General features: G+C 39.4%; 73 protein-coding genes and 1 pseudogene (1 of these 74 only partly in view). 56 read left to right on the top strand and 18 right to left on the bottom strand.

Annotated elements, in window-relative coordinates; all coding sequences use genetic code 11:
* The 4 genes from bla to AC3WJG_RS01100 all read left to right on the top strand — a co-directional run.
* Window positions 1–103, top strand: the final stretch of a protein-coding gene (gene bla / locus AC3WJG_RS01115; RefSeq protein WP_060745257.1) for a class A beta-lactamase. The gene continues 830 nt to the left of window position 1, outside the view; 103 of the gene's 933 nt are visible here — the last part of the coding sequence; its start codon lies beyond the left edge, outside the window; its stop codon occupies window positions 101–103.
* Between the two features lie 103 nt (window positions 104–206).
* Complete coding sequence (locus tag AC3WJG_RS01110; protein ID WP_028409380.1) at window positions 207–470, top strand: excalibur calcium-binding domain-containing protein; 264 nt, start codon at window positions 207–209, stop codon at window positions 468–470.
* Between the two features lie 242 nt (window positions 471–712).
* Entirely contained in the window at window positions 713–2,110 is a 1,398-nt protein-coding gene (locus AC3WJG_RS01105; protein WP_330534007.1) for an NCS1 family transporter, read from the top strand.
* Window positions 2,111–2,309: 199 nt separating this feature from the next.
* Window positions 2,310–2,459, top strand: a complete 150-nt coding sequence (locus tag AC3WJG_RS01100) for a hypothetical protein (protein ID WP_013058052.1) — start codon at window positions 2,310–2,312, stop codon at window positions 2,457–2,459.
* 81 nt (window positions 2,460–2,540) lie between these two features.
* On the opposite strand, the gene bglA is transcribed toward AC3WJG_RS01100, so the two are convergent.
* Both bglA and AC3WJG_RS01090 read right to left on the bottom strand, forming a co-directional pair.
* Window positions 2,541–3,980, bottom strand: coding sequence for a 6-phospho-beta-glucosidase BglA (bglA, locus tag AC3WJG_RS01095; RefSeq protein ID WP_098432271.1), 1,440 nt, complete (start codon window positions 3,978–3,980; stop codon window positions 2,541–2,543).
* A 13-nt stretch (window positions 3,981–3,993) separates the two neighbouring features.
* Entirely contained in the window at window positions 3,994–5,877 is a 1,884-nt protein-coding gene (locus AC3WJG_RS01090) for a beta-glucoside-specific PTS transporter subunit IIABC (protein WP_337134242.1), read from the bottom strand.
* 168 nt (window positions 5,878–6,045) lie between these two features.
* Between AC3WJG_RS01090 and AC3WJG_RS01085 the strand changes: the two genes are divergently transcribed.
* From AC3WJG_RS01085 to AC3WJG_RS01075, 3 genes are all read left to right on the top strand, one after another.
* On the top strand, window positions 6,046–6,756 hold the full coding sequence (locus AC3WJG_RS01085; RefSeq protein WP_217598622.1) for a GntR family transcriptional regulator: 711 nt from the start codon (window positions 6,046–6,048) through the stop codon (window positions 6,754–6,756).
* A gap of 169 nt (window positions 6,757–6,925) precedes the next feature.
* Window positions 6,926–7,108 carry a hypothetical protein gene (locus AC3WJG_RS01080; RefSeq protein WP_153255133.1) on the top strand — a complete coding sequence of 61 codons (183 nt, stop codon included), beginning with the start codon at window positions 6,926–6,928 and terminating at the stop codon, window positions 7,106–7,108.
* Window positions 7,109–7,131: 23 nt separating this feature from the next.
* Complete coding sequence (locus AC3WJG_RS01075) at window positions 7,132–7,623, top strand: GNAT family N-acetyltransferase (protein WP_098248000.1); 492 nt, start codon at window positions 7,132–7,134, stop codon at window positions 7,621–7,623.
* Window positions 7,624–7,654: 31 nt separating this feature from the next.
* Here AC3WJG_RS01075 and AC3WJG_RS01070 read toward each other — a convergent pair whose 3' ends face one another.
* Entirely contained in the window at window positions 7,655–8,548 is an 894-nt protein-coding gene (locus tag AC3WJG_RS01070) for a DMT family transporter (RefSeq protein ID WP_337134241.1), read from the bottom strand.
* Between the two features lie 114 nt (window positions 8,549–8,662).
* On the opposite strand from AC3WJG_RS01070, the gene AC3WJG_RS01065 reads away from it, so the two are divergent.
* The 14 genes from AC3WJG_RS01065 to AC3WJG_RS01000 all read left to right on the top strand — a co-directional run bounded on the left by AC3WJG_RS01065 (window position 8,663) and on the right by AC3WJG_RS01000 (window position 16,536).
* Window positions 8,663–9,535 carry a LysR family transcriptional regulator gene (locus AC3WJG_RS01065; protein WP_060745264.1) on the top strand — a complete coding sequence of 291 codons (873 nt, stop codon included), beginning with the start codon at window positions 8,663–8,665 and terminating at the stop codon, window positions 9,533–9,535.
* Between the two features lie 130 nt (window positions 9,536–9,665).
* A complete protein-coding gene (fabI, locus tag AC3WJG_RS01060) occupies window positions 9,666–10,445 on the top strand; it encodes an enoyl-ACP reductase FabI (protein ID WP_014459159.1) in 780 nt (259 codons plus the stop codon).
* Window positions 10,446–10,483: 38 nt separating this feature from the next.
* Window positions 10,484–10,666 (top strand): hypothetical protein, encoded by a 183-nt coding sequence (locus AC3WJG_RS01055; protein ID WP_176524017.1) that lies wholly within the window; start codon window positions 10,484–10,486, stop codon window positions 10,664–10,666.
* Between the two features lie 152 nt (window positions 10,667–10,818).
* Window positions 10,819–11,136, top strand: a complete 318-nt coding sequence (locus tag AC3WJG_RS01050; protein WP_028409369.1) for a hypothetical protein — start codon at window positions 10,819–10,821, stop codon at window positions 11,134–11,136.
* Window positions 11,137–11,468: 332 nt separating this feature from the next.
* A complete protein-coding gene (locus tag AC3WJG_RS01045; RefSeq protein WP_098779307.1) occupies window positions 11,469–11,828 on the top strand; it encodes a sulfurtransferase in 360 nt (119 codons plus the stop codon).
* Complete coding sequence (locus AC3WJG_RS01040; RefSeq protein ID WP_028409367.1) at window positions 11,818–12,078, top strand: metal-sensitive transcriptional regulator; 261 nt, start codon at window positions 11,818–11,820, stop codon at window positions 12,076–12,078. Before AC3WJG_RS01045 ends, AC3WJG_RS01040 begins: the two co-directional genes overlap by 11 nt.
* A gap of 92 nt (window positions 12,079–12,170) precedes the next feature.
* Window positions 12,171–12,398 carry a sulfurtransferase TusA family protein gene (locus tag AC3WJG_RS01035; protein WP_337134238.1) on the top strand — a complete coding sequence of 76 codons (228 nt, stop codon included), beginning with the start codon at window positions 12,171–12,173 and terminating at the stop codon, window positions 12,396–12,398.
* Between the two features lie 47 nt (window positions 12,399–12,445).
* Window positions 12,446–12,928, top strand: a complete 483-nt coding sequence (locus AC3WJG_RS01030) for a DsrE/DsrF/DrsH-like family protein (protein ID WP_060745265.1) — start codon at window positions 12,446–12,448, stop codon at window positions 12,926–12,928.
* Window positions 12,929–12,955: 27 nt separating this feature from the next.
* Complete coding sequence (locus AC3WJG_RS01025) at window positions 12,956–13,312, top strand: rhodanese-like domain-containing protein (protein ID WP_028409365.1); 357 nt, start codon at window positions 12,956–12,958, stop codon at window positions 13,310–13,312.
* Window positions 13,313–13,334: 22 nt separating this feature from the next.
* Window positions 13,335–13,631: a rhodanese-like domain-containing protein gene (locus tag AC3WJG_RS01020; RefSeq protein ID WP_028409364.1), complete on the top strand. Its 297-nt coding sequence runs from the start codon at window positions 13,335–13,337 to the stop codon at window positions 13,629–13,631.
* A gap of 56 nt (window positions 13,632–13,687) precedes the next feature.
* Window positions 13,688–14,239 (top strand): sulfurtransferase TusA family protein, encoded by a 552-nt coding sequence (locus tag AC3WJG_RS01015; RefSeq protein WP_028409363.1) that lies wholly within the window; start codon window positions 13,688–13,690, stop codon window positions 14,237–14,239.
* A gap of 62 nt (window positions 14,240–14,301) precedes the next feature.
* On the top strand, window positions 14,302–15,429 hold the full coding sequence (locus tag AC3WJG_RS01010; protein ID WP_337134236.1) for an MBL fold metallo-hydrolase: 1,128 nt from the start codon (window positions 14,302–14,304) through the stop codon (window positions 15,427–15,429).
* Window positions 15,430–15,464: 35 nt separating this feature from the next.
* Window positions 15,465–15,689: a sulfurtransferase TusA family protein gene (locus tag AC3WJG_RS01005; RefSeq protein WP_025750977.1), complete on the top strand. Its 225-nt coding sequence runs from the start codon at window positions 15,465–15,467 to the stop codon at window positions 15,687–15,689.
* A 70-nt stretch (window positions 15,690–15,759) separates the two neighbouring features.
* The gene (locus AC3WJG_RS01000) at window positions 15,760–16,536 is read left to right on the top strand and encodes a sulfite exporter TauE/SafE family protein (RefSeq protein WP_028409360.1); all 777 of its coding nucleotides are present in this window, start codon (window positions 15,760–15,762) and stop codon (window positions 16,534–16,536) included.
* Between the two features lie 39 nt (window positions 16,537–16,575).
* On the opposite strand, the gene AC3WJG_RS00995 is transcribed toward AC3WJG_RS01000, so the two are convergent.
* The 3 genes from AC3WJG_RS00995 to AC3WJG_RS00985 form a co-directional block, all read right to left on the bottom strand.
* The gene (locus tag AC3WJG_RS00995; protein WP_165574902.1) at window positions 16,576–16,752 is read right to left on the bottom strand and encodes a hypothetical protein; all 177 of its coding nucleotides are present in this window, start codon (window positions 16,750–16,752) and stop codon (window positions 16,576–16,578) included.
* A 95-nt stretch (window positions 16,753–16,847) separates the two neighbouring features.
* Window positions 16,848–17,387: a DUF2812 domain-containing protein gene (locus AC3WJG_RS00990; RefSeq protein ID WP_337134230.1), complete on the bottom strand. Its 540-nt coding sequence runs from the start codon at window positions 17,385–17,387 to the stop codon at window positions 16,848–16,850.
* Window positions 17,388–17,714, bottom strand: a complete 327-nt coding sequence (locus AC3WJG_RS00985) for a PadR family transcriptional regulator (RefSeq protein ID WP_028409358.1) — start codon at window positions 17,712–17,714, stop codon at window positions 17,388–17,390. It lies immediately after the preceding gene.
* A 482-nt stretch (window positions 17,715–18,196) separates the two neighbouring features.
* Between AC3WJG_RS00985 and AC3WJG_RS00980 the strand changes: the two genes are divergently transcribed.
* From AC3WJG_RS00980 to AC3WJG_RS00970, 3 genes are all read left to right on the top strand, one after another.
* A complete protein-coding gene (locus AC3WJG_RS00980) occupies window positions 18,197–19,399 on the top strand; it encodes an aminotransferase-like domain-containing protein (RefSeq protein WP_028409357.1) in 1,203 nt (400 codons plus the stop codon).
* 65 nt (window positions 19,400–19,464) lie between these two features.
* The gene (locus AC3WJG_RS00975) at window positions 19,465–20,007 is read left to right on the top strand and encodes a dienelactone hydrolase family protein (protein ID WP_373364658.1); all 543 of its coding nucleotides are present in this window, start codon (window positions 19,465–19,467) and stop codon (window positions 20,005–20,007) included.
* 107 nt (window positions 20,008–20,114) lie between these two features.
* Window positions 20,115–20,729 (top strand): GNAT family N-acetyltransferase, encoded by a 615-nt coding sequence (locus tag AC3WJG_RS00970; protein WP_337134227.1) that lies wholly within the window; start codon window positions 20,115–20,117, stop codon window positions 20,727–20,729.
* Window positions 20,730–20,777: 48 nt separating this feature from the next.
* Here AC3WJG_RS00970 and AC3WJG_RS00965 read toward each other — a convergent pair whose 3' ends face one another.
* From AC3WJG_RS00965 to AC3WJG_RS00950, 4 genes are all read right to left on the bottom strand, one after another.
* On the bottom strand, window positions 20,778–22,721 hold the full coding sequence (locus tag AC3WJG_RS00965; RefSeq protein ID WP_337134225.1) for an FtsX-like permease family protein: 1,944 nt from the start codon (window positions 22,719–22,721) through the stop codon (window positions 20,778–20,780).
* Entirely contained in the window at window positions 22,711–23,472 is a 762-nt protein-coding gene (locus AC3WJG_RS00960; protein WP_028409353.1) for an ABC transporter ATP-binding protein, read from the bottom strand. Before AC3WJG_RS00960 ends, AC3WJG_RS00965 begins: the two co-directional genes overlap by 11 nt.
* A 100-nt stretch (window positions 23,473–23,572) precedes the next feature.
* Window positions 23,573–24,577: a sensor histidine kinase gene (locus tag AC3WJG_RS00955; RefSeq protein ID WP_337134223.1), complete on the bottom strand. Its 1,005-nt coding sequence runs from the start codon at window positions 24,575–24,577 to the stop codon at window positions 23,573–23,575.
* On the bottom strand, window positions 24,570–25,262 hold the full coding sequence (locus AC3WJG_RS00950) for a response regulator transcription factor (RefSeq protein WP_098332368.1): 693 nt from the start codon (window positions 25,260–25,262) through the stop codon (window positions 24,570–24,572). Before AC3WJG_RS00950 ends, AC3WJG_RS00955 begins: the two co-directional genes overlap by 8 nt.
* A gap of 170 nt (window positions 25,263–25,432) precedes the next feature.
* Here AC3WJG_RS00950 and AC3WJG_RS00945 point away from each other — a divergent pair, with 170 nt between their 5' ends.
* The 3 genes from AC3WJG_RS00945 (at window position 25,433) to AC3WJG_RS00935 (ending at window position 28,194) form a co-directional block, all read left to right on the top strand.
* Window positions 25,433–26,347 carry an NAD(P)-dependent alcohol dehydrogenase gene (locus AC3WJG_RS00945; protein WP_337134221.1) on the top strand — a complete coding sequence of 305 codons (915 nt, stop codon included), beginning with the start codon at window positions 25,433–25,435 and terminating at the stop codon, window positions 26,345–26,347.
* Window positions 26,348–26,732: 385 nt separating this feature from the next.
* Entirely contained in the window at window positions 26,733–27,032 is a 300-nt protein-coding gene (locus tag AC3WJG_RS00940) for a hypothetical protein (RefSeq protein WP_258006104.1), read from the top strand.
* Complete coding sequence (locus AC3WJG_RS00935) at window positions 27,010–28,194, top strand: M20 family metallopeptidase (RefSeq protein WP_337134218.1); 1,185 nt, start codon at window positions 27,010–27,012, stop codon at window positions 28,192–28,194. The genes AC3WJG_RS00940 and AC3WJG_RS00935 overlap by 23 nt, the downstream gene beginning before the upstream one ends.
* On the opposite strand, the gene AC3WJG_RS00930 is transcribed toward AC3WJG_RS00935, so the two are convergent.
* Together AC3WJG_RS00930 and AC3WJG_RS00925 are read right to left on the bottom strand one after the other, a co-directional pair.
* Complete coding sequence (locus tag AC3WJG_RS00930; RefSeq protein ID WP_102813792.1) at window positions 28,180–28,404, bottom strand: hypothetical protein; 225 nt, start codon at window positions 28,402–28,404, stop codon at window positions 28,180–28,182. The genes AC3WJG_RS00935 and AC3WJG_RS00930 overlap by 15 nt on opposite strands.
* Window positions 28,405–28,666: 262 nt before the next feature.
* Entirely contained in the window at window positions 28,667–29,140 is a 474-nt protein-coding gene (locus AC3WJG_RS00925) for a hypothetical protein (RefSeq protein ID WP_337134216.1), read from the bottom strand.
* 94 nt (window positions 29,141–29,234) lie between these two features.
* On the opposite strand from AC3WJG_RS00925, the gene AC3WJG_RS00920 reads away from it, so the two are divergent.
* Window positions 29,235–29,780: a GNAT family N-acetyltransferase gene (locus tag AC3WJG_RS00920; RefSeq protein WP_102813793.1), complete on the top strand. Its 546-nt coding sequence runs from the start codon at window positions 29,235–29,237 to the stop codon at window positions 29,778–29,780.
* A gap of 36 nt (window positions 29,781–29,816) precedes the next feature.
* On the opposite strand, the gene AC3WJG_RS00915 is transcribed toward AC3WJG_RS00920, so the two are convergent.
* Window positions 29,817–31,205 (bottom strand): alpha/beta fold hydrolase, encoded by a 1,389-nt coding sequence (locus AC3WJG_RS00915; protein ID WP_337134214.1) that lies wholly within the window; start codon window positions 31,203–31,205, stop codon window positions 29,817–29,819.
* A gap of 162 nt (window positions 31,206–31,367) precedes the next feature.
* Between AC3WJG_RS00915 and AC3WJG_RS00910 the strand changes: the two are divergent.
* The 3 genes and pseudogenes from AC3WJG_RS00910 (at window position 31,368) to AC3WJG_RS00900 (ending at window position 34,415) form a co-directional block, all read left to right on the top strand.
* Window positions 31,368–32,967 (top strand): annotated as a pseudogene (locus AC3WJG_RS00910) (gamma-glutamyltransferase family protein).
* A 297-nt stretch (window positions 32,968–33,264) separates the two neighbouring features.
* The gene (locus tag AC3WJG_RS00905; RefSeq protein ID WP_028409340.1) at window positions 33,265–33,765 is read left to right on the top strand and encodes a CBO0543 family protein; all 501 of its coding nucleotides are present in this window, start codon (window positions 33,265–33,267) and stop codon (window positions 33,763–33,765) included.
* Window positions 33,766–33,803: 38 nt separating this feature from the next.
* Window positions 33,804–34,415 carry a CBO0543 family protein gene (locus tag AC3WJG_RS00900; protein WP_337134212.1) on the top strand — a complete coding sequence of 204 codons (612 nt, stop codon included), beginning with the start codon at window positions 33,804–33,806 and terminating at the stop codon, window positions 34,413–34,415.
* Window positions 34,416–34,444: 29 nt separating this feature from the next.
* On the opposite strand, the gene AC3WJG_RS00895 is transcribed toward AC3WJG_RS00900, so the two are convergent.
* On the bottom strand, window positions 34,445–34,759 hold the full coding sequence (locus AC3WJG_RS00895; RefSeq protein WP_337134210.1) for a hypothetical protein: 315 nt from the start codon (window positions 34,757–34,759) through the stop codon (window positions 34,445–34,447).
* Window positions 34,760–34,934: 175 nt separating this feature from the next.
* On the opposite strand from AC3WJG_RS00895, the gene AC3WJG_RS00890 reads away from it, so the two are divergent.
* The 5 genes from AC3WJG_RS00890 (at window position 34,935) to AC3WJG_RS00870 (ending at window position 37,967) form a co-directional block, all read left to right on the top strand.
* The gene (locus AC3WJG_RS00890) at window positions 34,935–35,117 is read left to right on the top strand and encodes a hypothetical protein (RefSeq protein ID WP_043981345.1); all 183 of its coding nucleotides are present in this window, start codon (window positions 34,935–34,937) and stop codon (window positions 35,115–35,117) included.
* A 30-nt stretch (window positions 35,118–35,147) separates the two neighbouring features.
* Window positions 35,148–35,348, top strand: a complete 201-nt coding sequence (locus AC3WJG_RS00885; RefSeq protein WP_014459191.1) for a hypothetical protein — start codon at window positions 35,148–35,150, stop codon at window positions 35,346–35,348.
* Window positions 35,349–35,438: 90 nt separating this feature from the next.
* Entirely contained in the window at window positions 35,439–35,777 is a 339-nt protein-coding gene (locus AC3WJG_RS00880) for a zinc ribbon domain-containing protein YjdM (protein WP_337134206.1), read from the top strand.
* A gap of 201 nt (window positions 35,778–35,978) precedes the next feature.
* Entirely contained in the window at window positions 35,979–37,223 is a 1,245-nt protein-coding gene (gltP, locus tag AC3WJG_RS00875) for a glutamate-aspartate/proton symporter GltP (RefSeq protein WP_028409336.1), read from the top strand.
* Window positions 37,224–37,487: 264 nt separating this feature from the next.
* Window positions 37,488–37,967, top strand: a complete 480-nt coding sequence (locus AC3WJG_RS00870) for a DUF2798 domain-containing protein (protein WP_337134204.1) — start codon at window positions 37,488–37,490, stop codon at window positions 37,965–37,967.
* 27 nt (window positions 37,968–37,994) lie between these two features.
* Here AC3WJG_RS00870 and AC3WJG_RS00865 read toward each other — a convergent pair whose 3' ends face one another.
* Window positions 37,995–38,864: a LysR family transcriptional regulator gene (locus AC3WJG_RS00865; RefSeq protein ID WP_098332102.1), complete on the bottom strand. Its 870-nt coding sequence runs from the start codon at window positions 38,862–38,864 to the stop codon at window positions 37,995–37,997.
* Between the two features lie 109 nt (window positions 38,865–38,973).
* Here AC3WJG_RS00865 and AC3WJG_RS00860 point away from each other — a divergent pair, with 109 nt between their 5' ends.
* From AC3WJG_RS00860 to gvpU, 16 genes are all read left to right on the top strand, one after another.
* Window positions 38,974–40,191, top strand: a complete 1,218-nt coding sequence (locus AC3WJG_RS00860) for an MFS transporter (RefSeq protein WP_337134201.1) — start codon at window positions 38,974–38,976, stop codon at window positions 40,189–40,191.
* Window positions 40,192–40,303: 112 nt separating this feature from the next.
* Window positions 40,304–40,789 carry a YflT domain-containing protein gene (locus AC3WJG_RS00855; protein ID WP_337134200.1) on the top strand — a complete coding sequence of 162 codons (486 nt, stop codon included), beginning with the start codon at window positions 40,304–40,306 and terminating at the stop codon, window positions 40,787–40,789.
* Between the two features lie 447 nt (window positions 40,790–41,236).
* Window positions 41,237–41,497 carry a gas vesicle structural protein GvpA gene (gene gvpA, locus AC3WJG_RS00850; protein ID WP_013058000.1) on the top strand — a complete coding sequence of 87 codons (261 nt, stop codon included), beginning with the start codon at window positions 41,237–41,239 and terminating at the stop codon, window positions 41,495–41,497.
* A 60-nt stretch (window positions 41,498–41,557) separates the two neighbouring features.
* Complete coding sequence (gene gvpT, locus AC3WJG_RS00845) at window positions 41,558–42,043, top strand: GvpT/GvpP family gas vesicle accessory protein (RefSeq protein WP_028409331.1); 486 nt, start codon at window positions 41,558–41,560, stop codon at window positions 42,041–42,043.
* A gap of 25 nt (window positions 42,044–42,068) precedes the next feature.
* Window positions 42,069–42,542: a gas vesicle protein GvpQ gene (gene gvpQ, locus AC3WJG_RS00840; RefSeq protein WP_028409330.1), complete on the top strand. Its 474-nt coding sequence runs from the start codon at window positions 42,069–42,071 to the stop codon at window positions 42,540–42,542.
* Window positions 42,543–42,561: 19 nt separating this feature from the next.
* Entirely contained in the window at window positions 42,562–42,828 is a 267-nt protein-coding gene (gvpA, locus tag AC3WJG_RS00835) for a gas vesicle structural protein GvpA (protein ID WP_013057997.1), read from the top strand.
* A 75-nt stretch (window positions 42,829–42,903) separates the two neighbouring features.
* Complete coding sequence (gvpO, locus tag AC3WJG_RS00830; RefSeq protein ID WP_013057996.1) at window positions 42,904–43,170, top strand: gas vesicle protein GvpO; 267 nt, start codon at window positions 42,904–42,906, stop codon at window positions 43,168–43,170.
* 28 nt (window positions 43,171–43,198) lie between these two features.
* The gene (gene gvpN / locus AC3WJG_RS00825; RefSeq protein WP_337134197.1) at window positions 43,199–44,125 is read left to right on the top strand and encodes a gas vesicle protein GvpN; all 927 of its coding nucleotides are present in this window, start codon (window positions 43,199–43,201) and stop codon (window positions 44,123–44,125) included.
* A 14-nt stretch (window positions 44,126–44,139) separates the two neighbouring features.
* Complete coding sequence (locus AC3WJG_RS00820) at window positions 44,140–44,907, top strand: GvpL/GvpF family gas vesicle protein (protein ID WP_013057994.1); 768 nt, start codon at window positions 44,140–44,142, stop codon at window positions 44,905–44,907.
* A gap of 1 nt (window position 44,908) precedes the next feature.
* The gene (locus AC3WJG_RS00815; protein WP_028409328.1) at window positions 44,909–45,175 is read left to right on the top strand and encodes a gas vesicle protein GvpG; all 267 of its coding nucleotides are present in this window, start codon (window positions 44,909–44,911) and stop codon (window positions 45,173–45,175) included.
* Window positions 45,176–45,985, top strand: a complete 810-nt coding sequence (locus AC3WJG_RS00810; protein ID WP_337134194.1) for a GvpL/GvpF family gas vesicle protein — start codon at window positions 45,176–45,178, stop codon at window positions 45,983–45,985.
* 17 nt (window positions 45,986–46,002) lie between these two features.
* Window positions 46,003–46,290, top strand: coding sequence for a gas vesicle protein (locus tag AC3WJG_RS00805; protein ID WP_013057991.1), 288 nt, complete (start codon window positions 46,003–46,005; stop codon window positions 46,288–46,290).
* Window positions 46,244–46,528, top strand: a complete 285-nt coding sequence (locus AC3WJG_RS00800) for a gas vesicle protein K (protein ID WP_013057990.1) — start codon at window positions 46,244–46,246, stop codon at window positions 46,526–46,528. Before AC3WJG_RS00805 ends, AC3WJG_RS00800 begins: the two co-directional genes overlap by 47 nt.
* A 21-nt stretch (window positions 46,529–46,549) precedes the next feature.
* Window positions 46,550–46,852, top strand: a complete 303-nt coding sequence (locus AC3WJG_RS00795; RefSeq protein ID WP_013057989.1) for a gas vesicle protein — start codon at window positions 46,550–46,552, stop codon at window positions 46,850–46,852.
* A gap of 36 nt (window positions 46,853–46,888) precedes the next feature.
* Complete coding sequence (gene gvpT, locus AC3WJG_RS00790; RefSeq protein WP_492587883.1) at window positions 46,889–47,758, top strand: GvpT/GvpP family gas vesicle accessory protein; 870 nt, start codon at window positions 46,889–46,891, stop codon at window positions 47,756–47,758.
* A gap of 23 nt (window positions 47,759–47,781) precedes the next feature.
* Complete coding sequence (gene gvpU / locus AC3WJG_RS00785) at window positions 47,782–48,198, top strand: gas vesicle accessory protein GvpU (protein WP_014459206.1); 417 nt, start codon at window positions 47,782–47,784, stop codon at window positions 48,196–48,198.
* A 31-nt stretch (window positions 48,199–48,229) separates the two neighbouring features.
* On the opposite strand, the gene AC3WJG_RS00780 is transcribed toward gvpU, so the two are convergent.
* Window positions 48,230–49,129: an AraC family transcriptional regulator gene (locus AC3WJG_RS00780; RefSeq protein WP_098965230.1), complete on the bottom strand. Its 900-nt coding sequence runs from the start codon at window positions 49,127–49,129 to the stop codon at window positions 48,230–48,232.
* A 108-nt stretch (window positions 49,130–49,237) separates the two neighbouring features.
* Here AC3WJG_RS00780 and AC3WJG_RS00775 point away from each other — a divergent pair, with 108 nt between their 5' ends.
* Complete coding sequence (locus tag AC3WJG_RS00775) at window positions 49,238–50,158, top strand: EamA family transporter (protein ID WP_492587881.1); 921 nt, start codon at window positions 49,238–49,240, stop codon at window positions 50,156–50,158.
* 34 nt (window positions 50,159–50,192) lie between these two features.
* Here the strand turns inward: AC3WJG_RS00775 and AC3WJG_RS00770 are convergent, their stop codons facing one another.
* Entirely contained in the window at window positions 50,193–50,408 is a 216-nt protein-coding gene (locus tag AC3WJG_RS00770; RefSeq protein WP_013057984.1) for a hypothetical protein, read from the bottom strand.
* Window positions 50,409–50,681: 273 nt separating this feature from the next.
* On the opposite strand from AC3WJG_RS00770, the gene AC3WJG_RS00765 reads away from it, so the two are divergent.
* The 3 genes from AC3WJG_RS00765 (at window position 50,682) to AC3WJG_RS00755 (ending at window position 52,837) form a co-directional block, all read left to right on the top strand.
* Window positions 50,682–51,617, top strand: coding sequence for an aldo/keto reductase (locus tag AC3WJG_RS00765; protein ID WP_028409322.1), 936 nt, complete (start codon window positions 50,682–50,684; stop codon window positions 51,615–51,617).
* Between the two features lie 369 nt (window positions 51,618–51,986).
* Window positions 51,987–52,370, top strand: coding sequence for a MerR family transcriptional regulator (locus AC3WJG_RS00760; RefSeq protein ID WP_025751010.1), 384 nt, complete (start codon window positions 51,987–51,989; stop codon window positions 52,368–52,370).
* A gap of 20 nt (window positions 52,371–52,390) precedes the next feature.
* Window positions 52,391–52,837 carry a GNAT family N-acetyltransferase gene (locus AC3WJG_RS00755; protein ID WP_337134187.1) on the top strand — a complete coding sequence of 149 codons (447 nt, stop codon included), beginning with the start codon at window positions 52,391–52,393 and terminating at the stop codon, window positions 52,835–52,837.
* A 314-nt stretch (window positions 52,838–53,151) separates the two neighbouring features.
* On the opposite strand, the gene AC3WJG_RS00750 is transcribed toward AC3WJG_RS00755, so the two are convergent.
* A complete protein-coding gene (locus tag AC3WJG_RS00750; RefSeq protein ID WP_013057978.1) occupies window positions 53,152–53,298 on the bottom strand; it encodes a YjcZ family sporulation protein in 147 nt (48 codons plus the stop codon).
* Window positions 53,299–53,538: the final 240 nt, after the last annotated feature.

Genomic DNA, 53,538 nt, shown 5'->3' with positions numbered 1-53,538 from the left:
GATCCTTTCCAATCGTACGGAAAAAGATGCGGAGTATAATGATAAACTGATTGCAGAAGCGGCTAAACAAGCGGTCAAGGCTCTTAAAGTTACTCGTAAATAAAAATAAATTTGGATAATAGTAGTTTAAATGTAAAAAAAGATTGAAAAGATTGATAGAACATTCTATTATTAATTAGAAAAAATATAGGAAGGAAGTATCTCTTATGAAAAAGATTTTTCCAATTGTTCTATCTTTCGGTTTATTAACAAGTGTATCTTTTAGCACGGTTTCAAACGTAGATGCGGCAGCTAAATCTTACAAAAACTGCACGGAATTAAACAAAGACTACAAAGGCGGCGTAGCTCGTGCGGCTAATGTGAAAAATAAAGGCGGCAAAACAAAGTACAAACCGTATGTGTCAAAATCACTGTATGATGCCAATACAAAGCTAGATCGAGATAAAGACTACATTGCCTGTGAAAAATAAATATTAGATGACTCATCCAAGCGCTTATTGTAAGCGCTTGGATTTTTTATTATCATCAACTCCTGTATGTTGCGAGCTGAGTTCAAAAATTAGTCAAATCGCACAAAATAATATCAGAAAATTCACATAAATAATAATGAACTTGCGTTAAAATTCGTATACACTATGTACATGTTAAGTTAACTTACATCTAATGTTAGAAGTGAGAGGGGAAACATCATAAAAAAGGAGTTGAGTGTATAGTGTCTACAAATGCAACAAGTTCCGTTATAGAAGAGGTGCATTCTTATCAAGATAGAAGTCTTGATCCGTCACTAAAGCCAAAAGCCGAAAGTGACCGAAAGCTAACTCCGTTGTCCTATATGTTTATGTGGATTGGAGACGGCGTTAATTTAGGGAATATGACGCTTGGGGCTAGCTTGGTAATCGCAGGTACTGCGGTATTAAATCTTTTTCAAACGTTTGTGGCAGCGATTATTGCTATTGGTATTATTTCTACTTTTTTTGTCTTGAACGATCGAATCGGCTATAAGACGGGCATACCGTATGTGATGCAGCTCCGAATGTCTTTTGGAATAAAAGGATCCGTTATATCTTCTCTTTTACGAGGTATTCCAGCTATCATTTGGTATGGTTTCCAAAGCTGGACAGGCGGTACAGCTTTAAACGAAATCGGGAAAATTGTGAGCAAAGGATCTTTTGACAATCTTGTTCTTTGTTTTATTATCATTCAGCTGCTGCAAATTGTGCTTTCTCTGTACAGCTTCCACGCGGTTAAATGGGTAGAGATGCTTGCTTCAATCATCATATTGCTTGGCCTTGTTTACGTATTTGGCGTTCTTTTAACTTCTCATAGTGAGGTAGTAGGGGAGAAGTGGGTACATACAAAAGGTTCATGGGGACTTCCGTTCTTTTCTTTCATTATGATGTTTATGGGGAATTATGCGGCAATTTTTCTAAGCGCAGCCGATTACTCTAGAGAACTGAAGCCAGGAATTAGTGACACAAAGCGTGGGTTCTTATACTTTACACCGATTCTAGTAGCCTACGGATTCGTTCTTACAATCGGAGCAATGCTTGCTTCTGCTACGGGCATATCCAATCCTGTCAAAGCGTTTGCGGTTGTAGTGGATAATTCATATATTACCGTCGCTGTATCAGCTTTTATTGTGATTGGCGTTATTGCGGTAAACATGGTGGCAAATATTATTCCGCCTACGTATGTGATTACGCTGCTGACAAAAGCAAACTATAAAGTGGCGGTTACCATTACTGGACTGCTTGCTTTTTGCTCGTTCCCTTGGGTGCTTGTTCAAGATTCGTCAGCTGCAGGTCTTGGGCTCTTCATTTTAATTTACTCTGCTTTTTTAGGGCCGATTGTTTCTATTTTACTAGTCGATTATTATATTTTACGGAAACAAAGAGTAAACGTAGAAGAATTGTATCAAGAAAAAGGACCGTTTTCCGGCTATAATCCGTGCGCCATGCTTGCGATGCTCATCGGTGCAGGTGCTGCGTTTATCGAAGTTGATTTAGGCTGGATTATAGGAGTAGTAGTCGCAGGAATCGCATATATTCTTTTGACGAAATTTGCTTTTAAACAGTCAAAGTTTAAAAAAGGAACCATTTTTGAACAATAATATTAAATAGATCAAAGCCTTTGCTTGCCGCAAAGGCTTTTGGTTTGTCTTTTGTCGCGTCAGATTAAATCTCGTTGTCTAGTTTCCTAAAAAGTGGGTAAAGTAAAGAAGAGAAAAAAGTTACCTCTATTATGAGTTGCTTTTACAGGAGCGCATCTAATGTATCGCATCAATCATAGCTTAAAGGAGAGGGCAGAGTATGTATGAATTTAGAGTGTATACTCTTCGAGATGGAAGCGAAAAGGTAATCAAAACGCTGAAACATGAATCGTTTGCTGATGAAATTCAACGAGCGGGAATTAAGCAAACGGAAATTGCGCAAACACAGCTAGTAGATAAACCGAGATAATGTATTTGCCTTTATTTTTACACGTTTTAAAAAAGCCGGATTCCTATGTTTTTACGCAGGAGTCCGGCTTTTTCTAATTTCTTATAGTTCTTCACCATTTGTTTCAATTACATGTTTGTACCAGTTAAAGGAATCTTTTTTGTAGCGCTTCATCGATCCGTTTCCTTCGTTGTCACGGTCGACATAAATCATGCCGTATCGCTTTTTCATTTCGCCTGTTGTAAAGGAAACAATATCAATAATTCCCCATGGAGTATAGCCCATCAAATCAACGCCATCGTACATCACAGCTTTTTCTAACGCTTCGATGTGTGATTTTAAATATTCAATTCGTGATGCGTCATGAATGGATCCGTCTTCTTCAACTGTATCAATGGCACCAAATCCGTTTTCTACGATGAACAGCGGAATTTGATAGCGGTCGTAGAAGCGGTTTAACGTATAGCGCAAGCCCGTTGGATCAATTGACCAGCCCCAATCGCTTGATTTGATATAAGGATTTGCTACGCCGTTTGGCAATCCGCCGTTTACGATATCGCCCGTGTTATCAGCTTCAACGTCGCTCTTAACCGTTGTTGACATGTAATAGCTGAATCCTAAATAATCGACTTTTCCGTTTCGTAAAATTTCTTCGTCGCCTTCTTCAAACGGAATATGATAGCCTTCCCGTTCGAATTCTTTTAACGCATAGCTTGGATAATAGCCGCGAACTTGAACGTCAGGGAAGAAGTAGCGCTGTCTCATTGTTTCTTCTGCTAACATCACATCGTCAGGATTTGAAGAATACGGATAAATTGGCACGTGTGACACCATCGCTCCGATTTGGAAATTGGGATTAATTTCTTTTCCTTTTGATACGGCAAGAGCGCTTGCAAGCAGTTCATGATGTCCCGCTTGATACATCACTTCTTTTGCATTTTCACCCGGTTTTACAGAAACACCTGAGTTCGTCCATAAGAATAGAGGATTGTTTACATCCATTTTATTGTTAATTTCATTAAACGTCATCCAGTACGTGACTTTATCTTTATAGCGGTCGAAACAAACTTCAGCGAACTTCACAAAGCAATCTACTGTTTTTCGGCTTCTAAACCCGCCGTATTCTCGAGCTAAATGCAGTGGCATTTCAAAGTGAGACAGCGTAATAACCGGTTCAATTCCATGCTTTAACAGTTCATCAAATACATCGTCATAGAATTTTAGTCCTTCTTCGTTTGGCTCAGTTTCATCGCCTTTAGGGAAAATACGGCTCCAGCCAATCGACGTTCGCAAACATTTTAAGCCCATTTCTGCAAACAGTGCGATATCTTCTTTGTAGCGATGATAAAAATCAATCGCTTCGTGATTTGGATAGAATTTATCGTCTTCTACTGTTTCGGTGATTTGTCGCGGCACACCGTGCGCACCTGCAGTCATCACGTCTACTACGCTCGGTCCTTTTCCGCCTTGGTTCCATCCACCTTCAAATTGATGAGCTGCTAATGCGCCGCCCCATAAAAAATTCTTTGGCATCTTTGTCATTGTTAGTTCCTCCTTATTTCACTACGGTAAATAATGTTTGATTCAGCCCGCTAGTTTCAACATCTTCAATAATCACTTCTCGATAAGCGCTTGAATTGGTGATAATAACCGGCGTGATCGTTTGTAATCCCTGTGTTTTAATAAATTCTTTATCAAATTCAATGAGTAAATCGCCTTTTTTAAACTTTACACCGTCTTCTACATGCAGCGTAAACGGCTTGCCGTCTAACGTAACGGTATCTAATCCAATATGAACAAGTAATTCAACACCGTATTCTGATCGAAGGCCGATGGCGTGCTTTGTTGGTGCTACCATGACAACTATTCCGTCAAAAGGTGCATAAAGCTTATTATCGGAAGGGTCAATTGCTAATCCTTCTCCCATCGCACCTGAGCTGAATACTTCATCCGGTACGCTAGAAAGAGGAATAACTTTCCCGCTAAACGGGGCGCTGATTGTTTCTTCATTTTCGTTAGGGTTGCTGACAGCGACTTCGTTTAAAGAAGCAGTAGCTGCTTCTTTTGCTGCATCTTCTCCGTAACCAAACACTTGAATAAGCACAACGGGAAGAATAATCGCAATGGCACATCCGATTAAAATTCCCCAGATCGACATCGGGTAGTCTTGACTGATCCCGTTTACAATGGTCAGAGGTCCGGGCAGTCCTGCGTAAGCAAAGTAATAAGGGTGAAAGAAGCTTGCTACAACAGCACCAATAGCACCTGAAATGCATCCAAAGATAAACGGCTTTTTAAAACGTAGGTTTACGCCGTAAATGGCCGGTTCTGTAATACCAAATAATCCTGTTATCCCGGCTGATACGCTCACTTTGCGTGCTTCGTGGCTTTTTGCTTTTAAAATAACCCCAAGTACCGCTCCAACTTGAGCTACCACGGCAATTGTCTGATACGCTTGAAACGAATCTCTGCCGTTTAAGTCAAAGTTAGCAAGTATCATCGGCGTAATTCCCCAATGTACCCCAAAGATAACAACGATCTGCCAGAACCCGCCAATGATGGCTCCAGCCAAAGCCGGTACGTTTTCAGCTAAAAAGTTATAGCCGTGAGAAACTCCATTAGCGCCCATCGTAGTAATAGGACCAATAAGTAAAATTGTTACTGGAACCATAATCACCATACATAAAAATGGAACAAACAGCGGTCTAACGACTTCATGAATGCTCTTATTTAGGAACCTTTCAAGATAAGACAAAATCCATACTAAAAATAAAGGCGGTAAAACAGAAGAAGTATAGACCGTTTCGGATAAGGGAAGACCTAAAAACGTAATTGAGCTTCCGTCACCAATTTTTGCCGCCATTTCTGCCCATGTTGGACTCACTAATGCTGCACAGCAAGCCACTGCGATATAGGTATTGGTTTTAAAATGCTTAGATGCTGTGATGGCGATAAAAATCGGTAAAAAAACAAACGGTGCCCATGAAATGAAGCTTAATACTTGATATGTGCCCGTTTTTGCAAAGCTATCCGAAAACAAATTAATAAGTATTAACGAACCCTGTAAAATCCCTGCTGCTGCTAGGATGTATACAAATGGTGCAAACACAGCAGACATTGTCGCAATCACGCGGTTTAAAATCGTGCCTTTGTTTTCAGTTTGCTCTTTTTCCGTATCTAAATTTACTAAACTAGCAAACTCCTCATAAACATCTCCTACGTGCTGTCCAATCACAACTTGAAACTGTCCGCTGTTTTCAACAACTGTAATAACACCAGGCATAGAAGACACCTTACGTTTGGCTTCTGGCTTTGAGCGCTTTAACACAATTCGCAGTCTCGTAGCGCAGCGTGTAGCGCTTACGATATTTTCTTCGCCGCCTACCGCATCTAAAATGTCTGCTGCAAGCTTGTGATAATCTCTAATTTTCCCTCCCATATGTTCAACCCCCTTGTTGAGTATACGCTTTCAGTATAATTGTATCGATACAATTTATCAATACCCTAATAAAATAATAATCAATAAATAATTTAAGTTTATGGCATGGAGTTAGATTATGGTATAATCGTGTTATTCTTGAGACAAATTCAGTAAAGAGGTATAGCTATGATCAAATACCAACAAATTGCAATTGAAATTGAAACCTATATTGAAGAACACAAGCTTCAGCAAGGAGATAAGCTGCCGGTATTAGAAACGCTGATGGCGCAGTTTAAGGCAAGCAAAAGTACGGTAACAAAAGCTCTAGATCTGCTGGAGAAAAAAGGCGTGGTTTTTCAAGTAAGAGGAAGCGGCATTTTTGTCCGTCGTCATAAACGAACAGGCTATATTGGCTTGCTTTCCAATCAAGGATTTACGAGTGAACTTGAAGATTTTCAGCTAACGTCGGAAGTGATTGAGTTAGATGTACGAAAGCCGACGCAAGAAGCCGCGTTAAATTTAAACATAGAAGAAAATAGTGATGTCTATTATGTAAAAAGAGTACGGTATATCAACGGCCAGACGCTTTGTCTAGAAGAATCGTTTTATAATAAATCCATCGTTACGTACTTGAATAACGAAATTGTTTCTCAGTCTATTTTTCATTACATTAAAGAAGGACTTGGCTTAAAAATCGGGTTTTCTGATCTATATCTTCACGTTGGCAAGCTGAACGAAGAAGAAGCCACGTACTTAGGGTTAAAAGAAGGGGATCCTAAATTGTTTATTGAAACGCTTTTTCACTTAGCCAACGGCCAGCCGTTTGACTTTTCAAAAGTAACGTACAACTACGAACAATCTCAGTTCTTTTTACAAGCAACTAGTCATGTTTTATAAAAAAAGTGTCTGTCTCTCAATTAGTAAGGAACGAGAGGCAGGCACTTTATTTCATTTTTTCGATAAAGATACGAAAAAAGACAAAGATTGTAATAAATAGGAAGTTGATATACGATAAAATGGTTACAAGATTTATGGAGATAGGGAAAGAGGTGCTAAGGTGAAAAAGATGCTGAGTTATCTTATTCCCATGCTTTTTATGTTCGGTTTGCTTTCCATGAATTTATTTCAGCCGACTAAAGGCGATTTTATCGCTGTAGGTGTGATATCGATTCTTGCAGGTATTGTGATTGGTTTTATAATGAACATAGGCTGTGCAGTATTAAAAACAGTCAAAAGTAAGATGGAGTAAACTGATTAGAGGCGGTGGAGGTTTTGAGTGAAAGTATCATTATTCAGCCATATGCTAGCAAGTATCAACAGCAAGTAGTGGATTTAATTCTTCCTATTCAGCAGCAAGAATACCACATTCCAATAACGGAAAAAGATCAGCCCGATTTGTTTGAAGTCGAAAGCTTTTATCAACAGGGTAACGGAAACTTCTGGGTTGCTGTTTGCAACGAAAGAGTAGTAGGAAGCGTGGCTTTAATAGACATCGGCAGCCGTCAAGTAGCGCTGCGGAAAATGTTTGTAGCAAAGTCTTATAGAGGAGCGAACTTCAAAACAGCTCACCGGTTATTGCATACAGCCATCGCGTGGGCAAAAAAGCAGGGAGTGGAAAGAATATATTTAGGAACCACATTACAATATAGAGCTGCTCATCGATTTTATGAGAAAAATGGGTTTCAACATATAGAGAAAGAAAAGCTGCCTGAGAATTTCCCGGTGATGAACGTAGATAAAAAGTTTTATACATATAAGGTATAAAGTGAGCCGCTAGATTTTTATCTAGCGGCTTTTACTTTGGCAGTGTCTCTTGATAATGAACGCTTTTTTTAAGTAGCAAATCGTCTAACTGCGCAATTAAAATCCCTGCGATGACAATAACAGAACCAATCAGTTCTTTAAGCGTAAACAGCTCATGCAAAAAAAGAACGGCAAACAGCGCAGCAAAAATAGGCTCCGTTGCAAAAATAAGTCCTGTGTGAGTGGGAGTTGTGTAGCGCTGGGCAATGGCTTGACAAATGAATCCAATCGCACTGCAAAGAACGCCAAGACCTAAAATCGCAATCCATGATGATAAAGTAGTGGGGATGCTAGGGTGTTCAAATAAAAAGCTGCAAATCAGTGCAAATAATCCAGCAAACCCTAGCTGTAAAATGCCGAGAGCAATTGGATTTTCATTTTTGGTGAACGTGCCGGTCAACGTAATATGAACGGCATAACATAGTGCGGTTCCAATGCAAAGTAAATCACCAGCATTCATATGAAAGGAGTGCTTTAAAGTTAAAACACCTATACCGGTTAGGGTAGTGATAATGCCGAGCCCAATCGGCCAAGAAGGAAGCTTCTTCACTAACACGCAGTTGAGCAACGGAACAAAAATGACCGTTAAACTGACAAGAAATCCGGCATTTGAAGCAGACGTCATGCTGACGCCAAACGTGACAAATGTAAAAACAGAAAACAGTAAAAAGCCTAAAATAGCGGATGATAAAATCGTTTTGCGCGTGATTTGCCGTAAAGGCTTATGAAAAAACAGCCCGGCAATGAAAAAAGCAATCAAACATCTAAGCGCAATAATGGTAAATGACCCGAGTGAACTAAGCCCCATTTTCATAAACACGTACGACATACCCCAAAATACGTTTACCCCAATCATCATCATATTTGCTCGTGTGCGGTAACTCACGTTCAACCCTCCATTGTTTATGATGTACTCACAGTATACAAAGGAATTTGATATTAATAAAATGAATCTTTATAATGATAAACATGAATTAAATTCATGTTAGGGCGGGATAAAATGAGCTTAGTAAAATATGAAATTTTAAACAAAGTAGCGGAATTGCAAAGCTTTACAAAAGCGGCAGATGCGATGGCGCTCACGCAGTCAGCGGTCAGTCATGCCATTACAAATCTTGAATCGGAATTTGGATTTCCACTTGTAAATCGAAACAGGTCGGGTATTACCTTAACAACAGAAGGCGAAACGATGCTCCTTGCCATTAGAAAGGTTCTGCAAGAAAATGAAAAAGTTCATCAAGAAGCAGCCAGCCTGCTGGGTCTTGCAAAAGGAACGATTAAAATCGGTATTTTTAAAAGCGTGTCAACCAAATGGCTTCCTGAAATTATTCGGCTGATGGAGAAAAACTACCCTGACATTCAAATTCAGCTCAAGGAAGGCGACTACCTTGAAATTGAACAGTGGCTGCTGAGCGGAGAAATAGACTGCGGCTTTATCAACATTACGCATTCAAGTCAATTTCATATTATTTCTTTAAAAAAAGACCGGCTGCTGTGCGTCGTATCGAATCAAAGTGCTCTATACCATCAGAAAACCGTTTCTTTTGAAGATCTAGAGAAAGAACCGTTTATTATGCCGACATACGGCGGTTATCATGATATTAAGCAACTGTTTGAGGAACGTGGCATTCAGCCTGACATTCGTTTTGAATTAATGGATGAAAGTGCTATTTTATCGATGGTTACGCATCACTTAGGAATTAGCATTTTACCTGAAATGCTTTTGGATTCGATCCCGCAAGAGCTGCGTGCGATTCCGTTTCAAGTAGACAGCTACCGTTCAATTGGTCTAGCTACTCGTTATCATCTTTCACCTGCAGCAAAAAAATTTGCTGAAACAACGCAAGCATGGCTGCAGGATTCGGATAAGTAGGAGATTATTTATAGAGCAAAATCGGTTAATTCATAAGACTCTTAGGAACTAAGCGCATCTTTGTGCTATAATAAAGCTATACAATTACCTATTAGTCATCATTGATGACTAATTTTTTTTGGAGGATAATATGGAAGATTTATTACAATTAAAGAACAAGAACATTGTGATCATGGGAGTTGCCAACGACAGAAGTATTGCTTGGGGTGTTGCAAAAGCCCTTCACCAAGTAGGAGCAAACTTAATTTTTACATACCGTAAAGAACGTTCACTAGGAAAATTGAACAAGCTGCTAGAAAAAAATGAAATTCAAGCATCACTAATTGCTGAATGTGACGTGAACAGCGATGAAAGCATTGAAGCAGCGTTCAAAAAAATCGGAGAAGAAGCAGGCACAGTTCACGGAGTGATTCACTCTGTTGCGTTTGCTCACTCAGAAGATTTAAACGGTGAGTTTATCAATACATCAAGAAGCGGATATGCATTTGCTCAAGATACAAGCGCTTATTCATTTATCGCGGTAGCAAAAGCAGCAAAACCTCTTATGACAGAAGGCGGTTCTCTTGTAGCAATGAGCTACCTTGGTGCAGAACGTGCAGTTGAAGGCTATAACGTAATGGGCGTAGCAAAAGCAGCGCTTGAGTCTTCAGTAAAATACTTAGCATTAGACTTAGGGAAAGACAATATCCGCGTAAATGCAATTTCAGCAGGTCCAATTCGTACGCTTGCAGCAAAAGGTATTTCTGACTTTAACCAAATTCTTCACAAAGTTGAAGAAAAGGCACCTCTTAAGCGTAACGTAACGCAAGCAGAAGTTGGCGACATGACGGTTGTATTACTGAGCCATCTTTCACGCGGCGTAACGGGAGAAATCGTACACGTAGACGCTGGTTACAATATTGTAGGTTAATTCTTAAACACCTTCTCGAATGAGAAGGTGTTTTTTTCATGGGAAGACAAATGCATCCCAAAAAACATAGACCCCTGAAAGAAATATTATTAGCAATAAGGCTAATGATAAGAAATATCCATTCTATACTTCCAGATAAGTTTACACTTCCGCTTATAAGAGAAAAGCTTATTCCTATAAGTAAGATGGCCATTAGTAAAGGCAAGTTTTTAACCATTTGAAATCATGCTGGGTGTTTTATTTGAGTGTTACTATATAAGAACAGATATGTAATTTAATTCATAATTAATCAAACGCCTATATTTTAAAATAGATAAGCTCTAAATTCTAAAAAGAACATATGATGTGGCAAAGGAAAAGGAGTTGACGAAATATGCATCAAGGACAGCAACATTATATTCCATGGGAACAATGGCATCATCAGCATCCTCAAGGCACGTGGAATCAATGGCATCAGCAACATCCTCATGTACCTTGGGAGCAGTGGCATAAACAGTATCCGCACGGCACATGGAATCAATGGCATCAACAACATCCATACACACCTTGGAATCAGTGGCATCAGCAGTATCCGCACGGTACGTGGAATCAGTGGCATCAGCAAAATCCATATGTGCCATGGAATCAGTGGCACCAGCAGCATCCACACAGTTCGTGGAATCAATGGCATAATATTTATCATCAAAGCTAATCAGCTTTTTACCATAAAAGGTCCGGTTCTCCTTGGGAACTGGACCTTTTGTGTGTAGACGTGAATGATGCAGTAAGCTTGATTTTCAGCGCTGTATACGAGCGACGATGATGAAGAATATGTTTGGTCGATAGGGTAGGGGGTACATATATAAAGCGAGTTAAAGACCAACATTCATAATGCTTAAGCTGTATAAAATGGACTAGTTCGAGGTAAAGGAACTATGTAAATGAGCAAAATTAAATATAATTTTCTCGCTTGACAATATACCTATAGGGGTATAATATAAAGCATGTAAACAATATTAATTCAATAGCAAGGCGGTGATGGTTATGCTCTATATAGCAGTGTTGTTGCTTGCTATTTTATTTATTGCATACAGACGTTATTATCCCGTTAAAAGAATACAGTGCATACGTGAATCTGAAGCAAAAGAACTTGGGCGAACGGTTGTAGATATTCGTCATTACCATGAAGTTCGCGATTCGATTGGTATAGTTATTCCGTATGCGTATCTAAAACGCTTTTATTCAGAAATTCCACGGGGCAGCGTTCATCTGATTGCCAGAGATAGAGTGGAGTTAAATTTGGGCGTAAGGTTCTTACGAAAAAAACGTTTTGAAGTACGCAGCTATGAGTTAGCAGCGTGTAAAAGTAAAGGAAAGAAAGGGGTATTTGATTATGGAGTATAACCAACAGGTGAAAAATCGCCTGCGCCGAATTGAAGGGCAGCTAAAAGGCGTGCTTAGCATGATGGAGCAAGGAAAAGACTGCCGAGACGTCGTGACTCAATTATCTGCTGCAAGAAGTGCCATCGATCGCACAATGGGAGTCATTGTGAGCAGCAATCTTGAACAGTGCGTTAGAGAAAGTCTGGAGCAAGGAGAGCCAACAGAAGGTTTAGTGAAAGAAGCTGTACAGCTGTTAGTGAAAAGTCGTTAATCATTGTCACCTTGTTTAAGGTTGACGAATATCATTATTTATTATAATATACCCTTACAGGTATATGTATATAAAAAGGAGAGAGAAATACGATGAAAATTGATCATGTCATAGATGCAAAAGGACTAGCTTGTCCAATGCCAATCGTAAAAACAAAAAAAGCAATGGATACTTTAACAACAGGTCAAGTATTAGAAGTGCAAACAACAGATAAAGGTGCTAAAAGTGATTTAACAGCGTGGGCAAAATCAACAGGACACGAGCTTATTGATTTTAAAGAAGAAGGCAGCACATTTATCTTTTACATTCAAAAAGGCTAATTTTTTTTAGAATTAAATATACCCCACAGGGTAAGAGGAGGAACAACATGAATGAACAAAAGAAACGAACAACAATTGTATTATTTAGCGGTGATTATGACAAAGCGATGGCAGCTTATATTATTGCCAACGGAGCAGCTGCCTATGATCATGAAGTGACGATATTCCATACGTTTTGGGGATTGAATGCACTTCGTAAAGAAGAAATGGTGCCAGTGAAAAAAGGATTTTTAGAAAAGATGTTTGGCAAAATGATGCCGCGCGGTGCGGATAAAATGGGCTTATCTAAAATGAATTTTGCAGGTATGGGACCTAAAATGATTAAAAACGTAATGAAAAAGCATAATGCTCTAACGCTGCCGCAGCTTATCGAAATGGCACAAGAACAAGATGTGAAGCTAGTGGCTTGTACGATGACGATGGATCTTCTAGGGTTACAGGAAAAAGAGCTGCTAGATAATATTGAATATGCGGGCGTAGCGGCGTATTTAGCCGACGCAGAAGATGGAAACGTAAACTTATTCATCTAAAAGATAACTCATGAAGCGAGGGTTAATATGATTATCAATGCGCTTATTATCATCTTTCTGCTGTGGTTTTTGTATCAGCGTTTTGCACCAGTAAAAGGAATACAGCAAATATCGACGATGGAATTAAAAGCAGAGTTAAAAAATAAACATAAACAGTTTATCGATGTGCGAACACCGCATGAATTTCGTACCAAACATATTAAAGGGTTTCGAAACATTCCTTTATCAGAACTGCCAGCGCAAACAGGCCAGCTTTCAAAAGACAGAGAAGTAATCGTTATTTGTCAAAGCGGAATGAGAAGTATGAAAGCAAGTAAACTGTTGAAAAAGCAAGGTTTTACATCCATCACCAACGTTAAAGGCGGCATGAATACGTGGAGATAAATCAAAAAGGAGGAGAAGTAGCGTGAAGACAATAGCGGCCCAAGAAGTAGAACAATTAGTAAAAAAACAAGAACAAATTCACATTTTAGATGTGCGTGAAGTAGAGGAAGTAAAAATAGGTAAAATTCCAAACGCGTTAAATATCCCGCTTCCTTTATTGGAATTCCGTATGCATGAGTTAGACAAAGCAAAGAACTACATTGTGGTTTGTCGTTCTGGAGGCAGAAGCGGAATGGCAGCTCGTTTTCTTGAGCAGCAAGGCTACAGTGTAACGAATATGACAGGCGGAATGATGGAGTGGAAAGGGGAAACGATCTAATTTTTTTGGAGAAAAATATACCCCTACTAGTATTTAAACCAAGGAGGAAAAAAGAAATGATGCAAGGAAACTTCGTATTAGATGCAAAAGGGTTAGCATGTCCAATGCCAATCGTAAGAACAAAGAAGAAAATGAATGAATTAGAAGCAGGTCAAGTACTAGAAATTCAAGCAACGGATAAAGGCTCTACGGCTGACTTACAAGCGTGGGCAAAAAGCACAGGTCATGAGTATTTAGGTACCGAGGCAGCAGGTGACGTTCTTCACCACTTTCTTCGTAAAGGCGGCGCTGAAGAAAACGTAACGCCAATTCCTGAAATTTCATTAGAAGAATTTGCGAAAAAAGTAGAGAATGATGAACATCTTCATATTTTAGACGTTCGTGAAGTAGAAGAATACGATGAAGCTCATATTCCAGGCGTAGTTCATATTCCCCTTGGTGAAGTAGAAAAACGTTCGAATGAGCTAAATAAAGAGAATGAAATTTATATTATTTGCCACTCTGGAAGACGAAGTGAAATGGCAGGGCAAACGATGAAAAAGCAAGGGTTTAAACACTTAATTAACGTGGTTCCTGGTATGCGTGACTGGACAGGTAAAGTAGAATAACTAATGAATTATAGTGAATTAAAAAAAATTGATATTTTATATACCCAAGGAGGTATTTTAATATGACAGTACATGTTCTTACTGCAAAAGACGTTACATCTAAAATTATCAATAAAGAAGCGCTATTTATCTTGGACGTTCGTAATGAAAGTGATTTTAGCGATTGGAAAATTGAAGGTCATCAATTTCAGCATTTAAACGTGCCGTACTTCGATCTTTTAGACGGAGTAGAAGAAATCTTAGAAAAAATCCCTTCTGATAAAGAAGTGTTAGTTGTCTGCGCCAAAGAAGGTTCATCCGTGATGGTAGCTGACATGCTTTCAGAAGCGGGGCTTACCGTATCGTACCCTAAAGGCGGTATGAAAGCGTGGAGTGAATATTTAGAACCTGTTAAAGTCGGAGATTTAAAAGACGGCGGAGAGATCTATCAGTTTGTTCGTATCGGTAAAGGATGCTTATCTTATATGATCGTATCAAACGGTGAAGCGGCTATTATTGATGCGACGCGTATGGCGGATGTGTACATCAACTTTGCCAAAGAACTTGGTGTCACAGTTAAGCATGTATTTGATACGCACCTTCATGCAGATCACATTTCAGGAGGAAGAGTTATTGCTGAAGCAACAAATGCAGCGTACTGGCTGCCTCCAAAAGATGCAGAAGAAGTGATTTTTGACTACAAGGCGTTAGAAGAAGGCAGTGATGTCATGATTGGTAACACAATGATTACGATTCAGCCTCTTTATTCACCGGGTCATACGATTGGATCAACTTCTTTTATCGTAGACGATCAATACTTGCTTTCAGGTGATATTTTATTCATTGATTCAATTGGACGTCCTGATTTAGCTGGTATGGCTGAAGACTGGGTAGGCGATCTGCGCGACACGCTTTATAAACGCTATAAAGCATTATCAGATGAGTTAATCGTATTGCCAGCTCACTTTATGATTATTGATGAGCTAAATGACAACGGCAGCGTAGCTGAAAAGTTAGGCACGTTATTCGCAAAAAATCACGGTTTAAACATTGAAGACGAAGCAGAGTTCAGACACTTAGTAACAGATAACTTACCGCCGCAGCCAAATGCATATCAAGAAATCCGTGAAACCAATATGGGAAAAGTAAGTCCAGATGAAGAAAAACAGCGTGAAATGGAAATTGGACCAAACCGCTGTGCGATTCGCTAAGTAAAAAATTCAGCTTAAACAAAGGAGAGAGAGAAATGGAATCAACTAAAGTACTAGATGCAAAAGGGCTGGCCTGTCCAATGCCGATTGTTAAAACAAAAAAAGCAATGAATGAACTAGAAGCAGGTCAAGTGTTAGAAATTCACGCAACAGATAAAGGGGCGAAAAATGACCTTGCAGCTTGGGCGAAATCTGGCGGTCATGAGCTTCTTCAGACAGAAGAAGGCGACGTTCTTAAATTTTGGATTAAAAAAGGATAAGAAATAATGGACGAAAAGGGTATCTCTTGTAAAAGGTACCCTTTCCTTATATGAAACGGAGCGACTATAGATGGATCTTACATTTATCATCACGCTTTTTCTTATTGGATTTATTGGGTCGTTTATTTCCGGTATGGTCGGTATTGGCGGGTCTGTTATTAATTATCCGATGCTGTTATATATTCCTCCATTGGTAGGAGTAGGAGCATTAACGGCTCATCAAGTCTCAGGTGCAGGAGCTGTTCAAGTGTTCTTTGCGACAATAGGCGGCGTATGGGCGTATCGAAAAAGCGGATTTTTAAACAAACCATTAATTTTATATATGGGCAGCAATATTCTAATCGGCAGCATGATTGGAAGCTACAGCTCACATTATATGAATGAACAAGGATTAAATGTTGTATATGGAGTTTTAGCTCTTATTGCGGTTATTATGATGTTTATTCCAAAGAAAAATTTAGATGAGATAAAAGAAGGCGAACTTCAATTCAACAAAGGATTAGCTTCTATTTTATCACTGCTTATCGGAGCCGTAGCAGGCGTGTTAGGAGCAGGAGGAGCCTTTATTTTAGTTCCTGTGATGCTCGTGGTACTTAAAATTCCAACTCGAATTACCATCGCAACTTCACTAGCCGTTACCTTTATTTCTTCCATTGGTTCGACGGTTGGAAAGCTGATAACGCATCAAGTCCCATTTATACCTGCACTTATATTAGTGGTAGCAAGCCTAATTGCTTCTCCAATTGGGGCAAAAGTTGGTCAGAAAATGAATACAAAAGTGCTTCAGTGGATCCTTGCCGGTTTAATTTTAGCAACGGCAATTAAGATTTGGTGGGGGCTGCTATAAAAAAAGCTAAAGCTATGGATTTCCATAGCTTTAGCTTTTTTATAGTACTTCATCACTTTCCACAAACGTTTCAAGCGCAGGATGAAATTCTTTTTGATAGTGGTTCGACGGACATATTTTCACAACAGTAGAGCGAAGCGCATTGGATTTTGATGTATTTAACACTTGCTTGCATTTAGGACATCGTTCATTAAACAGCAAATGAAGCCATTTCACTTTTCATCACTCCTGTACTAAAACCTTTAAATCTTATCGAGTTAATAAGGATTATAAAGGGTTTTATAGGAAAGGTCAATAAAAAGAGTATCTCTTTAGATGTTGCGAAGCTTTTTTAACTTACGCTGATACGCCAGGTAAGGAAGTCCTGGAAATACTAGAAGCACTGTTGAAATTATTAATAAAATGTGGCTAATCATTCCCACTGCTTCTGGCAGCCAACCGTATGAGCTCATAGCGTTAAAAAGCAGAAGAAACACCATAATGGCAAGAATAGATAGCGCTGCTTTCCCTACGAAATGCTTTTCTCGTTTGTATCTGTCAATAATAGTCTCTATATCGGAATAGATAGGTTTTGTTCCCGGAGGTGCGCTGAAAATATGCATTGCATGCCCCTCTGAACAAACGTGCTGCCATCCAGCATCTTTAAAAAGAAGAAAATATTCATCATCTGCATTTTCCTGAAAATCCAGTGAATATTGAAGGTCTTGAGGCTCTCCTTTTTTTAAGGTATACCCCAAAAATGCAAAACGATCTAATAGCCAGCCTTTTTTAGCATAGTCGCTGAGCTTTTGTAAATCTTCTTGCTCTGCAAAAGCTGTTCCGCCGCTCATTATGTATTTTGTCTTTTTCATTTATAAACCTCCTAAAGCATCTTCAGCGTGTTTAATCATTTCTTTACGGCGCTGAATTTCTTTTTTTAAAAACTGAATTCCTTTTTCCGTTGCAACATACGTTTTCTTTTTGTCTTTGCTTTCGCTAAAAAGCATAATTAACTCAGCTGCAAGAAGCTTTTTAATCGTGGTGTACATGGATGCAGGTCCAATCGAAAACTGTTGATTGGTCATGTCTTCAATGGTTTTCATAATAAGATACCCGTGTTTTGCTTCTATGAGGGACACTAAGATGTAGTAGGACGTATCGGTAAGTTCCCCTGTCTCTAATGAATCGTTTCGCGGCATATTCAACCTCCCTTATATCATTAAACGATATATCGTTAATTAATATATATCATTTAATGATATATATAGTCAATAGAAAATGTTAAATTTTAGGTTTGTGATTATCTCATGAAACGATTTAATGAGTATAAAAGGGAAGAGATCTTACAAAATAGTTTACTAAGATAAATATATTCGCATAAAAAATTAAGAATTTATAGAATTTATTGTTTATTTATTTGATTTTTATGTTATCCTTTTTAACATACATTAAATACAAGGCCATAATTATCGTACGACCTTTGATTTGTATTACAAATAGTGAATGAGAAAAATATGTACCGAAAGGAGAACGTGGCATCAAGAAGAAATGAAGAGTCAGAGAGCAAGCAGATGCTGGTTGTCTATTAAAAAGGCATCTTCCACGGCTTCTGCTTAAATTTTTCTGACTATTCGAATAATTATTGTTAAAAGTTTAAAATCTAGAAAAGGAATGATCATTAATGAAAGATAAATTTGCCCAACGAGCTAGTCTTGTAAAATCCTCTGAAACGCGTGAAATCTTAAAAGTAACGGAACGACCAGAAGTCATTTCGTTTGCAGGAGGACTTCCAGCGCCGGAGCTATTTCCCGTTGAAGCAATGAACGATGCGTGCCGCGCGGTATTAAATGAAGACGGAGCCGCTTCGCTTCAATATAGTACAACTGAAGGGTATATTCCTTTACGAGAAGCAATTTCTAAACGAATGAAGGACATCGGCATTGAGTCCACGGTTTCGAACATTTTAATTACGTCCGGATCTCAGCAGGCAATCGATCTTACCGGAAGACTGTTTCTTAATGACGGAGACGTGGTAATCTGTGAAAGCCCAACGTACCTAGCGGCTATTAACGTATTTAAATCCTATAATGCGACGTTTGTAGAAGTGGACATGGACGAAGACGGAATGATTATGGAAGAACTAGAGAAAAAGCTTCAGGAAAATCCCCATGCGAAATTTATTTATACGATTCCTGATTTTCAAAACCCTACAGGACGCACCTTAACGCGCGAAAGACGTCAGCGAATGATTGAGCTTGCGAACGCATACGATGTGCTGATTGTAGAAGATAATCCGTACGGAGGAGTCCGATTTGCAGGAGAAACGCTGCCGCCGGTTAAGCATTTTGATACAGAAGGCAGAGTTATTTATATCAGCACATTCTCTAAAATTTTTGCGCCAGGTCTTCGAATCGGCTGGGTGTGTGCAGATGAAGACTTCATTGATAAGTACGTAGCGTTTAAGCAAGTGGCAGACTTGCATACGGACAGCTTTGCTCAGCGCGTAACGGCTAAGTACATGGAGCTTTATGATATCGAAGAGCACATTCAAAAAATTAAAGCCGTATACAAAGAGCGATGTACCCAAATGCTGTCGTGCATCGAAGAATTTTTCCCGGAGAATTTGTCTTACAGTAAGCCAGAAGGCGGATTGTTTATTTGGGTGGAACTGCCTCAAGGGATCGATTCAGGACATATCTTTTCAGAATGTCTAAAAAATAACGTAGCCTGCGTGCCTGGAACGCCATTCTTTCCAAACGGCACAAGAAACAATGCGCTGCGCTTGAATTATTCTAATATGTCTGCTGAACAAATCGTTGAAGGCATGAAGCGCATGGGAGACGTATTGCATCGTGAATTGACAAGGGAAACGACTGTTTTATAAAAGTAATGGAAAAATCAAATAAAGCAATTTTATTAATTCATGAAATATACGGTGTGAACGATCATATGAAGTGGATGAAAGAGAAACTGTCTAAGTTAGAGGCAGATATTATCTGTCCTAACTTATTATCTAAAGACGCTCCTTATAGTTATGAAGAAGAAGGAATGGCTTATCAAAACTTTGTTCAAAACATTGGGATTGATGAGGGTTCAAGACAGATTACTAACATGTTAATTCAACTAAAACAAGAGTATGAAGAAGTAGGAGTTATAGGCTTCAGTGTAGGAGCCACAATATCGTGGCTATGCAGTGAAAGCAATTTGTGTAACTTTGTGATTGGCTGTTACGGATCACGTATTAGAGATTATGTAAATAGAAGTCCTGTTTGTCCAACTCTTCTTATTTTTCCTGCTGTAGAGCAAACATTTGATGTAGACTGTTTAATAAATTCATTAAAGCAAAAAAGAGAGCCGCTTTTGGAAATCAAAAAATTTTATGGCGTTCATGGTTTTATGAATCCTTTTTCACAAACCTTTAATAAAGAATCAGCAGACCAAGCCTTCCAAACAATCAGTGATTTTCTCGAAAAACAATTAGCTGATCACTAGCTATGTATTCTGAAAGTGATACCTTACAATAAGCAGAAACTGACTCTTTTTCAGTACGTATACATGTATTAACATTTTCTTTAGACGTATCGAAAAGGAGCGAGATTATGCTAAAGTCAGGTGAGCTTGTAGGAACAGCGGTAAAGCTAGTGCCGCTTGGGGAAATGCATGAACAAGGACTCTATGAAGCTGCAAAACCGAAAGGAATTTGGGAGCATCTCCCCGTAAAAGTTCGTAGTCTAAGTGATATGAAACGGCTGATTGAAAGTGCTTTAAAAGCAAAGCAAGAGGGAAGAGAGCTGCCTTTTGCTGTGTTTGATATAAAGTCACATTCAATTGTAGGAAGCACGAGATTTTTAGATATATCACTTCCCAACAAAAGCGTAGAAATAGGTTGGACGTGGTACCATCCGTCCGTGTGGCGCACTCGGGTTAATACGGAGTGTAAGTATTTATTGTTAAAATACTGTTTTGAAGAGCTGAAGCTTCACCGCGTTCAATTCAAAACGGATGTGCGAAACAATAGGTCCAGAGCTGCTATTAAACGGTTAGGGGCTACCCAGGAAGGCATCAGCAGAAAACATATGGTTTTACCTGATGGATACGTACGAGATTCGGTGATCTTCAGTATAATTGACGACGAGTGGCCGTTGGTCAAAAAGCGACTAGAAGGTTTTTTACACACAGCCAGTCAGGGAAATAAAGAAAATGCGAGCAATTAATGGCATTTAACGATCAAAAGCACAAGCTATAGCTTGTGCTTTTGATTTTTAAAGAGCTTCTTTGATAATCTTTTTATAGTAAAGAACAGATAAAATACCAAAAATAGAGTAGAGGGCGGTATAGAGAATCATGACGATAATAATAGGTGTCCAAAGTTCTGTTCCAAACCAGAACCAGCCGGATTGGACGGCAAAATAGCTGTGAAGCAAGCCTACGGTTAAAGGGATGCCGAAGTTAAAAAGCTGCTTAATTATTATGCCAGTTAATAAGTCTTTTTCGGTAAAGCCTAATTTTCTAAGAATTGTATAGTTTGGCTTTTCATCTTCACTTTCGTCCATTTGTTTGAAGTAAAGAATGCACCCTGATGTGATTAAAAAGGCTAGTCCAAGGAAAGCGACAATGAACATAATTAGACCCATAGTCTGCTTTTGGCTTTTTACCGTTTCGATACGCGAATCATTGAAAGTATGATTGCCCAATTTCATTTCTTTGAAAATCTCGTTTGCTTTTGGTAAGTCATTTTCTTGTGTTATATCTACCCCTGTGTACACAGAAGATTCTCTTTGAATAGAAGGATCGACGTCTTTTTCCAGTTTGTTAAACACGAAATCGTCTACAATCACAGTAGGCATGCCGCTCGTAAAATAGGTAGATAAGAGAAATTTTCGATTTAAACCTATATACTTTTGCGGAATGACTTTTTTCTTTCCTTTTAGCTCAATTTCCCCGGAATCTTTAAATGAATTTACTCGTTGAAGCATATCATTATAGCCGGTAAACAAAGTTTCATTTTGAGCTACATTTACACCACTAACAGATTTTTCGCTAACAATCGAAAAAACCATAGCGGACGAGTCTACCATCGGACCTTCTAAATTATTTTCTGAGATGTTTTTTACGTTTACGTTTACTTGGATGACGTCGATCTTTTTTTCCGTATACGCTATTTTCTTTTGATCCAGCGCTGCTTTAAACGAAGCAGCGTCTTTTGTATTATTGATAGAAAAATCATTAGGGACATAGTCTTCAGCCGACTTTTCAGCAGAGTAATAAGAGATATAGCTCAAGCACAACAGGCCAATGGCAAGAGCCGATACGGTTGTAATAACCGTCAGCAATAATGCGTTTGATTTCATCCGAAACATAATGGATGAAAGAGATAGTACATCGTTAATTGACAAATAACCTCTTTTGCTTTTTCGCATAAGATTTAATAAAAATCGAACCGAGCCTTTATAAAACAAATAGGTTCCGATGATAACCGAAGCTAAAATAGATACCATTGCGATGGACAAAGCATTCATGCTTTTAAAAGATCCGTCAAACAATTTAGCAGAAATATAGTAGCCGGAAGCGATAAAGATCATGCCAAGAATTCCACTAATAATTTCAAGAATACTGATTTTTTTTGTTTTGCTTTCTGTTGATGACGTAACGCGGAATAGTGCTAAAATGGTCTGTCTTTTAATAAAAAGATAGTTCATCGTCATAATCAGTAAATAGATGACTCCAAATACAATCAGGGTTTGAATCAAGGCTTCTTCGGAAAAGTGAAGCTTGGCAATGCCTTTTGTATCAGTGATTTTAAATAAAATCATGATGATTACTTTTGAAAACGAAAACCCAATTAAAATGCCGACAATCAGCGAGCTAAAGTACAACATAAAATTTTCAACGGTCAAAATACGGAAAATTTTTGTTTTGGTCATGCCAATTAGCTGAAATAAGCCAATTTCTTTACTGCGCCGCTTAATAAAAATCGTATTTGCATATAATAGAAAGATAGAAACAATGGCTACAAGTAAAACAGAAGCGGCCCGAACCGCCGCGCCTCCTTTAATTGAGCCTTTGGTTGCATCAAGAGCAGGATCATACTGCAGCGTTACAAAAGCAAAATATAATGCTGCGCTGAAAATTAGTGCAAAAACGTATAAATAATAGTTTTTTACGTTCTTTTTGAAGTTGCGGAAAATCAGCTGATTAATGTTCATGTTGAACCCCGCCTAGCACGCCTTGTGTTTTCATAATATCGTCAAAAAAGGCTTTTTGCGTTTGATCGCCTTTGTACAGCTGCGTATAAATTTGTCCGTCTTTTATAAAAATAACTTTGCTGCAGTAGCTGGCTGCCACTGGGTCATGCGTTACCATCACAATACTTGCGCTTCTTTTGTCATTAAGCTCGGTCAGTTTGTTTAGCAAATCGCTGGCCGCTTTTGAGTCAAGTGCACCGGTTGGTTCGTCAGCAAAAATCATGCTTGGCTCATGAATAAAGGCTCTTGCAGCAGAGGTACGCTGTTTTTGTCCGCCCGAAATTTCATTTGGGTATTTGTCTTTTAGCTCGTAGATACCGAGCTGTTTAGCAAGCGCGTCAAATTTTTTGTGAGCTACTGCTGAAGGAGTTTTTGCAACGGAAAGAGGCAAGAGGATATTTTCTTTTACTGTCAGCGTATCGAGCAAGTTATAGTCTTGAAAAATAAAGCCTAAATGTGTTTTTCGGAAGTTTGCTAACTGCTTTTCTTTCATTCTGCTAATTTCATTTCCTTCGATTTTGATGGTTCCTCCGTTGATTTTATCAATGGAGGAAAGCACGTTCAGAAGCGTCGTCTTGCCTGATCCTGAAGCGCCCATAATTCCTACAAATTCTCCTTTCATAATCGTAATATCTACGCCTTTTAACACTTCTTGTCTATTAAATTTATTTCCGTAGCTTTTATGAATATTAGTTGCTTCTAATATGTTCATATGTACTCACTCCTTTAATCTGATACGTTTATTATAGAAAAAGGGCTTTAGCTTTTCCTTTGATTCACCGAACAAATAACGAAAGCATGTGACATTTTTGTCACATGCTTTTCATATCCACAAAATCATTTGATTTAGGAAAGGCAAGTGTAAACGTTGTGCCTTCGTTAAGAGCTGACTGCACGCCAATGTGAATAGAAAGGGCCTGCGCAGCTTTTTGAGCCAGATATAAGCCCATGCCTGTAGCGCGGCTGTCTTCATGCTGCGTAGTTGAGGTGAAACCTTTCTCAAAAATGCGCGGCATATCTTGAGGAGAAATGCCCCGTCCGTTATCTTTTACCTCGATGTATACTTGACAGCGGTGCTCGTAGCTTCTAATCATCACATCAGATTCTTCACTGTACTTGACTGCGTTTGTTAACAGCTGTCTCATAATAAACGAAAGCCACTTTGCGTCACACAGTACACGTTCTGCCTGTAGGTCCACATCAAACCCAATATTTTTTTGCATGCACCAAGCTTGCAGCGTTTTGATTTCAGTGAAAATAAGGGACTCTAAATCAAGATGTTCAATATACATATCATTTTCGATAAAGAAAATGCGCTTTTGATGCAGCTGTTGGTCAAGCAAAAAGTGAATGCGTAGCCACTCGAACTTCAAGTTTGCTTTAACTTCTCGATTTTCTAAACGTTCAATTATTAAATGCATCGCAGTTAACGGCGTTTTAATTTCGTGAATCCAAGCTAACAGTTCATCTTTTTCCTGCGTCACGTGCAGCTGAGTTTCCACGCCATCTTTTTTCGCTTGTTCTAATTGTTGCATCAGATTTCGCTGAACAATCTTTTCAAACGGACGCAGCGGATGAGAAAGAGTAGCAGAATCAAAAAAGTCTTCTTCATCTTTTAGCTTTTGATAAAATTTCGTTTCTTTGTGATAGCGGAAGACGCAGAAAATAAGAAAGATAATCGATGATAAAAACACGATATAGAGAATCGAAGACAGAGGAATGGATTCATCAATATACGCGATAAATAGCATAAAAAAATGTATGATAAAAAAGAAAAGAATCCAGCTTAAACGCTCGCGAATAAAGAGTTTAATCATAGCGTTCCTCTTCAATGGCTACGTAGCCTTGGCCGACTTTTGTTTCAATAAAAGTTCCCAGTCCAATTTCATCTAATTTTTTTCGCAGGCGATTGACGTTTACCGTCAGCGTATTGTCACTGATAAACCGTTTATCTTCCCACAAACTATTAATCAGTTCATCTCTGCTTACAATCGTATTCTTTTTATGTATTAAGCATTTTAAAATAAAGATTTCATTTTTGGTTAAATCAATAGCTGTAGATCCCGCTGATACTTTATTTTTTTCGTAATCAATCGTTGCGCCTTGCCACGAAAGAAGGTTTACTTGTTCAACGCTGTAATTATACACGCGGCGAAGAAGGGCCTGTATTTTTGCTACAAGCACATCAAAATGAAACGGCTTTTGCACAAAGTCGTCTGCGCCAAACTGCATAGACATTACCATATCAGAAGGATGATCACGTGAAGATAGAAAGATGATAGGGATTTTTGAATGAGAACGAATCATTCTGCACCAGTGAAATCCGTCATACTTCGGCAGCTGAATATCCATAATAACTAAATCAGGTTTTACCTCGCTAAACTCCTGCATAACGTTACTGAAATCACGGATGCCGTAAACATCATAAGACCATTGCTCCAACCGTTCTTTCAGTTCGTTAAACAGCGTTACATCATCTTCAATTAAAAGAAGTTTAAACAATAACACGTACCACGCTTTCTGTTTTTATACTTATTTTATAGCAATATCCTTTTATTTACCATATGTGATAGTAGATTCACCGGTGTTCTTTATAAAATGTGAAAGAATAGCTTTTGACGAGCATAGTTTATAAACATATACTGAACTCTAGTGAAAAAAGGAGAGCTGTTATGAAAGCAATGGTATGTACAAAGTATGGTAAACCAGATGTCCTTCAGCTTGAAGAAGTGGAAAATCCTATTCCAAAAGAGAATGAAATACTGATAAAAATTCATGCCACCACGGTCACATCAGGCGACTGCAGAGTGAGGAGCTTTAACAGTCCACTGCTGTTGTGGCTTCCAATGCGAATAGTTTTAGGATTACGGAAGCCTAGAAAATCAATACTAGGCGTAGAGCTGGCCGGAGAAGTAGAGGACGTCGGAAAGAATGTAACGCGGTTCAAAAAAGGCGACCAGCTGTTTGCGATGACTGGTATGAAGTTCGGAGGATATGCGGAATATATCTGCTTACCAGAAAAGGGGACAATAGCCGTAAAGCCAGAGAATGTAACCTGTGAAGAAGCCGCCTCTATTTCTTTTGGCGGCACGACGGCTCTGCATTTTTTTAGAAAAGGAAACATTCAAACCGGGCAAAAAGTGCTTATCTACGGTGCTTCAGGTGCCGTAGGAACTGCGGCTGTACAGCTTGCTAACTATTACGGAGCTGAAGTAACAGGCGTGTGCAGTGCTAAAAATAGTGAACTAGTAAAGTCTTTAGGAGCAGACCGCGTCATCAACTACCAACACGAAAGTTTTACTGAAAAAGAAGAAAGATACGATCTTATCTTTGATGCCGTTGGGAAAATCACAAAAAATCAGTCCAAGGAAGCGTTAGCCTTAAATGGACGCTTTGTTTCGGTCGAAGGGCAAGGAATTGCCAAAGTGCAGACGAAAGATTTATTGCTTCTTAAAAAGCTGATGGAAGAAGGGCAGATAAAATCAGTGATTGATAGATGCTACTCTTTAGAACAAATTCCAGAAGCTCATGAGTATGTAGAAACCGGACATAAAATAGGAAATGTAGCTATAGTTTTAAAGAAATAAAAGAACATATTTAAAAAGCTAATTTGACTTACCTGGATAGTGGGTATAACATGCAGATAAGTCAACTAAACACCTATTTAAAACCGATCGACCAGACGACTGGAGATGCTTTGAACAATCAAAGCATCTCTTTTTTCTAAGTATTGATTTAATTATAGGAGATAGCGAGGAAGATGTAGAAAGAAGATATGGAGAGCTTGCCGCGCTAATTCCAATTAATCACGCCATTACATATTTAGCTCGTTTTTTTGATGATTATGACTTTTATCAATTTGACGTAGACGCCCCGTTTCCAGAGTTAGGGGATATCGGAGCAAATGCGTTTCAAAGCACGACAAATAAAATTAAACAAGCGGCGGCTGCTCGAAAGCTAACGTTAAGACAAGTGGCGCTTGAAACGGTTTTACCGCGTTCGCCGTTTTCAGGAACACCTGAGCACGTAGCGGATGAAATGCAAAAATGGCATGAGCAGGAAGCAGCGGATGGATTTGTACTTCGTCCGTTTATGAGCGATACGTTTCATCAGTTTGTGGAAAAAGTAGTGCCGATTTTACAAGGGCGTGGCCTTTACGACACTTCCTATGAAAGCAGTACGCTGCGCGGAAATTTGGACCTTTCCGTTCCACATAATCGATATAGTCAAACAAAGGAGGAGTATGTGTATGACAATCAAATTAATCAGTGAATACAGCGTAACAGAAAGCTTAAAAAAGCAGGTAATTGAGTGGAGAAGACATTTTCATCGCTATCCTGAATTATCGTTTCAAGAGCACCGAACGTCTCAGTACGTTGAAGATACGCTTCGTTCGTTTGGAAGCTTTATCATTACGCGTCCTACACCAACAAGCGTGGTAGCTAGATTAATAGGAAAAGAGCAGGGAAAAGTGGTTGCGATTCGAGCGGATATGGACGCGCTGCCGATTGAAGAAGAAAACATGTTTGCATTTGCTTCGGTTCATAAAGGCGTAATGCATGCATGCGGACATGACGGTCACACCGCTATTTTACTAGGGGTAGCCTCTGTTCTTTCTCAATTAGGAAATGAATTTAAAGGAGAAATTCGCTTGGTTTTTCAACATGCAGAAGAGCTGTTGCCAGGAGGAGCGCAGGAGCTTGTCAAAGAAGGCGTGATGGAAGGTGTGAATTACGTGATTGGCACGCATTTGAATTCTGGGCTTCCCGTCGGAGAAATCGGCGTGCTTGCAGGTCCTATGATGGCTTCGCCTGACACGTTTAATATATCGATTAAAGGAAAAGGAGGACACGCCGCAGCGCCTCACGAAGCAGTTGATGCCATTGTGGTAGGAGCGCAAATTGTGACGAACCTTCAAACGATTGTTTCAAGAACGACCAATCCCATTGATAAATTAGTCATATCGGTTACACAATTTCACGGAGGAACTACGCACAATGTACTTCCTGATAAAGTGGAGCTGAACGGTACTGTTCGAAGCTTTGACGCGGCGCTGCGAGAAAAAGTTCCGGCACAAATTGACCGTATCGTAAAAGGATTAACAGAAGCCTACGGTGCGGAGTACACCTTCACATATGAAAAAGGGTATCATCCCGTCATTAACTCTGAAGAAATTACGCGTTTAATTGAAGAAACAGCTATCGAAGAATACGGAAAAGAACGGGTTAAAACGCTGTCTCCTAAAATGGGAGGAGAAGATTTTTCAGCTTATCTGCAGGAAACGGAAGGAGCATTTTTTAACATCGGAGCACGAAATGAAGAACAAGGCATCGTGTACCCTCATCATCATCCGAAGTTTACGGTAGATGAAGACTCGCTTGAAATTGGCGTAAAGATGTTTTTGCGCATAACAGAAAAGTTATTGGCTCGTTAAAAAAGGAGGTTCAGACATACAATTACCCAATCTAAAGACGAAAAAAGGGGCAAAGGAGCTCGTATGGATCGCTTGTGACACCGCTGTTGGTTTCCGTGCAAGACTTCGCTTTCCGCGGGCGGCCGGTGAGCCTCCTCGTCGCATACGCTCCTGCGGGGTCTCACCTATTCCGCTTTTCCCGCAGGAGTCTTCGTCTTGTCCTCCAACCAACAGCTAGAAGCTACTACATAGATTAAATCTACGTTCGCCAGCACAATGAAAAGATCCCAACGGTTTATGGTTCGAATCTTTTTTCAACTAAATTAAGTTTGTCCAACCCACTCTTCTTTACAACATCTTACTCCGTATCCTTATAATTCGTCGCAAATCCAGCTGCGATTAAACCAATTAGACCCAGCACTCCTACAATAACGGTTACGACCATTACGCTCACCTCAATCACTCTTAATAATACGCTTTCATTTGTTTAATTTTACCATGAGTCTTCGTATGAAAGAAGCTTTTCTTTTAAAGGCTCTAGCTTTTTAAATTTTTGATCGTAGCTTTGCCGTTTTAACATGTCATTAGTGATGATTAGCGCATCTTCTTTACGTCCTGCATACAAGTAGGCTTCAATGACTCCGTCAAATCCTTCTGAGTAAGGGAATTTTTCGTGTTTTGCTAGTTTAAACGAGGCGTCATAGTGTTTCGTTGCTTGTTCATACTGCTTTAGTTTCAAAAGCATGCGCCCGTTTGCTAAATGTAAATCAGCTCGTTCTAAATCGGTAAGGGTATGGAGCTCGATCCCTTGGTTGCGTATATCAAGAGCATCTTCATATCGCTTTTTTTCTTCTAGCTCAAACGCTTTCTCATAAAAATGACCAAACTTCGTTAGCGGTCTTCTTGATTTATAGAACTTGTAAATGCCGTATAGAATAAACAGCAGTACCCCTAGCAACTCGTTCAACTCTCTTCCATCTCTTTATGTATACTATTTATATTAAAGGAAATTAAATTCAATTGATAGATTTAATGACATAAAGACGTTTGAGGGGGATACGATGGTCATCAACCAGCAAATCTATAATGTAAAAGGACTTCAGTATATCATTCGCTCAGCTGCCACCAGCGATGCAGATGAATTGTCTCACCTTAGAGTTCAGCTAGACGGAGAAACGGAAAACTTGGATCGTGAACCGGGAGAGGGGTATATGGACGAATCCGATTTTAAAAAACTTATTCAACGTGACGCAGAAAGTAAACGAAACTTATTTTTAGTAGCGGTTGCACATAATGAAATTGTCGGATTTTCAAGATGCCAAGGCAACGAGTTGAAACGATTTGCTCACAAAGTAGAGTTTGGCGTATGCATCGCAAAAGAACGTTGGGGATACGGAATTGGCAAAGAGCTTTTACAGCAGTCCATACGGTGGGCAGATAGCGCAGACATGAAGAAAATGACGCTAAATGTGTTAGAGGCCAATAAAAAAGCAATTGATTTATATACAAAGTTCGGGTTTGAAATAGAAGGAGTATTAAAAAATGACAAGGTGCTGTCTGACGGCAAGTACTATAATACGGTAGTGATGGGAAGGTTTAATGAATAAGAGAACAAGGCGCTGATAAAACAGCGCCTTGTTTCTTTACTTTTGCGTTTCACGAACCCATTTCACAATATCATCAATGACATAAGAAGGAATGTTGGCTGAAACAGCATATTCATCGGGCGTGCTTTTTTCACCAGTTCCTTCTGTGAAAAAGTGGTTGAGCTTTGGATAAAGCTTAAAAGAAGTGTTGGAACGCTGAGATAAGCTTTGTTTCCAGCCTTCAAAATCTTCGGTCGTTACTTGATAATCACGTGCTCCTTGTAAAAGAAGCAGAGGCGTGTCCTGAGATTCTGCGACTTCTGCAGGGTGCCAGTGAGCTACGTCATACCAAAAATAAGGCGTGCCAAGCAGGAACTCTTTTGGCGGCTGAGCTGGTGAAAAGCTTGGGTCTTGTAAAATGGCAAACTGCTGCTGGAAAAACGCAAGCTGCTCTTTCGGAAGCTGATTCAGCGATACAAGATAGGCAAATTGTTCAAGCATTAACTCTGGAAGTGTGCGGCTCGGTGCAGCGAGTAAAATAGAGCCGCGTACGCTTTTATCCGGCGTTTGATTTAAAATTCTGGGCATCATCATGCCGCCTTGACTGTGTCCTAGTATAAAAATATTGCGGCTGTCGATGCCTTTTTGTTTCGCCATTGCTTCCACTGCGAGTGCGGCATCATCCGTTGTTTCATCGTCGACGTTTATTTTATTTTCACCGGACATTTTAGCTGTATGTTCGTATGTACGCTTGTTGTAGCGTAAAACGGCGATTCCTTGAGAAGCCAGTCCAGAAGCCAGATCTCGAAACGGCTTTAAGCTCATAAACGTTTCATCTTGATCAGAAGGTCCTGATCCGTGAACTAATATGACAACGGGTACATTTTGATGTTTTGAACGTGTTGGAAGAGTAAGCGTTGCTGGAAGTTCGTAAGGTGCTTTGCCGATTGAAAGCTGTTTTTCACTGTAGTTCTTAGAGGTATCGTAAGGCGGTGTGGAAAACGAAAACTGGCGCTCCTCCGGTACGATTCGCCAATCATCAATTTGCCGATTTTGACTAAATCGAACGGTTAAAGTAGCTGATACGTGTTCAAATTCAATGGGAATTTCTATATTTCGATGAACGGTATTGACTTCACCTTGTACAGATGTCCCAATCTTTTTTACAGAACCAAACTGAGCCGTTAGAGCTGACCACCATGTTTTTAGGTTGTCTTCACTCATTTTGGACTGCAGGCTGCGTGAAAAATGGCGCTTAGCTTCTTTTGTTTTACCGTTGGCGACATTCGTTAAAAATGCGTTTGCTCGTTTGACTTCAACTTTTGCTGAATGATGAGCAGCATTCGCCGCTGCTTCAGCTTGAACAGGTGAAGTGGACATAGGAAGTGCTTGAAGCCCGAGTGCTAAAGAAACAGCGAGTGGAAGGGCAGCTTTTACTTTTTTCATACATCATCCTCCTTGGCGATTCTTGTACTCTATCAGTATACCAATTTTAAGTAAAAGGAGTCATGTCATTCTAAGATAAAAAAGCCGATGCGTTATGAATATGGTAAAATAAAGAAGTTACATTATTTAGAAAATTTCAACATTTAAAAAAGGGGCGCTTTTATGACCTATGATCCGCATTATCATCCACATCCATCTTACCGAGTTCCTGTTTATGCAAAAAAAGGAATGGTATCTACATCTCAGCCGCTCGCAGCGCAGGCAGGCCTTGATATTTTAAAAAAAGGCGGCAATGCCATTGATGCAGCAATCGCCACAGCGGCGAGCCTTACAGTATTAGAGCCTGCGTCAAATGGAATCGGAGGAGACGCGTTTGCGCTTGTTTGGACAAATAATCAGCTGTATGGACTAAACGCTAGCGGACCTTCTCCGCAGTCTATTTCCATTGATGCGCTAAAGGAAAAAGGATACAGAGATATTCCTAAGTACGGAATGATTCCCGTTACGGTTCCCGGTGCTCCGGCATCTTGGGCTGCTTTATCGAAGCGATTTGGCAAACTGCCTCTTTCTCAAGTGCTGCAGCCTGCCATTCAGTACGCCAAAGAAGGATTTCCGCTAGCGCCTACTCTCGCGAGACAATGGAAACAAGCGTACGATACGTTTAAACGAGTACATACAAGCAAAGAATTTGAATCGTGGTTTCAAACGTTTGCGGCTAATGGACAAGCACCAAAAGCAGGAGAAATGTGGTCATCCATCCATCATGCCCGTACGCTTCAGCTCATTGGCGAAACAAATGCAGAAGCGTTTTATAAAGGCGAGCTTGCGGATCGTATTGATGCATTCAGTAAAAAACACGGCGGCTTTTTATCAAAAGAAGATTTGTCTGCTTTTGAGCCTGAGTGGGTGAATCCTATTAGCGCTCACTACCGTGGATATGATGTATGGGAAATTCCTCCGAACGGTCAGGGGCTTATTGTGTTACTGGCATTAAATATCGTAAAGGGCTTTGAGCTTCTAGAAAAAGATGCCGTGGATACGTATCATAAACAAATAGAAGCGATAAAGCTTGCGTTTGCAGATGGAGAAAAATACATTACGGAAGAAGCAAAAATGAGGGTGTCTGTTAGTGAGCTTCTGTCTGATACATATGCAAGCTATCGCCGCGGCCTTATAAAAGAACATGCCCTGCAGCCTGAAGCGGGAGAGCCTGTTGGAAGCGGAACGGTGTATTTAGCAACGGCTGATGAAGAAGGAAACATGGTTTCGCTATTATATGGGCTTTGGTTCTGGAATCGTTGTGCCAGAAACGGGAATTGCCTTGCAAAACCGCGGCCACAATTTTTCAATGGATCCTAATCACGATAACTGCCTTGCTCCTAATAAAAAAACGTTTCATACCATTATTCCGGGCTTTCTCACTAAAAATAATGAGCCCGTAGGACCGTTTGGCGTGATGGGAGGTTTTATGCAGCCGCAGGGACATATGCAAGTCGTCATGAATACGATTGACTTTCATCTTCATCCTCAAGCTGCTTTAGACGCGCCCAGATGGCAGTGGAAAAAAGATAAAACGGTGCTTGTGGAGCCAGCTTTTCCATCCCACGTAGCACAAGCGCTTGAACGAAAAGGACATAAAATTGAAGTAGCCGTGGATTCTATGGCATTTGGGCGCGGACAGATTATTTGGAGAGATCCTGAAAGCGGCGTGCTATGCGGAGGAAGTGAATCACGAACGGATGGATTCGTAGCCGGATGGTAACGTTTAAAAAAACACAATAGGTGAAGGAAGAAGCCCGTACTGATTAGAGTTGGGCTTTTTTCATGTCTCAACCACATGTATAAATCTCTTCAAAGAACTGAAAACTAAAACAAATATTTACGTATGTATGGATAGCGTGAACTTAAGGGTTATGTACGGAAAATTTAAATTAGACGCTGCTGCGTATCTTTATAAATTAACATAAGCAATAATTGAGCGTGGTGAGAACAGCCGTCTCAAGCTGCCAATTGACATGAAGGTAGGCTAACAACACTTGGTGAAAGGAGCGAAAAGGTGATGAGAAATAAAAAGTTTGAAGTGAAATTTTTACGTGTAATGCTACTTATCGCCCTGGGGATTCTCCCTTTTTTATTTAGAAAACCACCGATTAAAGACTGGCTGCTGGCCTATGTATTTAACGCCTTAACAAATGGTATTATTGATAAATTTATTGTAACTCACGGCCTTCTTCGATATCCAACTCGCTTATTGAAAAAACAGTTTAGAATTAACGTGTTGTTCGACTTTTTGCTTTATCCTATGATATCCGTCATGATTAATCAAGCTACATATTACGATAAAGGGTTAAAAGTTTTATATAAAATTATGTTTTTTACGATTCCAATGTTTTTTATTGAATTATGGGCTGAAAAACGAACGAAGCTCATCGAGTGGAAAACAGGCTGGATGTGGTATCACACTTTTACTAGCGTAACGTTAAAATCGTATCTTAACCGTATGCTTATTGGATGGATTCGAAAAATTGAAAAGAAGCAGGAAGAAACGAAAATACAATAGCAGAGATTCTAAAAACGACGTTAGAGAGGTGAACAAAGGTGCATATTTCTGTCCTTCTATGGCTGATTTTTCAAAATATCCATAAGAAAACGTGGAACAAAATACGCGAGCTGTATGCTGGGGTTTTATACGTGAGCTTTTTTAATATGCTCTACTACTTTTTATGTAATGATAAATTGCTTTGGGATTTTAAATCTTCTCATCTTTCATTAAAAGTACTGCGTATTTTACACCTTATGTTCATTACGCCTCTCATGATTTTGTCGTTCTTAGCTACCTATCCGTCTACACTCGCTAAGCAGGTGAAATATATTACAAAATGGGTATGTACAGCTTCCTTTGTAGAATGGGTTGGGCTCAGGTGTAAAGGGATTACATTTAGGCACGGCTGGCATTTAGGGTGGTCGGCACTTATTTATGTAATGATGCTTATCTTCTCGAGGTGGTTTCAAAAAAAGCCTTTTGCGGTCTTACTGCTCTCGGTTTTAGCAACAGTGGCTCTCAGCGTTATCTTTAAAGTTCCCGTGAGCAAACGAATGTTAAAACATCCGCTGAAACGAATATTGACTCGGCCTTTAAAAGATCATGTGACCCAAGCTGTTGCGAATAAAGTAAAGCGAAAATGCCTGCTTCTCAAGCTGTTCTCGTAAGTTCCTGCTCTCTGTGAAGAGCAGGTTTTTTAGCTTACTGGAGGAATAATGTCGGTCAGCAGCAGAATGAAAAAAATCAGGCCCACTCCCGTCAAGCTTAAAGAAGCAAGAAAATAAGCCGTCCAGCGCAAACGAAACGGATTGTGTTCGATATTGGCCCCAGACATCAACCTCATGGAATGAGTTTTATAGTGAGAATGAGCGCTGTTGCTTCCGCTGCTTGAAAACCAAAAAGCCAAAACTGAAAACAAAAGTCCGCTAAAAAACATAAGCTCAATAAAACGGATAGACAAAAAGGATGAGCACGCATAGGTTAATCCAGCTTCCATAAGCAGTGTAATCACAAAAATAAGCTGAAAACTGCTTTTATTATGATATAATGGTAATAAATGTATGGTTGAAAAAAGTATTCAAAACCCGCACGCATCACGATATAAGCTCTTTTATAATGATGAGATTTACTATATACGATACGCTGTGCTTAGCTTCAAGTGCGCAGAATGAAAGCGAGGAGTATGTATGGAGGTAGGAGAGACTGTGATTGCGATATTAGCAGCGGGAGCACTGCTGTTATACGGCACGTTAGAGCTTTGGTTTGCGCCTCGTAATTCTTCTTTTTTTAAAGGGTGGAAGCAAAAACTGGCCGTCATTTTACCGTTATATGCGGTTACATTCGGCATATGGTTCGTGTTTTTTTCGTAATAAAAAGTCTTAAAAAAGGAGGAATGAAAGATGGAAATCAATTCATACCTCATTCGGTTTTCATGTATGCTGATGCTCATGTTTGGAGGATTATTTATTATACGGTATGTAAAAACAGGTGACTTTTATTTAGATCAGCTTCTTGTCTTTGGAGCAGGTTTTGTTCTGTTTATCGGCTCACTTATTTGGAAAAGAAAACATCAGCAGCAAGGAAATAGAAAAGCTTGTTAATCTCATGAAATTGTGACAGTATAAAACAGATAAAAAATGTAATCTCGTAATCGTACTATTGGTTACGAGCTGCTGCTGGAGGAAAAGAAAATGAATGTACCTAATTGCCCAAGCTGTCAATCACAGTATACATATGAAGATGGAAACCTGTTCGTCTGCCCGGAGTGTGCGCATGAATGGAGGCAAGATGAAAAAACAGAAAGCACAGAAGAACAGCTGACTGTAAAAGATGCAAACGGGAAGCTTTTAAAAGACGGAGATTCAGTTACCGTCATCAAAGACTTAAAAGTAAAAGGAAGCTCATCGGTTGTCAAAATCGGAACAAAAGTAAAAAGCATTCGTTTAGTAGAAGGCGATCATAACATCGACTGCAAAATTGACGGATTTGGAGCGATGAGCTTAAAATCTCAGTTTGTTAAAAAAGCATAAGAATTAAAAAAGCCAGGATGAAGAACAACTTCACTCTGGCTTTTTTCTATGCATTTTAACTGATAAAGCGAAATATATAGACCAATTTGTCTATTTTAGAAGGAATCTAGCTAAATGTCCCGAACTTACTTAAAGTGTCTCAGTATTTGGATATTAATGGAATGGATGTCCGTTTCATGAAGGCAAAAGGGAGGTAGAAATGTGAAAAAGTTTTTAGCGTTTCAAATTTTAATTGCATTAGTAATCGGAGCTTTTATCGGGCACTTTTTCCCGGACTTTGGGATGGCTTTAAGACCGGTAGGAGACGGGTTTATCCGGCTCATTAAAATGATTGTGGTGCCGATTGTCTTTTCAACTATCGTCATAGGTGCTGCGGGAAGCGGCAGTATGAAACAAATGGGGAGTCTAGGATTAAAGACGATTATTTGGTTTGAAATCATTACTACCATCGTATTAGGAATCGGTCTGCTGTTAGTGAATTTGCTAAAGCCTGGAGTAGGCCTCGATCTTTCTCATCTTGTAAAAAAAGATATCGGTGAATTGTCTCAGTACACTGAGAAAGTCGTGGACTTTAAACAAATGATTTTAAACATCATTCCAACAAATATCGTAGATGTGATGGCAAAAAATGATTTGCTGGCCGTGATTTTCTTTGCTATTTTATTTGGTGTTGCCGCTTCAGGAGTTGGGAAAGCATCCGAACCTGCAATGAAGTTTTTTGAATCCACGGCTAAAATTATGTTTAAATTAACGCAAATTGTCATGGTCACAGCGCCTCTTGGTGTACTAGCGCTAATGGCTGCATCTGTAGGGCAATACGGCATTGTGCTTCTGCTTCCAATGCTAAAGCTTATTGGAACCGTCTTTTTAGGTCTTTTTATTATTTTATTTGTTTTATTTCCGCTTGTTGGGTTTATATTCAAATTCAACTACTTTGAAGTATTCAAAATGATTTGGGATTTGTTTCTTATTGCGTTTTCAACAACAAGTACGGAAACGGTGCTGCCGCAGCTGATGGAACGGATGGAAAAGTACGGATGCCCTAAACGAGTTGTGTCGTTCGTTATTCCGTCGGGCCTGTCGTTAAACTGTGATGGCTCCACTCTTTATTTATCCGTTTCATGCGTCTTTTTAGCACAGGCTTTTAACATTGATATGCCATTAACTCAGCAATTATTTATGATGCTTATACTCGTGATGACAAGTAAAGGAATTGCGGCTGTCCCGTCAGGTTCACTCGTTGTTCTTTTAGCAACAGCCAACGCAGTAGGTCTGCCGGCTGAAGGAGTGGCAATTATTGCAGGAGTGGATCGCATTATGGATATGGCCAGAACAGGAGTCAACGTTCCAGGCCACGCGATTGCCTGTATCGTCGTCTCAAAATGGGAAAAAGTATTCCGCACCCAAACGCCGATCCCGCCTGCATCTCACACGGAATCTCTATAAAACCAACCCCCGCTTTAGCTCATAAAGCGGGGGTTTTTTGTTAAATCTCTAAATATTTATTAACGATGTAGACTAGAGTAATTTGTCATACTCAGCTCTACTCAAAAAAAGAGGACGCGCCGCTTAAGTCTAAAAAAATGCCCTGTGACTGTTTTTTGGTCACAGGGCATTTTTTAGATGAATGTTCACAAATTGTTCACTTACGAAGAAGGAAGATAAAAAGCTATACTAAGCCAAGTAAAAAAGATGAAAAGGATGAGGAATGTGCCAACAACTAAAAAAGAGAGTATGTATTTTGGAATGATGATGTGCGGAGGGATGGTGCTTGTAATGACGGTGTATAACATGTTAATGAATGACGTCATCGGGCATATCACGCTCGCAGAAGGTATTTTGAACTTGGTTATCACCTTTGCAGTTGCCATGGCTGTCGAAACTTTTTTTGTCGGTCCTGTAGCAAAAAAAGTAGCATTTTCACTGCCGTTTGATAAGTCAAAACAGTTAAAAGTCGTGTTGATTTTGTCATCATGTATGGTTATTGGAATGGTGCTTTCTATGTCTGTATATGGATTAATTACGATGTCACTTACGAAAGGTTTAGACGGAGAGCCGCTTCTTTCAAGCTATGCATTGATCGTTATAAAAAACTTTATCGTGGCATACCCGCTTCAGCTTCTTATTATGGGACCTTTAGTTCGCTTATTGTTCATGAAATTTGTGAAAAAGAATACCGCAGCTGCTTAAGTCAAAACCCTAAGAGCGCCTATTTTCTTAGGGTTTTGTTATGCAAAGCTGTTCGATAAGAAGAGAAGAAAATTCACGTAAAGCCGCCGATACAAAGGCATCTTTTCGCGTAATAAAAAAAGTGGGAACCTTTCTATACGGTTCTGGCAGCGGAGTTAACGTTAAGGAATGGTCATGGTGAGATACGATGGATTTCATCATCACAGCTACGCCCATACCTGCTTTTATACACCCAATAATCGCTTCAATTGTGCCAAATTCTAATATGCGTTTTGGAAACACCCCTTCTTTTGTCAACAGCATTTCTAACGTATGTCGATATGCGCATCCGCTGCTGAAGGCTAATAAATTCATATCGTTTAGGCTGTAAAGAGAAGGAAGAGGATGGAGGCTCACAAGTACAAGCTCTTCATCTTGAGTCAATAAAGAGTTTAGATCAGGATGTTCGCAGCTGCCTGCAACAAATGCGCCTTCAAGTTTTCGGGTTAAAACCAGGTGAGTAAGAACATCGGTTGTATGTGTTTCTAAAATGAAGTCTACATCCGGGTAGGCAGTGCAATAAGTAGAAAGCAAAGGCGGTAGCCGAAGAGCTGCGGTGGATTCAGTTGCGCCTATTTTCAAAGGGCCTATCGGCGTGTGCGCACTGCTTTGAACAGTTATAGTGGCTTCGTTGGTTAAACGCAGAATTTGTTCAGCATAACGATGCAACAGCTCTCCGCTAGAAGTTAACGTTACGCCTTTACCGCTGCGTTCAAATAGCTGTGTACCGAGTTCAGCTTCTAGCTGCTGAATTCGCATCGTCACATTCGACTGCACGTAGCTTAAACTTTTGGCAGCTTTTGAAATGTTTTTTTCTTCTGCTACTGTCGTAAAAACAAGCAAATCTTTTATATCCATCAAATTTCCTCCTTCAGCTATCACTTTTATTGATGATTTTTATCTTTATTCCTTATTTTACATGATACCATTCTTTCTCTACACTGAAAGTAGAGGTGGAGGAGAGAAAATGAGCAGACAAAAAGCTTCTTATAAGTGGATGATTTTATTTATTGCCACGCTTTCTCAGGCGTGTGCAACATTTGTCACGTACGGGATAGGACCATTGGCAGCGTTTTGGCAAAGACTATATGATTTATCGCAGTTTCAAACAGGACTGCTCGTATCAGCTGTTCAAATTGGTCCGATTTTTTCTATGCTGCTTTTTGGAAACTGGATGGATCAATATGGCGAAAGGTGGCTTGTAGGAGGAGGATCTATTTTGCTGGGGATAAGCATGCTTTTCGCCTATAGCGCTGATCATTATTTGTATCTAACAGGCGTACTTCTCGCAGCAGGCGTATGGTATGGAACAGCACAGCCAGGAGGAAGCAAAGCGGTGGTGAAGTGGTTTCCTTCTCATCATAGAGGTCTTGCCATGGGAATTCGGCAAACGGGGATACCGATTGGAGGCGCTGTCGCTTCAGCAGCATTACCTCTGCTGTTTCATCAATACGGGTGGCATGGGGCTGTTCTCGTACAGGCAGCAGCAGCTATCGGAGGAGGTCTTCTTTTTTTTGTATTCTACCGAGAGCAATCATCATCGTCAGAAAAAAAGGAAACATTTACGCTTCGTCAAAAAATCAAGCGCATTTCTCAAGATAAAACGCTCTATCCGCTGTTTTTTGTAGGTGTTTCAATGATTTCTCTTCAAATGATTATCGTTGCGCACTTTATGAGCTATTTAACGAAAGCCATAAAGATGGATTTTGCTTCAGCGGGCACCCTGCTGAGCATCACACTGCTAGGGGGAATGGTGGGGAGAATTGTTTTAGCTTGGGTAAGTGATTATGTGTATAACGGAAATCGAAGAACGCCTTTGCAAGTGACGGTTTGGATGACTGCAGGACTAACAATAGCAATTTCTTATATTGGATTTACTTTGCCTTTTTGGCTACTAACTGCAGTTTGTTTTAGCCTCGGTTTTTTTGCAATTGGCTGGTTTAGTTTGTTTATCGTGCTAATAGCAGAAAAAGCGGATGATCGTTTTATTGGTTTAACGGTAAGCATTGCGTTAACGCTCAATCAATTTGCCATCGTGCTCGCACCGATTTGGTTTGGGCTCCTTGTGGATTGGCTCCGGAGTTACACGTTGGCTTTTAGTACGGCTGTGTGCTTCATTGCTTGTGGAGGAATATGGTTAAAAAAAGAGCGAGTTCATTCATTTTTAAATAAAAAACGTCACTAAATGAAAAGTGATGTAGGGCTATTTATTTAAGAATAGAGAAGACCTCTTATCCTCTAAAACGTTTCAAAGCCATACTCCCGGGTACACACAACATTAATGAGGAGGAGATAGTATGGAAGCAAAAGCAAAGAATGTTGTGGGGGTATACGAAACGGAACAAGAAGCAATTCAAGCTGTAGAGAGTTTGAAAAAAGAAGGGTATACATCAGAAGAAATATCTATCATCGGCAAACATAAAAAGACCAAAAACGTTCAGAAAGAAACGAATACAAAAACAGAAGGGGCAGCAACTGGAGCACTTACCGGAGGTACGCTAGGGAGCTTAACCGGAATATTAGCAGGTGCCGGGGCTCTTGCCGTACCGGGAATAGGTCCCATTGTGGCGGCTGGTCCGATTGTAGCTACATTAACAGGTGCGGCAGCTGGTGCGAGCGTAGGAGGTCTGTCTGGTATTTTAGTAAGTATGGGAATTCCAAAACAGCAGGCCGAACAATATAATGATTCAGTCAAAGAAGGAAGCTTGCTTGTGTTAGTAGACAAAGAAGACTCAGATCATGATGGAAACCCGAAAGCTCCTTTAACTGGAATGATTTTATAGAACGTAAGATACGTAGGAGAAAGCTGTCGCAGTGCGGCAGTTTTTTTATGCGCTGGTTTTATTTAAGTGAACTTAATTCACAATAATATTCCATAATAGTTAAAAATATCAAAATATGTCATGGTACACCGAGTAACAATATGCCTTAAATTATAATGTAATATTATTGTAACAATAATGTATTTATTGTTTTATTTTGGGATTGAAATCTTGATGAAAGCTTTAACAGAAGGATTTACGCGCAAATTCCATCCAATAATTAACTGTTAATTATTATACGTAGTAGAATAATTTTCTAATTTATTTTCAGAAATTACTTTTTAGCAAATTCTTCATGTTTGAAAGAGGGCTAAAAAGTATATTTCAAAAGTATGTTTAATTAAAAAGTTAAGCAGGTTGATTAGTAGCATCATTCATTTAGCTAAATTTCAAAAGGAGCTGCTAAAAATGAGTATTCAAAAAAGTACAGATAGTTCTAGTTTAGCAGAAGTGATTGATCGAATTCTCGACAAAGGGATTGTCATCGATGCTTTTGCCCGAGTATCACTCGTAGGAATTGAAATTTTAACGATTGAAGCCCGAGTCGTTATTGCAAGTGTCGATACGTGGCTTCGCTACGCAGAAGCCGTTGGGTTATTAACCGACAAAGTAGAGGAAGAAGGGCTGCCTGGCCGAACAGAAGAGCGAGGAGCAGGGCTTAGCTTTTAAGTCTTTTAATCGTAAGAAAATTCATTAAATAAATAATAATAAGAGAAAAGAGGATGGAACATGTCAACAACTGATAACAACGTGCAAAATGAAAAACAAGAAAATCAGCAGCAGGAAGAAAAAACGCAAAACTCTTTAAATCTTGCTATTTTAGGAGGCGTAGTAGGAGCGGGAATTGGACTTCTTTCAAGTCCTCAAACGAGTAAAAAAGTACTCAGCCGCTTAGGACAATCAGAAATTGTACGTGCGACAGGACAAGAGTTAAGAAGAAACGCACAGGATATTCTAACGCAGCAAGCGATGGGAGCATTAAGACAGACGGCTACAGGCTATCTTGAAAAAGACAATTTAAGCAAGCTGCTCGCACCTAAAAAGAAAAAAGAAGAGGCATCAAATGAACAGGGAAATGCGCAGGAAGAAGTCAGCCAAAGCGCAGAAATGGAAACGTCTCAGTACGAAGAGTTAAAAGAAGAAAATAAAAATATGAACGACCAGCTGCAGCGCATTGAAGAGATGCTAAACAAACTCATGGACGCGAAGAAGTAAGATATCCGTCCTGAAGGGGAATTTCATGGATAAAAAAGATGTGGAGAAAGCAGCACTAAAAGCAGGAAAAAAAATAGTGGAGCACACGCCTGAACCTGTTAAGGAAAAGGTAGAAGAAAAGGTTAAAGAAAAAGCGAAAGAAAAATTTGTCGAAAAAACTGAAGGGAAACTGCAGGAAAAAGCAAATGAAGCGTCAGAAAAACTGCAGGAAACAAAAGAAAAAAATGCCCAAAAGGTACACGGCAAAGGGGAAGACGCAAAAGAAAAGCTCCAAGACGTCTTACTATCAGTAAAAGATAAGCTTAGCGATGTGAAAGAAGCTGGAGAAAACTTTCAAGAAAAAGTTTCTTCTTCAGACGATAAAGAGAAGTCAAAAAATAAGCGGAAAATAAAAGGCGCAAATCAGATTAAAAAAGCAACGGATATTAAAAGCTCTACTAAGATTAAAAGTTCCAATGATATTAAATCATCTACTGATTTAAAAACAATGGGATCATGAGCGAAAGGAGAAATGAGATATGTCTATTCAAAAAAGTACTAATAGTTCAAGTTTAGCAGAAGTCATTGACCGTATTTTAGATAAAGGAATTGTTATTGATGCTTTTGCAAGGGTTTCTGTTGTAGGAATTGAAATTTTAACGATTGAAGCACGAGTGGTTATTGCCAGTGTTGATACATGGTTACGCTATGCAGAAGCAGTAGGGCTTCTTCGTGACGACGTAGAAGAAAACGGTCTTCCTGAACGTTCAAATTCAAGTGAAGGACAGCCGCGTTTTAGTATTTAATATGAAGTGATATGGAACCTTCCTTTTTTGGGGGTGGTTCCAGCTTTTAGATTTAACTATTGGAGGCTACTAAAAATGGAAATTAAAAAAATTATGCAAGCCGTGAACGACTTTTTCGGTGAACACGTAGCTCCTCCTCATAAAATTACCTCGGTGGAAGCTACTGAAGATGAAGGCTGGAGAGTTATTGTTGAAGTCATTGAAGAACGAGAATACATGAAAAAATACGCCAAAGATGAAATGCTCGGAACGTACGAGTGCTTTTTAAATAAAGAAAAAGAAGTCATTTCATTCAAACGACTCGACGTCAGATATAGAAGCGCCATTGGCATTGAAGCATAGACGATAAGATGGCAGGAGGAACGTAAAAATGACCGTCTTAACAGACAAAAGGAAAAAAGGCAGTGGAGCTTTTATACAAGATGACGAGACAAAAGAGGTTCTTTCAAGAGCGCTGAGCTATTTAAAATCCGGCTATTCCATTCATTTTACAGGTCCTGCCGGCGGAGGCAAAACCTCTTTAGCGCGAGCGCTTGCTAAAAAGAGAAAGCGTCCTGTAATGCTGATGCACGGGAATCACGAGCTCAACAATAAAGATTTAATTGGCGATTTTACGGGATACACGAGCAAAAAAGTAATCGACCAATATGTTCGTTCTGTCTATAAAAAAGATGAACAAGTGAGTGAAAACTGGCAGGATGGCCGATTGCTTGAAGCTGTAAAAAATGGCTATACGCTGATTTACGACGAATTTACTCGGTCTAAGCCTGCAACGAATAATATCTTTCTATCAATATTAGAAGAAGGCGTGCTTCCGCTGTATGGAGTGAAAATGACTGATCCTTTTGTGCGCGTGCATCCCGATTTTCGCGTCATCTTCACAAGCAATCCAGCTGAGTATGCCGGCGTATATGATACGCAAGATGCGCTTCTTGACAGGTTAATTACCATGTTTATTGATTATAAAGACATCGACAGAGAGACAGCGATTTTAACGGAGAAAACGGACGTAGAAGAAGACGAAGCGCGCACAATTGTAACGCTTGTAGCAAACGTGCGAAACCGCTCTGGAGACGAAAACAGCAGCGGACTTAGCCTTCGGGCTTCGCTTATGATCGCTACTCTCGCCACGCAGCAAGACATTGCTATCGATGGAAATGACGAAGATTTTCAAACGTTATGTATCGATATTTTGCATCATCCGCTTACCAAATGTTTGGATGAAGAAAATGCAAAAAGCAAAGCCGAAAAAATCATTTTAGAAGAATGTAGGAATATAGACATTGAAGAAAAGTAAAGGAGCTTGAAAACATGAGTGAAACAAACGAAACAGGTATTTATATTTTTAGCGCCATTCAAACGGATAAAGACGAAGAATTTGGCGCCGTGGAAGTAGAAGGAACAAAAGCTGAAACATTTTTGATTCGCTACAAAGACGCAGCTATGGTAGCAGCTGAAGTACCGATGAAAATTTATCATCCTAATCGCCAAAATTTATTAATGCATCAAAACGCAGTAGCAGCGATTATGGACAAGAACGATACGGTTATTCCAATCAGCTTTGGGAATGTATTCAAATCCAAAGAAGATGTAAAAGTTCTTTTGGAAAACCTTTATCCGCAGTTTGAAAAACTGTTTCCAGCGATCAAAGGAAAAATTGAAGTCGGTTTAAAAGTAATTGGGAAAAAAGAATGGCTTGAGAAAAAAGTAAATGAAAATCCTGAACTTGAAAAAGTATCAGCCTCCGTAAAAGGAAAATCAGAAGCAGCCGGTTATTATGAGCGTATTCAACTTGGGGGAATGGCTCAAAAGATGTTTACTTCCCTGCAAAAAGAAGTCAAGACAGATGTGTTTTCACCGCTTGAAGAAGCAGCGGAAGCAGCAAAAGCAAATGAGCCAACGGGCGAAACGATGCTTTTAAACGCATCTTTCTTAATAAACCGAGAAGATGAAGCGAAGTTTGATGAAAAAGTGAATGAAGCGCATGAAAACTGGAAAGACAAAGCCGATTTTCATTACAGCGGTCCATGGCCTGCTTATAATTTTGTGAACATTCGCCTAAAAGTAGAAGAGAAATAACGTGCTTCACAAATTAGTAACCGCCCCTATTAACCTTGTAGTGAAAATCGGCGAAAAAGTACAGGAAGAAGCTGATAAACAGCTATATGACCTTCCGACGATTCAGCAAAAACTCATTCAGCTTCAAATGATGTTTGAGCTTGGTGAAATTCCGGAAGAAGCGTTTCAAGAAAAAGAAGATGAATTGTTAATGAGGTACGAAATCGCGAAGCGCAGAGAAATTGAACAATGGGAAGAGCTAACAAAAAAAAGAAATGAGGAAGACTAGATGGGAGAATTACTGTATTTATACGGTTTAATTCCAACAAAAGAAGCAGCAGCCATAGAGCCGTTTCCATCTTATAAAGGGTTTGACGGAGAACATTCACTGTACCCAATTGCGTTTGATCAGGTGACGGCTGTAGTTTCTAAACTGGATGCTGACACCTATTCAGAAGAAGTGATTCAAGAAAAAATGGAGCAGGATATGAGCTGGCTGCAGGAAAAAGCTTTTCATCATCACGAGACGGTAGCCGCTTTGTACGAAGAATTTACGATCATTCCATTAAAATTTTGTACCATTTATAAAAGTGAAGAAAGTCTGCAGGCAGCTATTGAGATTAACAAAGAAAAGATAGAGAATTCACTGACGCTGCTTCAAGGAAATGAAGAGTGGAACGTGAAGATTTACTGTGATGATACGGAGCTTAAAAAAGGAATCAGCGAAACGAATGAAAGCGTGAAAGCGAAAAAAGAAGAAATTAGTCACTTATCACCAGGAAGACAGTTTTTTGAAAAGAAAAAAATAGATCAGCTGATTGAAAGAGAATTAGAACTTCACAAAAATAAAGTGTGTGAAGAGATACATGACAAGCTTAAAGAGTTATCGCTTTATGACTCTGTTAAAAAGAATTGGAGCAAGGACGTAACGGGCGCAGCTGAACAGATGGCGTGGAACAGCGTGTTTCTTCTCCCGTCTCTGCAGATCACTAAGTTTGTAACCGAAATAGAAGAGCTTCAGCAAAAACTTGAAAATAAAGGCTGGAAATTTGAAGTGACGGGACCATGGCCGCCCTATCATTTCTCGAGCTTTGCGTAAAGTGAGGAATTAACATTATGTCTCTTAAACAATCCATGGAGAATAAAGATATTGCTCTTATTGATATTTTAGATGTCATTTTAGATAAAGGAGTCGCCATTAAAGGAGACTTAATCATTTCCATAGCCGGCGTCGATTTAGTGTATTTGGATTTGCGGGTGCTTATTTCTTCGGTTGAAACGCTGGTTCAAGCAAAAGAAGGAAATCGCAAACCAATCACTTCTGAACAATTTGATAAACAAAAGGAGGAATTAATGGATGCAACCGGTCAGCCAAGCAAATGGACGAATCCACTTGGATCCTGATCAAGCTGAACAAGGCTTAGCGCAGCTTGTGATGACAGTTATTGAGCTATTGAGGCAAATCGTTGAACGTCATGCCATGAGGCGGGTGGAGGGTGGAACGTTGACGGACGAACAAATTGAAAACTTAGGAATTGCACTAATGAACTTAGAAGAAAAAATGGACGAGTTGAAAGAGGTGTTCGGTCTGGACGCAGAAGATTTAAATATTGATCTTGGACCGCTAGGCAGCCTGCTTTAAGCGGTCAGTAGGAGGAACAGTATGGCAGTCGAACATAATATGCAGTCAAGTACGATTGTAGATGTGCTCGAAAAGATTTTGGATAAAGGAGTCGTCATAGCAGGGGACATCACCGTAGGAATTGCAGATGTCGAGCTATTAACGATAAAGATCCGCTTGATTGTGGCTTCCGTTGATAAAGCAAAAGAAATCGGCATGGACTGGTGGGAAAATGATCCCTATCTCAGTTCAAAAGGAGCCAATAACAAAGCGCTCGAAGAAGAAAATAAAATGCTGCATGAGCGGTTAAAAACGCTTGAAGAAAAAATAGAAACGAAACGTTAAAAACTGTACGCTACTTAAAAAATGGAGGGATTTACAATGGCAACTGAAACAAAATTAGATAACACACAGGCAGAAAACAAGGAAAATAAAAATACGGAAAACGGTTCAAAAGAAAAGAACGGTTCAAAAGCAAGCAAAACAACAAGCAGCGGGCCAATCAAACGAGCGGTAGCAGGAGGTATCATCGGTGCAACGATTGGATATGTATCGACTCCTGAAAATCGAAAAAGTCTCCTTGACCGCATTGATACAGACGAATTAAAAAGCAAAGCATCTGATTTAGGAACAAAGGTAAAAGAAAAATCAAAAAGCAGTGTGGCCAGCCTGAAAACATCTGCGGGAAGCTTGTTTAAAAAAGATAAAGATAAATCAAAAGATGATGAAGAAAACGTAAATTCTTCTAGTAGCGAAACAGAAGACGATAACGTTCAAGAGTACGACGAGTTAAAAGAAGAAAATCAAACTCTTCAAGATCGCTTATCACAGCTTGAAGAAAAAATGAACATGCTTGTTGAGCTTAGCCTCAATAAAAATCAAGATGAAGAAGCGGAAGATACAGATTCCGACGAAGAAGAGAACGAAGAAAACGAGCAGGACGACGAAAACGAAGAAGAAACATCTAAGCCTCGTAAAAAGGATAAAAAAGAAGAGGAGCAAGAAGAGGAAGAAGAAAGTGAAAGTGACGAAGACAGCGAGGAAGAAGAGGAAGATTCTCGCTCAAACAAAAAAAATAAAAAAGTAAAAACAGAAGAAGAAGACGAAGATGAAAGCGAAGAAGAAAAAAAGGAAGCGAAACCAAAAAAGTCAACAGCTAAAAAATCAAAAAATACAAAAGCAAAGAAAAACACGGACGAAGAAGATGATGAACCAACATCTCTTTCTAGTGAAGACGACACAACAGCCTAAGGCGTAAAGGAGGAAAGAAAGACATGAGTACAGGCCCTTCTTTTTCAACTAAAGACAGTACGCTTGAATACTTTGTGAAAGCTTCTAATAAACACGGCTTTTCACTTGATATTTCATTAAATGTAAACGGCGCTGTGATTTCCGGTACCATGATTTCAGCAAAAGAATACTTTGATTACTTAAGCGAAACGTTTGAAGAAGGCAGTGAAGTGGCTCAGGCGCTAAGCGAACAATTCTCTTTAGCAAGCGAAGCGAGTGAATCAAACGGAGAAGCAGAAGCCCATTTTATTCATTTGAAAAATACAAAGATTTACTGTGGAGACAGTAAATCTACTCCTTCTAAAGGAAAGATCTTTTGGAGAGGGAAAATAGCAGAAGTAGACGGGTTTTTTTTAGGAAAGATTTCTGATGCAAAATCAACGAGTAAAAAGAGTTCATAAAAAACGGCGGGGTGATTGCCCTGCCGTTTTTTTAGTGATGTGATGAGATGTGCAGCTTCTTTTTTCGATACATGAGCGGAGTCATCTTCATTTCTTTTCGAAACTGATTAATAAAATAGCTTGTACTATTAAATCCTACTTGATAAGCGACGTCCGTCACATTTGCTTCTGCTTGCTGCAGCATAACTAAGCTTTGCTGAATTCGATAGTTTAATACATAGGTCAAAGGCGATTTTTTTAACATTTTCTTAAAATATCGACAGCATTCAGAACGGCTCAATTGTCCGGCTTTGGCAATATCATCGAGCGTAATCTTTTCAGCAAAGTGCAAATGAATCCAATTGAGCATTTGCTTCATTCGCTGATTTTTGATCATTTCTTTTTCATTGTATTTCAGCTGCAAACCGTTAAGAATTAAATTTTTCCACAGTATGCTGAGTTCAGAGGCAATCTCTATTTCATAGTGGTGCGGCTGCTTATGAATCCATGTGTATATTTTATGTATAGACTCTAACACGTTATTCCCCCAGGCTTGCTTTGGACTGATGAATAAATGTGATAGATTCGTTGCATGAATGTAGGGATAAACGTAATTTGTGAAAAGCTCTTGCGGCACAAGAAAATGAGGAGAAACATTTAAACAAATGTACACGCCCCCAGATTTGTTTGTGTCTTCAGTCATATGAAGACATCCGCTGTTAATAAACAGTCCGTAGCCTTGTTTTACAGTCACTGTTTTTTCATTTATTTGAAAAGACGCATCTCCTTTTATAACTAATACAAATTGAAGCTCATCATGCCAGTGAAGAGGGATGTAGCCGTTGATGTGATCACTGATCGTCGTTTGATAACATGCTACTGGCAGCTCAACGGTGCGATGGGTCGTTAGCTCTTTTAAGTTTTCATCAATTTTAAAATGGGCTGCTGGCATACATGGTCACCTCAATATATTTATATTTTTTAATGCAATATGCGTATTTCTCGCCCCGTTTTTCATTTATTATAACACTATTCTTATAATAAAAGTGAGGGATGAAAGATGAACAATCTCAGCCGGAAAAAAGGGTTCTTCTTTGTAACAACTGGAGCTATATGTTGGGGGATGGGAGGAACGGTTGCTCAAAAGCTTTTTCAAGAATTTGAAATCAGTGTAGACTGGCTTGTTTCAGTACGGCTGCTCATTGCGGGTTTTTTGCTGCTAATGATTTCATGTATAAAAAATAATCGTTCTCACGTACTTGGAGTATGGAAGAACCAAAAGGCAGCTCTTCAGCTCGTCGTTTTTGCCATATTTGGTATGCTCGCCGTTCAGTATACGTATATGGCTTCTATTAAGCATGGAAATGCAGCAGTAGCTACGCTGCTGCAGTATTTATCACCGGTGATGATTATCGTTTATTTGCTTTTGCGCAAGCAGTCTATATTTACGCGACAAGACGTCATCACTGTTTTGCTGGCACTGGGAGGCTGCTTTTTTTTATTAACAAACGGCTCTATTTCTCAGCTGTCTGTTCCTATATCTGCCGTTGCTTGGGGAGTGCTGTCAGGTGTAGCAGCAGCATTTTATACGCTGTATGCCGTGCCGCTGATCAAAAAGTACAGTTCGCTTGTCATCGTTGGCTGGTCAATGGTAATTGGGGGAAGGGTAATGAGCTTTATTCATCCTCCTTGGGAAGCGTCAAGCTTATCACCAATAACCTGGGGATATATTTTATTTGTCATTATTTTTGGCACGATGCTTGCTTTTTGGTTTTATGTAGAAAGCCTGCAAAGTCTTTTACCTAAAGAAACGAGTTTGCTTGGAAGTTTAGAGCCTTTAGCCGCTGTTATTACAACCGTTGTTTGGCTGAAAGAGCCTTTTGGTTTTTATCAATGGATAGGCACAGCTTGTATTATTGGATTAGTTTTATTACTCACACGAACGAAACAAGCATCTTCTAAGACGACACTTTCAGCATAAATAGGGGCTTGCTAAAAGAAGAAGCAAACCAATGTCACTTTGCCGCCGAATCTGTAGAAACTCGTTTGACTTTTAAAATCTTTACATATTGAATAAACACTCTTTCTTTTGTAGAGACATTTAATTTAGCAAGTCTTGATGCGTCATCTCGGTTTTTAGCAGATTCTATCACAAAAGTTCCTTTGATTTTGGCTTCATCTTTTAGAACGGAATACTGTATTTCAAATCGTTTTGCTTTCGTTTTCTGCATAGTGATTGATAAGCTCCTTTGCCTGGTAAATTGATGTATTGCTATGAAATAAGCTTCGATAAAAAGAAAGAAAAGAACGTAACATATACTACTAAATGAAATGCAGAGCGGCAGTGACTTTTATCACACCACAACCTAGTATTTCATCTTTTTACCAAAAAAGATAGGGTGTTTTACCGTCGCTGCTTATAAAATCTTTTATTCTTTCTGCTTGACCTAGAGTTAACTCTATGGTTTATCTTGTAGTAGTATCATTTCAAGGAGGGGCTTTATATGAAGTATCATACAATTGCTAATACTGACTTACACGTATCAAATTTAATTATGGGAAATATGCGTTTAACAGAGCTTTCTTTACCAGAAGCAGAGAAGCTAATCCGCACAGCGATGGAAGAAGAAATTAACTTTTTTGACCATGCTGATATTTACGGTCCTGATTATGTGGGACAATGCGAAGAGTATTTTGCAAACGCTATACAAATGAATTCAAGTCTTCGTGAGAAAATGGTGATTCAAAGTAAATGCGGAATTAACGCAGCGAAAAATTACTATGACTTTTCAAAGAAGCATATCATAGACTCTGTTAACGGCAGCTTAGAGCGCTTAAAAACAGATTACTTAGATCTTTTATTACTTCATCGCCCAGATCCGCTAATGGACCCTGAAGAAGTAGCAGAAGCGTTTAATGAGCTTCAAAGCAGCGGAAAGGTACGTCACTTTGGGGTGTCGAACCACAACCCAGCGCAAATTCAGCTGCTTGAAAAATATATCAACCAAAAGCTTGTCGTAAACCAAGTGCAGTTCAGCATTGCACATACGCCAATTATAGACTCTGGTATTTCTTTAAATATGGGCATCGACCAAGCTGTGAACCGCGACAGCAGCGTGCTTGAATATTGCCGTTTAAATGATATAACGCTTCAAGCGTGGTCGCCATTCCAAAACGGATTTTTCGAAGGACCTTTCTTAGGCGACAAAGAGAAATTTGGAAAGCTAAACGAAGTGATTGATCGCATCGCAAGTAAGTATAGCGTGACGAATACAGCGATTGCCGTTGCGTGGATCACAACTCATCCTGCAAATATTCAAGTGGTGCTTGGTACTACAAATATTCAGCGTATGAAAGATGCAAGTAAAGGTTCAGAAATCAAGTTAACGCGCGAAGAGTGGTACGATATTTATAAAGCCGCTGGCAACATGGTGCCTTAAGCGCTGCAGTTTTTAAAATAAAGCAGGTAACTCCGTTCGGATATGGAACGGAGTTACCTGCGTTTTACGATAAGTAACTACTGGTTAAGCTAGAAAAAGATTTAGCAGCAGCTCAATTATTTTTGTGACCCCAAGACCTAACAAAAAGGCAATAAAACCGCCAATTACAATGGTAAGCATCATGTGAGCAGTATTCACCGTATTCATCCTTTCAGGTTTAAATATATGTTGCTTGCTGCTTGTACAAAAAGGCTGCAGCATAAAGAGCTCAATGAAGAAGACTATAAAAGAATAAATCCTCGAGATAACTAGAGGTCAAGACAAAATCATCATGTTTTTCTGAGAAGTTTAATTGTAGGAGGAAGCAGTATGACATATACCATTTCACAAGTGGCAAAGAAATTGAACGTGACAATTTATACCATTCGCTATTATGATAAAGAAGGGCTTTTTCCATTTTTAGATCGTACAGCGTCAGGGAATCGTATTTTTAAAGAACAAGATATTGAATGGATTGATTTAATCTGCTGTTTAAAAAGCACAGGGATGCAAATCAAGGACATTCGGACGCTTATTGAAAACTGTACGCTTGAAAATGCCGTGCTTGATAAAAGTCTGCAAATGCTGATGGATCATAAAAAAGCGGTACAAAAAGAAATCGAAGAAATCCATCACAAGCTTGAGACGATTGATTATAAAATTAAGCACCTGCCGGAAATGTACGAGCGAATTGTTAACAAGCCTTCAAACTAAACAAAAAAGGAAGCGTAAAAATGATCGGAAAAGTAGTACCTCTCACTGCAGAGAATATGCAGCAGTGTATTAACTTGTATATGAATGTATTTACAAAAACACCTTGGAATGAGCCGTGGACAGAGAAAGCAGCTAGAGAAAGGCTGACTGATTTACTGAACACACCTAAATTTATGGGCTATTTATTTTATGACCAAGGAGAGCTGATTGGAATGATTGCAGGTCACGCAAAAAAATCATACAGCGGTATGATCTTTTACGTGGCCGAGCTTTGCGTCAGCGCAAACGTGCAGGGAAAAGGGTACGGTTCAGCTATCTTAAGCCGGTTTGAGAACGAACTTCAAAGACACGATATCAACAGCTTGTATCTCTTGACGGCGACTGGAGGAGCTGCACAGGCTTTTTATGAAAGAAACGGCTATACTGTCAATGATCAGCGCGTTGTCTTGAAAAAAACGTTTGTTTAATGTTTAGCATCTACATAGAGCAGGAAGAGAGTTGCAGAGTGACTCTCTTTATAATTAATCTTTTTATCTATTAATATGTAGAAGAAAAGGAAGTATGAACAAGAAAAATAAGGTGAGGGGAAGAAGCAGACAAGAAACGGCAGATTAAAAAAATCTATTTTTTTATAATGGCTAGTCTTATTATTACCTGGTTCATAAGCACATTTAAAAACAGTGCCCATTATGTGGACACTGCTTTTTCATAATAAAGTGGAAAGCTAGCTTTTGGTAAAAAAATTAGCGTAAATGAAGCTGTTTATCACTATTTCTAATGATTAGCAACCGCCAAATCCTCCCCAGCAAGCACAGCCGATGATGATTAATAAAATGAATAATACGATGATTAAAGCAAAGCCACTGCCAAATCCGCAGCCGCCGCCGTAACCGTAACCGCCATAACCACAGCCACCATAGAAGCCCATATATTTCACCTCCAAGTTCTGAGTACATTTTTAACATATGCCTGAAATGCAAAAGTGCTCCAAAAATATCCAATGATTTCAATGAAAATAAAAAAAAGATAAGAAAATAAGATGGACACGGTACTTTTTTTCACTTTCTACATAGGATGAATCATCCCAAGATCTCATATATGAGCCCCCATGTTATAACAAAGCAGGCTAATACCAATTCCTCCTTAGCCTGCGTACATAATGAAGGAG

The organism is Priestia sp. FW507-14D1A (genome assembly GCF_058781295.1).
The sequence above is the reverse complement of the archived record's forward strand: the minus strand, read 5'-3'. Positions and strand labels throughout refer to the sequence as shown.

Bases quoted from the DNA above. Each gene is read 5' to 3' on its own strand.
- AC3WJG_RS00805 (WP_013057991.1), top strand. From the start codon at position 46,003: ATGTCTCTTAAACAATCCATGGAGAATAAAGATATTGCTCTTATTGAT.
- AC3WJG_RS01025 (WP_028409365.1), top strand. From the start codon at position 12,956: ATGATTATCAATGCGCTTATTATCATCTTTCTGCTGTGGTTTTTGTAT.
- gvpU (WP_014459206.1), top strand. From the start codon at position 47,782: ATGAGTACAGGCCCTTCTTTTTCAACTAAAGACAGTACGCTTGAATAC.
- AC3WJG_RS00975 (WP_373364658.1), top strand. From the start codon at position 19,465: ATGAAGTGGATGAAAGAGAAACTGTCTAAGTTAGAGGCAGATATTATC.
- AC3WJG_RS01040 (WP_028409367.1), top strand. From the start codon at position 11,818: ATGGAGTATAACCAACAGGTGAAAAATCGCCTGCGCCGAATTGAAGGG.
- AC3WJG_RS01005 (WP_025750977.1), top strand. From the start codon at position 15,465: ATGGAATCAACTAAAGTACTAGATGCAAAAGGGCTGGCCTGTCCAATG.
- gvpN (WP_337134197.1), top strand. From the start codon at position 43,199: ATGACCGTCTTAACAGACAAAAGGAAAAAAGGCAGTGGAGCTTTTATA.
- AC3WJG_RS00960 (WP_028409353.1), bottom strand. From the start codon at position 23,472: ATGAACATATTAGAAGCAACTAATATTCATAAAAGCTACGGAAATAAA.
- AC3WJG_RS00780 (WP_098965230.1), bottom strand. From the start codon at position 49,129: ATGCCAGCAGCCCATTTTAAAATTGATGAAAACTTAAAAGAGCTAACG.
- AC3WJG_RS00855 (WP_337134200.1), top strand. From the start codon at position 40,304: ATGGAAGCAAAAGCAAAGAATGTTGTGGGGGTATACGAAACGGAACAA.
- AC3WJG_RS01000 (WP_028409360.1), top strand. From the start codon at position 15,760: ATGGATCTTACATTTATCATCACGCTTTTTCTTATTGGATTTATTGGG.
- AC3WJG_RS00920 (WP_102813793.1), top strand. From the start codon at position 29,235: ATGGTCATCAACCAGCAAATCTATAATGTAAAAGGACTTCAGTATATC.
- AC3WJG_RS00775 (WP_492587881.1), top strand. From the start codon at position 49,238: ATGAACAATCTCAGCCGGAAAAAAGGGTTCTTCTTTGTAACAACTGGA.
- AC3WJG_RS01110 (WP_028409380.1), top strand. From the start codon at position 207: ATGAAAAAGATTTTTCCAATTGTTCTATCTTTCGGTTTATTAACAAGT.
- AC3WJG_RS00990 (WP_337134230.1), bottom strand. From the start codon at position 17,387: ATGAAAAAGACAAAATACATAATGAGCGGCGGAACAGCTTTTGCAGAG.
- AC3WJG_RS00800 (WP_013057990.1), top strand. From the start codon at position 46,244: ATGCAACCGGTCAGCCAAGCAAATGGACGAATCCACTTGGATCCTGAT.
- AC3WJG_RS01030 (WP_060745265.1), top strand. From the start codon at position 12,446: ATGAATGAACAAAAGAAACGAACAACAATTGTATTATTTAGCGGTGAT.
- AC3WJG_RS01045 (WP_098779307.1), top strand. From the start codon at position 11,469: ATGCTCTATATAGCAGTGTTGTTGCTTGCTATTTTATTTATTGCATAC.
- gvpA (WP_013058000.1), top strand. From the start codon at position 41,237: ATGAGTATTCAAAAAAGTACAGATAGTTCTAGTTTAGCAGAAGTGATT.
- AC3WJG_RS00935 (WP_337134218.1), top strand. From the start codon at position 27,010: ATGACAATCAAATTAATCAGTGAATACAGCGTAACAGAAAGCTTAAAA.
- AC3WJG_RS01100 (WP_013058052.1), top strand. From the start codon at position 2,310: ATGTATGAATTTAGAGTGTATACTCTTCGAGATGGAAGCGAAAAGGTA.
- AC3WJG_RS00915 (WP_337134214.1), bottom strand. From the start codon at position 31,205: ATGAAAAAAGTAAAAGCTGCCCTTCCACTCGCTGTTTCTTTAGCACTC.
- AC3WJG_RS00980 (WP_028409357.1), top strand. From the start codon at position 18,197: ATGAAAGATAAATTTGCCCAACGAGCTAGTCTTGTAAAATCCTCTGAA.
- AC3WJG_RS01050 (WP_028409369.1), top strand. From the start codon at position 10,819: ATGCATCAAGGACAGCAACATTATATTCCATGGGAACAATGGCATCAT.
- AC3WJG_RS01065 (WP_060745264.1), top strand. From the start codon at position 8,663: ATGAGCTTAGTAAAATATGAAATTTTAAACAAAGTAGCGGAATTGCAA.
- AC3WJG_RS00770 (WP_013057984.1), bottom strand. From the start codon at position 50,408: ATGCAGAAAACGAAAGCAAAACGATTTGAAATACAGTATTCCGTTCTA.
- AC3WJG_RS00795 (WP_013057989.1), top strand. From the start codon at position 46,550: ATGGCAGTCGAACATAATATGCAGTCAAGTACGATTGTAGATGTGCTC.
- AC3WJG_RS00985 (WP_028409358.1), bottom strand. From the start codon at position 17,714: ATGCCGCGAAACGATTCATTAGAGACAGGGGAACTTACCGATACGTCC.
- AC3WJG_RS00865 (WP_098332102.1), bottom strand. From the start codon at position 38,864: ATGGATATAAAAGATTTGCTTGTTTTTACGACAGTAGCAGAAGAAAAA.
- AC3WJG_RS00765 (WP_028409322.1), top strand. From the start codon at position 50,682: ATGAAGTATCATACAATTGCTAATACTGACTTACACGTATCAAATTTA.
- AC3WJG_RS01055 (WP_176524017.1), top strand. From the start codon at position 10,484: ATGGGAAGACAAATGCATCCCAAAAAACATAGACCCCTGAAAGAAATA.
- AC3WJG_RS00760 (WP_025751010.1), top strand. From the start codon at position 51,987: ATGACATATACCATTTCACAAGTGGCAAAGAAATTGAACGTGACAATT.
- AC3WJG_RS00820 (WP_013057994.1), top strand. From the start codon at position 44,140: ATGAGTGAAACAAACGAAACAGGTATTTATATTTTTAGCGCCATTCAA.
- AC3WJG_RS00755 (WP_337134187.1), top strand. From the start codon at position 52,391: ATGATCGGAAAAGTAGTACCTCTCACTGCAGAGAATATGCAGCAGTGT.
- AC3WJG_RS00810 (WP_337134194.1), top strand. From the start codon at position 45,176: ATGGGAGAATTACTGTATTTATACGGTTTAATTCCAACAAAAGAAGCA.
- AC3WJG_RS00880 (WP_337134206.1), top strand. From the start codon at position 35,439: ATGAATGTACCTAATTGCCCAAGCTGTCAATCACAGTATACATATGAA.
- AC3WJG_RS00885 (WP_014459191.1), top strand. From the start codon at position 35,148: ATGGAAATCAATTCATACCTCATTCGGTTTTCATGTATGCTGATGCTC.
- AC3WJG_RS01085 (WP_217598622.1), top strand. From the start codon at position 6,046: ATGATCAAATACCAACAAATTGCAATTGAAATTGAAACCTATATTGAA.
- gvpA (WP_013057997.1), top strand. From the start codon at position 42,562: ATGTCTATTCAAAAAAGTACTAATAGTTCAAGTTTAGCAGAAGTCATT.
- AC3WJG_RS00905 (WP_028409340.1), top strand. From the start codon at position 33,265: ATGAGAAATAAAAAGTTTGAAGTGAAATTTTTACGTGTAATGCTACTT.
- gvpT (WP_492587883.1), top strand. From the start codon at position 46,889: ATGGCAACTGAAACAAAATTAGATAACACACAGGCAGAAAACAAGGAA.
- AC3WJG_RS00945 (WP_337134221.1), top strand. From the start codon at position 25,433: ATGAAAGCAATGGTATGTACAAAGTATGGTAAACCAGATGTCCTTCAG.
- AC3WJG_RS01010 (WP_337134236.1), top strand. From the start codon at position 14,302: ATGACAGTACATGTTCTTACTGCAAAAGACGTTACATCTAAAATTATC.
- AC3WJG_RS01035 (WP_337134238.1), top strand. From the start codon at position 12,171: ATGAAAATTGATCATGTCATAGATGCAAAAGGACTAGCTTGTCCAATG.
- AC3WJG_RS00955 (WP_337134223.1), bottom strand. From the start codon at position 24,577: ATGATTAAACTCTTTATTCGCGAGCGTTTAAGCTGGATTCTTTTCTTT.
- AC3WJG_RS01015 (WP_028409363.1), top strand. From the start codon at position 13,688: ATGATGCAAGGAAACTTCGTATTAGATGCAAAAGGGTTAGCATGTCCA.
- AC3WJG_RS01080 (WP_153255133.1), top strand. From the start codon at position 6,926: ATGCTGAGTTATCTTATTCCCATGCTTTTTATGTTCGGTTTGCTTTCC.
- AC3WJG_RS00965 (WP_337134225.1), bottom strand. From the start codon at position 22,721: ATGAACATTAATCAGCTGATTTTCCGCAACTTCAAAAAGAACGTAAAA.
- AC3WJG_RS00970 (WP_337134227.1), top strand. From the start codon at position 20,115: ATGCTAAAGTCAGGTGAGCTTGTAGGAACAGCGGTAAAGCTAGTGCCG.
- AC3WJG_RS00750 (WP_013057978.1), bottom strand. From the start codon at position 53,298: ATGGGCTTCTATGGTGGCTGTGGTTATGGCGGTTACGGTTACGGCGGC.
- gvpT (WP_028409331.1), top strand. From the start codon at position 41,558: ATGTCAACAACTGATAACAACGTGCAAAATGAAAAACAAGAAAATCAG.
- bglA (WP_098432271.1), bottom strand. From the start codon at position 3,980: ATGACAAAGATGCCAAAGAATTTTTTATGGGGCGGCGCATTAGCAGCT.
- fabI (WP_014459159.1), top strand. From the start codon at position 9,666: ATGGAAGATTTATTACAATTAAAGAACAAGAACATTGTGATCATGGGA.
- AC3WJG_RS00890 (WP_043981345.1), top strand. From the start codon at position 34,935: ATGGAGGTAGGAGAGACTGTGATTGCGATATTAGCAGCGGGAGCACTG.
- gvpQ (WP_028409330.1), top strand. From the start codon at position 42,069: ATGGATAAAAAAGATGTGGAGAAAGCAGCACTAAAAGCAGGAAAAAAA.
- AC3WJG_RS00860 (WP_337134201.1), top strand. From the start codon at position 38,974: ATGAGCAGACAAAAAGCTTCTTATAAGTGGATGATTTTATTTATTGCC.
- gvpO (WP_013057996.1), top strand. From the start codon at position 42,904: ATGGAAATTAAAAAAATTATGCAAGCCGTGAACGACTTTTTCGGTGAA.
- AC3WJG_RS01090 (WP_337134242.1), bottom strand. From the start codon at position 5,877: ATGGGAGGGAAAATTAGAGATTATCACAAGCTTGCAGCAGACATTTTA.